The organism is Gordonia oleivorans, assembly GCF_040044975.1.
Taxonomy (GTDB): domain Bacteria; phylum Actinomycetota; class Actinomycetes; order Mycobacteriales; family Mycobacteriaceae; genus Gordonia; species Gordonia oleivorans.
The window spans coordinates 170,648-227,437 of record NZ_JBDZDI010000007.1; the positions used below are offsets into that span (position 1 = coordinate 170,648).

Genomic DNA, 56,790 nt, shown 5'->3' on the forward strand with positions numbered 1-56,790 from the left:
TCTCCGCACCCAACCGCGGCTACGCCGACGCACCGTGGGCCGGTCCGCGGACGCCACCGCCACCCGGCGAAGGTGACAACGGTCCCCTGCATCCGGGTATCCGATACGTCAACATCGCCACCACTCACGACGAGGTGGTGTATCCGCTGGCCAACGCGTTGATGGACCCGGCGCCGAATGTCACCAACGTCGTCGTGCAGTCGGTGTGTCCGGACTCCCGCGTCGGCCACCTCGGGATGATCTACTCGCCGACCGTCGGGGCGCTGATCCGCACCGCCCTCGACCCCTCACGTTCCGTCCCGGTGCTGTGCGGCGCCGACTTCCCCGGGTGAGCCGTAACCCGTTTTTGTTCGGCCCGCCCGACTCGCTACACTCGTGGGCGCTGCCTCGCGCAGCACGCCGCCCTAGCTCAGTCGGTAGAGCAATTCACTCGTAATGAATAGGTCAGGGGTTCGATTCCCCTGGGCGGCTCCACGAGAACATGCGTTGACAGCAGTCTTCGAGCGTGACCGCATCGCTGGTTCCGGCACGCAGATTCCCCAGCACGTACGCGACACCGTACTCGACGCCTTCCTGCGACCTAGAGTCATGGCATGCCACAGTCGCGTTCACCGGCCCATGAACGCTGGTGCTCCGAACGCTGCGCCGCACTCGACAGTTTGGAGCATGTACACGGGACAATGACGGGCAAGCGACGGGGACGACAATACGCCACGGACCAACTGAACCTGGCGTTGTTCGTCAGCCTCGCTGCGCAGTTCCAAGGCTATTGTCGAGACCTCCACGACGATGCTGCTGTGCAAATCGCCCTGAGTCTGATGCCGGGGAGCGAACGACAGATGCCCGTCGTTCTGAACGCACTTGTGCGGAGCCGAAAGCTCGACGTCGGGAACGCCTCTACCGGCGGAATCGGCAACGACTTCGCCATTCTCGGGATGACATTCTGGCCGGACGTAAAGGCTTCCTATCCCTCGAAGGGGCCCAAGTGGAACGCGACGCTGGAAAGCCTCAATACGGTGCGCAACGCGATCGCCCACGGCCGGGCCGACAAACTTGCAGAAGTCCGACGGGAACAACCAATGAACCTCGCGACATTCAATAAGTGGAGACGTTCACTCAACGGCGCTGCATCTGGCTTCGATAGGGTGGTGGGTGAATACTTGCAGAACCTCACGGGCACTGGTTGGGACTAGCAGGAGGTTGCAGACATGAGCAGGAGTCGCAAGAGCCCTGCGATCAAGCCGGGCGATCACATCCGAGTGGACTTCGGTGGACGGCTCGTTTACGGCGTAGTCACCAGTGTCCGCGGCGACCGGGTTCACGTCCAACTGGACATCGAGGGCACCGACGAGCCTGTGGCCGGACTGTACGAAGAGAAGCAACTTGTCCACATGTGACCCGACGACCGCAGCCCACCACCCGAACCCGCGATAGTCTCTCGGCGTGGAGGAATCTTCCGTCGGGGCCACGCCATCGTCTCCCGCTCAGCCCGTGCGCGTGCCATGGCCGAGACCGGCACGTCGAGTCATGCTCTGGTTCTGGGGTGTCTGGACGATCGCGTTCGTGATCACGTTGATCGTCATCACGCTGGTCGCCACCGAACTGTTCCTGCTCATCTTCGTGCCGTTCCCGGCGTTCCTGATCGCCGGCATCATCGTCCCGTGGCTCACCCCGTGGTCACTGCCGCACATCGCCTGGGCGATCATGGCGGGCACCGCGTTCGCGGTTTTCGTGACCGGTCTGATCTTCTACGGCATGGGGCTCTACGTCGGACCCATTCTGTTCCTCTATGCGGCGCTGATTCGAGGTCTCCTCGCGCTGGTCTTCGATACGCGTGCACGGCGATTACGGACGGCCCAATACGCTTGAGCAGGAGCAGAATTCAGACCACCAGTGCAGCGCACTGCTGCCCTTTGATTCTGTGTACTTCTCGGTTGCCGAGAACTCACCTGCCCGCATCGGAGGTTGCCCGCGGGCCTCGCCGCCGGTCGTCCGTGCCGTTCAAGTTCCGGCGCGCCACCGAGGCCGCGTACGCCGCGATGACGACCACCATGCCGATCACCCCGGCAACCACCACCACAGTCGACGATCCGATGGCGGTGACGACGATGGCCACGAAAGCCCACAGCAGGGTCAGCGGATACGCCGGCAATGCCGACCCGACCACGTAGGTGATGACCGCACCCACGAGCACCGCTGCGATCAGCAGGACCAACTGCCACCCGACCGACGTCGCGTCGGCGCCGGCGCGGGCGATGTCGGAGGCCCAGTTGACGAAGGTCGCGGCGGTCGCCCATGCCGCGTAGATGCCGATAGTGATGCGCACCAGCGTCGTCGTCGCGGACGTCTCACCGGAGTCCACGGGTCGACCGGCGATCAGCGCGGCGTCCACCAGGACCACCGCCAGGACGGTGAGGAGGATCGACGGGAGCCAGTTCAGCGACGCCGCCGAGACGACGAGCCACGTCGCGGCGGCGGCACACGCCACCGCGAGGTCGACGGCCAGGCGTTGCGGCGACGCGGTCCCCGACGTCCGGGTGCGGACGAAGACGATGCCGACCGCGATCGACAAGAGGTAGATGATCCCCCAGATCGCGAATGCGTAGCCCGCCGGACTGATGAACAGATCGACGCCGTCGTCGTTGGGTTCCCCACCGAAGACGAGCAGCGGCAGGAAGACGGCGACTGCCTGAGCAACCGCGAAGACCAGCACCGACCAGGCCGCGACCGGAGATATTCGTGAGGTAGCCATGACTCGACCATACGGACGTAGCGGACATGTGAACGGCCGCCCCGGGTAACCTCTAGCGATGTCGATGACCGCCGAACGACCCGACATTGTGGAGTATACGTGATCCTGCCGATGATCCTGGCACTGGTTGCCGCCATGCTCTTCGCGCTGGCCTCGGTACTCCAGGCGAAGGGCACCCAGGGATTGCCGGACGAGGGCGCGACCGGCGCAGGATTCCTGGTGACTCTCGCCCGCCGCAAGACCTGGCTGCTCGGGATCAGTGCCGACATCCTCGGATTCGTGGTGCAGGCGTGGGCGTTGGCGGTCGGCAGTCTCATGCTGGTTCAGCCATTGTTGGTGAGCACCTTGCTGTTTGCGCTGCCGCTGGCCGCGATCACCGCGCACCGCAGACTGCTCGCCCGCGAATGGTTCTGGGCGGCAATACTCTTCGCCTCACTGGTGGTGTTCATGGTGCTGGGGCAACCGATGCACGGCATCGAGGATCCCGCGTTCAGTGCGTGGATCATTCCGATCGTCATCATCGTCCCACTGGTCGCGGTGTGTGTCGGAGTCGGATCGCGACTGCCGCACGGCACCTGGCGGTCGTTGACGCTGGCGATCGCAGCCGGTGTGCTGCTGGGGGTTTCGGCGCCGCTGACCAAGACCACGATCGCCGAGTTCGGCCATGGCCTCCTGACCGGATTGGCGAGTTGGGAGTTCTGGGCGATGGCGGTGACGGCCACCCTCGGAACCCTGTGGCAGCAGTCGAGTTACCAGGCCGGCGACGTCCAGACGAGTCTGCCCGCGGTGACCGTGCTCAAACCCGTTGCCGCAATGGCGTTGGGCCTGACCATCTACCAGGAAAGCCTGCGGGTCGGGCACGCCGGAGACATCGTCGTGATCGTCGCGCTCGCCCTCATGTTGGCATCGACGATCATGCTGGGCCGACTGTCGGCACCCGACAACGCCTCTGCCGCAACCGATTCCGGAACCGTGACGTCGAACGGCACACTGGGCGCACCCCAGACCGACTGATCCGGGATGCGCCGAGGAAGTTTGGACAAGACCGGGGGATTTCTGTAATCCACCCCGGCCTCTGGTTCAACAAGCGAGTTACAGCATCGCGTGAACGTGGTGACGAGAGTATCAGGTCGCCGAGCGTGAACGCCAATCGGTTTCCCGGACCCGGCGGAACCGGGTTCCCGACAGTCGCCGATCAGCCGGTTGACACGCGCCGGAAAACGCTGTTACACAGCAGCTTTGACCGGTCAGGCTATACGTTGCCGCCGCGGAGATGTCACTCCCCGTTCCATCCGCGTCGGAACTCGCGCACCAGGATGTCCCACACGGTGTAGACCACGAAGGCGATCGCCGCGAAGACCAGCCCACTCACCACCGCATCCCAGAAACTCTGGTTGCCCCACGTCGCCGCCAGGATCGTCGTGATGACGAACAGGATCAGTGCGGCTTCGATGTTCTTGCGGATTCCCCCGAGCGTGCTCATTCGATGAGAGTAAGGCATGGACGGCGCTGTCGGCGGAATGTCCGCCAGGTGTACGACGCGACGATGCCCGGGGACAGCGACGGTCCCCGGGCATCGGCGCATGCTTTCGGTCTGCGACGACCTCAGGCTGCCGGCGTGACCGCGGGACTCGACGCCGGGTCGGCGGCCGTCTCGTCTGCCGGAGGCTCGTCGTCGGTCGCATCGTCGGAGCCGTCGTCAACGGTGACCGGTTCCTCGGATAGTGCATCTTCGGTTTCCGACTGCGGGGCCGGATTCGGCGGGTCGATCGCGTCATCGTCGTTGGCATCGTTCACGACGACCGGCGCAGGCGTGTCGACCTCGTCCGGGGCCTGATCCACGTCGGCCTCACCACCGATCCCGGTACCTGTCTCCACCCCGCCGGCCGCACCGCCGCCGGTGGAGCCGCCGTCGCCCGCACCACCGGCACCGGAATCATCGGCACTCGCATCAGGATCGATCGACGGATCGTCCTCCGCGGACACAGTCATCAAGGTCGGCTGGGCCTCGCGCAGCGACAACGTCGAGACTGTGGCGCTCGCCGGCGACGAGGAGCCGAGGCCCGACAGCCAGTTGCCGGTGTTGAAGGCGGGGATGGTGAAGAGGTCCAGCACGTTGAAGGATGAGACATCGAAGGTAGGTATCAGCTGGAGCGCCGAGGACGGTGTGCCGAAGGAGAAGGTGGGGAGGCTGAGGTAGTTGACGAAGTCCTCACCCAGCCCCAGCGGGTTGCCGTGTGCCTTGAACGTTCCGGGGAAAAGCACAAGCTGCGACCCCAGCCACCCGATTGTCACCGGACCCGTGTAGCCGTAGCTGCTTGTCAGTGCAATGCCTGAGCCCTCGCCATTCAAGGTCAGACGCGCGAAGTCCTGGGTGAGGTAGATCGGCTCACCGGTCAGTGCAGCGAGCAGGATCAGGCCGAGCTGTTCGGTGTCGGTGAGGACGCTGAGCGCCGACAACGGGTTCGTCAACGCGAGTTCCACGCGGCCATCCGGCTTGTCGTAGCGAAGATCAACCGTCGCAGCGATATTGGCGCATGATCCGGCGGTGGAGGAGTTCGCCACCGCGAGACCGCCGAAGCAGAAGATGACGTCTTCGGGGAGGAGGGATTCGATTCCCGTGATGATCGGGGGCCCTAGAACCGGCACACCGTTAATCGCATCGATCACGTCTTGAGGAAGGTAGTTTTCGAGGTCGTTGACGCCTGCGGTGGCGGCGGCCAGACCGAGAATTGCTAATGCGAACGTGGTGTTATCACCACCGAGCGCCGCACCAGCCGCCAAGCCCGGAAGCAACGCTATTGTCGTCGAGTTGCCAAGTCGCGAATCGTAGTACTCCAAAATGTCGTCGACTCCCACGCCTAGCGCTGTCAGCACAGCTTGAACCGACGATGGCAGACTATCGAACCCATCTTCGATGAAATCCCTAACCTCCCCAGCCGGATCCAACGACACGCCACCCAGCGCGCTCGTCGACTCGATCCCCAACTGCGCGATGATCTGGTTCAACAAGGCCGTCGTCTGGTCGTGAATGCTGGCCAACCCGCTCGTGACCTGAGGGTTCGCCGCCTGCGCCTGCCCATCGCCGAACGCCAGTCCGGCGGTCAGGGCAGCTGAGGCGGTCAGGGCGGCGGCGCCGACGGCAGCGCGGCGAGTGAAGGGTTTGCGAACGAGACTGTGTCGTCCCATGGGTGAGGCTCCTTGTGTCGTGTCCGGTGGAGAAGGAGCCCCCCGCTTCCCCGCAGTGCACCACGGAGATTAATCCAGACAAACGACGCAGATCTGTCTAATCGCGGATTTTCTCTCAGGTTCGTATGAGTGGACGATAGCGATCAAAGAGGTTGCGCACGTGCAGTGATGGGTTTGATCATCCATCTCGGTGACCGCTGGGTATTCAGGATTATCTCAGCAGATTCTCAGCGGCGTGTCGGCGGTCCAGGGGCGGTCAGGACGGCCGTTTCATGGTTCCAGCATCTCGTCACCGGGTCTCGGCCGACGGACGGGATCGCCGACCGGAGGCTCGGCGGGTGGCCGACGCTTCGGTGGGTGGGGCAGCGTTCAGTCCGGTAGGCCACCCCGTTGACGTCTGCGTCGGCGAAGATGCCCTGCCCGGCCAGGATGGCGCGATCTGTCCAACCATCGTCTCGACCAGGATGACGAAGTTGGCTGGAAGCTCGGTCAGCGAACCCGCAGAGTATTGGACACCGCCGCAGTGATCGCGCCCAGACACCGTAGGGACTGAGCACAAGTGTCGGTGCGAGACCGAAGGACAAGATGAGCCGAATCAACGCCTCAAGATTGGCCGCGACTCGGGAGGCGAGCTCCACGAGATGGCACCCACCGCGGTGAGCGCCTGCCCCCAACGGGTCCACTCCGCCGAGCGCCGACGTGGGAGCGAGCACCGCGTCGACGGCGAGTTGACCGACGAGCCGGGCACACTCCGCCTGCACTGCGACGACGGCAGGTGATAACGGTATCGTCTTGTCCTCCTGCACATTTCCGCACGTACTTTATACCGGCTCCGACTCAGGCCGCCGGCTTGACTGCGGGACTCGACGCCGGATCGACGTTTGGTTCGTCTTCCTGCGTTTCGTCGTCAGTCGGGTCGTTGATCTCGACGTCACCGCTCGCCGCTTCCTCGGATGGTGCACGCTCCGGCTCTGGTTCTGGCTGCGGGTCGGGATTCGCCTGGTCGGAATCGTCATCGTCCACAACGACTTGCGCAGGCACGTCGTCCTCAACCGGGTCTAGGAGCGGGGCCGGGTTCACGTTGCCCTCACCACCGGTCTCGGCCCCCGTCTCCAAATCACCGCCCGTACCGCCACCGGTGGAGCCGCCGTCGTCCGCCCCGCCGTCGCCCGAATCATCAGCATTCGCAACAAGATCGATCGACTGGTCGTCCTCGGCGGAGACACTCATCAGGCTCGGCTGGGCCTTACGCAGCGACAGTGCAGACACCGTGGCGCTCGCCGACGACGAGGAGCCCAGACCTGGCAGCCATTCACCGGTGTTGAAGCCGGGGATCGTGAAGAGGTCCAGCACATTGAAGTCCGCGACGTCGAAGGTGGGGATCAGCTGGAGCGCCGACGACGGTGTGTTGAAGGAGAACGTCGGGAGGCTGAGGTAGTTGACGAAGTCCGGTCCGTTGACCCCGTGTGTCGTGGCCGTCCCCGGAGAGAGGACCAGGTTCGAACCCAGCCATGAGATCCTCAGAGGACCGACGTAACCGTAGTTGCTTGTGAGAGCGAGATTCTCGGGACCGTTGAGACTGAGTCGCAGGAAGTCTCGGGTGATATGGATCGGGTCACCACTGACGGCCTGATCCACTATCTCGCTCAGTTGGTCGGGGTCGGTGACAAGGCGGATCAGCGACAGCGGATTGGTCAGTGCGAGTTGCACTTCGCCGGATTGTGCGCCGTCGGAGATCTTGAGGTAGCGCGCGTCGACGGTAAGCAGGATGTTGACGCACGATCCGGCCGTCTTCGAGTTGGCGGCCGCAAAGACACCGAGGCAGACGACGGTGTCATCAGGGAGATTGCTGCGTTTGATGCCGGCACGTTGGGCAAGATCCCCGACGGTCGTGCCGGGACGGCCCAGTATTCCCGGGATGATCACCACATCCCAGATGTCGTTGATGGTATCGGTCAGCCCATCCGTGGCAACTGCGGCACCAAGAATGGCCAGCGCGGCCGCACTACTACCTTCACCCGACGGAATTGCCGCAGCAACTCCCGGCAGAATTGCTATCGCCGTTCCGTTGCCGAATTGCACGCCCGCCACGCGAAGAATGCCGAGGACTCGCTCAATGGTCGCTGAATCGATATTCAGCAACTCAGACAGCGCACTTGCCAAATTTTCCGGCGACACCGCGGTTCCACCCGCAATCCCCCGACTCTCGATCCCGAGCGCCGCGATCAGCTGATCGAACGTGGCCGTCGACCAGTTGTGAACGCTGGCCAGCCCGCTGGTCACTTGGGGTATGGCCGCCTGCGCCTGCCCGTCCCCAAACGCCAGTCCGGCCGTCAGGGCAGCTGAGGCGGTCAGTGCGGCGGCACCGACAACGGCGCGGCGGGTGAAGGGTTCGCGAACGAGACCGTGTCGTCCCATGGGTGCGGGCTCCTCGTGTCGTTTCCGGTGGAGAAGGAGCCCCCGCTTCCCCGCAGTTGCACAAGGGAGATTAATCCAGACAAACGACGCAGATCTGTCTAATCGCGGTGTTTCTCTCAGGTTCGTATGAGTGGAGGATAGGGATCAAAGGGACTGCGTAAGTGAGGTGATGGGTTTGATCGTCCATCTCGGGGACGGTTGGGTAATCAGGATTCTCTCAGCCGATTCTCAGAGACGGGTCGGCGGTGAAGGGGCGACCGTTTCGTAGGTCCCAGCGTCTCGTCACCGGGTCTCGACTCGGGCTCCGCTGGCGCTCCGCCCGGCTCGACCGACGGAAGGGGGTGAGCTTGTGAGCGGGTTCCAGCCGCTTCTCACCAGGTCTCGACCGACGGGTGGAGGCGGCCGATCAGTAGGCAGGGCAGGATCCGCCCGGCTCGACCGACGAGTGAAGCCGGCCGACCAGCAGGCTGGGCGAGCAGCAGCGGCCTACGAGGGCGGGACGAGCCGAGGCGGCCGACCGACGGACCGGAGGCCACGGTGGTTCAGTGGAATGGGGAGGCGTTCAGCCGGGTAGGCCGACGCCGTTGACGTCTGCGCTGGCGAGGACGCCTTTCCCGGTCAGGATGGCGACGATCTGACCGATCATCGTCTCGACCAGGATGACGAAGTTGGCCGGAAGCTCGGTCGGCGAACCCTGCAAGATGTTGGACACCGCGGCAATGATCGCGCCCAGCCCACCGTAGGGACTGAGAACGGGTGTCGGAGTGAGACCGAACGACAGGATGAGCCGAGTCAATGCTTCGAGATTCGCGGCGAACTCGGTGGGCGAACTGCGCAGGACGACACCCACCGCGGTCAGCAACTGCCCCAACGGATCCACTCCGCCGAGCGCCGGCGTGGGATCGAGGCCCGCGTCGACGGCGAGTTGACCGACGAGCTCGGCGACCTCCGCCCGCACCTCCACGACGGCGGGTGACGACGGTATCGTCGTGTCCGCCTGCACATTTCCGGACGTAAGACCGACGCACATCACCGCCGACGCGACGAGAGATGTCGCGGCGACGGTGATGCGACGGCGGCGGGTTTCATTGATCACGGTGTGCTGCCCATGGCGCCTGCTCCTTCGACGGTCGAATGTGGAGAAGGAGCCCCCCGCTTCCCAGTGAGGCACAAGGTTAGCCGACGCCGCGTTGCCCGATCGGGTCAATTCGGAAAATTCACCCGACACTTCACTTAGCCTGATTAATAAGCACGCCTTTGCTTTTCACGCGGCGAACGCCGACAGCCTGCGCGCGTCCTCCACCCCCGAGTAGTGCGATGCGTCGCCCAGCAGGACCTGGCTGGACTGCCCGTGGACGTCGACGGGCACATCACCGGCCAGCGTGATCCGGTGCAGTTGCCGCTGCTGATTGCCGAAGTCGGCGATGCCGTAGTGCTGAGTGGCTCGGTTGTCCCAGATCACCAGATCCCCATAACTCCAGTTCCACCGGAAGGTGTTCTCCAGCTTGGTGATCCGTGCCTGCAGGAGCGCATACAGACTCGCGAACTCCGACGCCTTGAGACCGCGGAACTCCTTGGCGAAATGTCCGAGCAGCAGGCTCCGCTCCCCCGTCTCCGGATGCACCCGCACCACCGGATGCAGGGTCTCGTATTCGGTCTTGGTGAACTCCGCGTAGTGCTCTTCCTTCTGCACCACGTCGATCCCGCCGGACGGCTCCTTCTGCCCGACATAGTCATACAGATTGGAGTGCGTCGCCCACAGGTCATCGACCAACGAACGCAGCGGCTTCGGCAACTGCTCGTACGCCGCGACCGTCGACGCCCAGGTGGTGGCGCCACCGTAGGAGGGCAACACGATCGGGCGCAGCAACGATGCCTTCGGAATGCGATCGACGAACGTCACATCCGAATGCCAACTGTTGGCCGCCCCCTCGATGGTGAGCAGCTGATCACCGCGCGAGGTGACGGTCGGGTGCGGCGCGGTCGGCTCACCGAGCCGCTGCGCGAATGCGTACTGACTCTCGTCGTCGAGGTGCTCCTGGCCGGAGAAGGCGATCACCTTGTTGACGGCCAGCGCGGTCCGGATCGCCTCGGCCTGTTCGTCGGTGACGTCGCCGCCGAGTCGCACGCCCTCCACGCGAGCACCGATGTGCTCACCCAGCTTGGTCATCGTGATACCGGCCGACCGGTAGAGGTCCTGCGCCGCCGCCTCGTGATCACCACGGGTCTCGATCTGTGCCAAAGTCATTGTCATATCCTTTCTTTCGCGATAGGTCCACTCTCGGTGCCGACGTCGACGAGCACAGCGTTCTGGCTCACCCTGATTGCAACGCTCAGTCCGCGTGATACTCCGCGCTCTCCTCGATCTCGCGGCGGACCACCGCGGGCACACGAACCTCGCCAGGTCGATAGGTCACGGCACGCAGAGCCGGACCGAAACGGAACACCCCACGCCGAGAACGCAACTCCGCGTCCACCGGCCCCCGCGCATCCAGCCCCACCGAGATCCCCGTCCAGGGCGCCATCCCGACCAGTTGGAATTGATTGTCCAACTTGGCGAGTACCTCGCTCTGGGCGCCGACGGTCGCCTCGACGGTGAAGTCCCAGCGCACCTGCGGACTGGCCACCGCACGCAGGGTCAGCCGCTGGGTCCCCGCGGGGATCTCGACCGACACCCGCGCGATGCGGCCGTAGGAGTTGAACACGAAGTGTGCCCAACCACCCTCGACGTAGAGCAGATAGCCACCCTGCTGATCGCCGTGGGACACCAGCACACCCTCATCCGCCACCGTCCAGCCGTCGAGTTCGACCTCGATGTCGAAGTCGCGGTACGCGATCAACGCACTGGATCGATAGCGCTCCAGGGTGGGGGTCCCGGCCAGAATCCGCACCGGATCACTCAGCCGCCCCTCCTCGGGGCGTCGTCGGATCTGGTCGGGCACGGTGTCGAAGAGCGGGAACACCGTGTTGTGCCACGCCGCCTCGTCCCAGGCCCGGGCCAGCTCGGCGACGAGCTCGGGCCGCTCGGCGGCCAGGCCGCGCGTTTCCGCGGGGTCGACGGTGACGTCGTACAGTTCCCAGATCGGCCTGTCGACGTCGGCGGGATCGCGATGCAGCGACACCAGTTTCCATCCGTCACGGTAGAAGCCGCGATGCCCGCCGAACTCGGCGTACTGCTCGGTGTGAGCACTCGCAGCGGCCGGATCGCGCAGGAATGGCGCCGCACTGACGCCGTCACGTTCCTGAGCCGGCCGACCGTTGCGTTCGGCCGGCGCCTCGAGTCCGGCCAGGTCCAGCAAGGTCGGCACGATGTCGGTCACGTAGGAGTACTGCCGCCGAACCCCTTTGTCCGACTCCCCCTTCCGAATCCCCTCGGGCCAGGAGATCACGAAGGGAACCCGGACCCCGCCGGCGAAGGTCTGTCCCTTGTAGAAGCGGAACGGCGTATTCGACGCCTGTCCCCATCCCCGCGGGTAGTGCACTCCGAGTGCCGCCGAGCCGATCAGCTCCTCGTCGTGGGGCACGTCGCGCTCCCAGTCCGGCGGCACCGGACCGTGCACGAATTGGCTGAAATACGAACGGGTTCCGTCCGGACCCCCCCTCGGCGGTGCCACCGTTGTCGGAGGTGAAGACGATGATCGTGTTGTCGAGTTCCCCGAGTTCGGTGAGCGTGTCCACGATACGGCCGACACTCTGATCGACCGAGTCGACCATCGCCGCATACACTTCCTGGTAGCGCTGGAACCGCTCCTGCTCGGCGGGATCGAGGTCCTCCCACAGCGGTGCGTCGTAGCCGGGTTCGGTGTTGCGCTCGGCGATCGGCGTCCCCTCGTCAAAGATCCCGGCGTGAACCTGGCGTTCGAAACGCCTGCGCCGGATGACATCCCAGCCCTCCGCGTAGCGGCCGCGGTACTTCTCCAGGTCGGACTGCTTGACCTGATGCGGTCCGTGCATCGCGATGTGTGCGAAGTACAGGAAGAACGGCTTGTCTGCGTCGTGGGCGCGGAGCGCCTTGATCTGCGCGATCGCCCGATCGGTCAGGTCATCGGTGACGTAGTAGCCGTCGGGGTACTCCTCGACGTCGACGACGGAGTTGTCGGCGAGAAGATGATTGGGATAGAAGAAGGAGTTGAGTCCCTCCAACGATCCGTAGTAGCTGTCGAATCCGCGCTGCACCGGCCAGGAATCCCGGCTTCGCCCGGGCCCCATGTTGGCATCCCGCACCAGATGCCACTTCCCCACCGCGTGGGTGGCATAGCCGTTGTGCCGCAGGATCTCCGGTAGCGACAACACATCGTCGGCCAACTCCAGCCGCAGACCGGGAAAGCCCGGGTCGGAGTTGGCCACACTGCCGTAGCCTGCGCGGTGCGGGTTGAGTCCGGTCAACAGCGCGGCACGAGCCGGCGAGCACACCGGTGTCGTGTGGTAGTTCGACAGGCTGAGTCCGCGCCGCGCCAGGGCCTCGATGTTCGGGGTGTCGATCTCCGCGCCGAACGGCGAGATGTCGGAGTAGCCCATGTCGTCGATGAGGATCACCACGATGTTCGGCGCACCGTCGGGCGCACTCGGCTGCGGCTTCCACCACGGCACCGACTGTGACGAGGTGCGGCCCACGACACCGCCGAAATCGTCGTAACCTCGTGCGTGGGGCGGTATCTCGGGTGACCCTTCGGGCATGGGAATCCTCCTGTCGCGCGTTCGACTCCGGGTTTCCGGTAGCGCGGGTCACACCATGGCGAACGACTCCGAGGGTGTCAACCCTTTCTCCGAGCCGACTGCGAAACGCGTCGCGAACTTGATGATCACGGCCGGTTGCCGGAAGTGTGAACGTCGTTGACGCCGATCGGCGCGTCGGCTCAGCCATCCGTGACGAAAGACCATGAACCACATGTCCACATCCCGATTACGTTCGGCCACCCTTGCCGCTCTCACCGTGATCATGGTGGCGGCTGTGGCCGGATGTAGTTCTGCCGTTGCACAGCAACAGAATTCGTCGGCCACGTCGCTGGCTCCCGGCCAACCCGTGCCCACCGGAGGCGATCTGCGCATCGGTGTGCTCGGCGACCTGTCGCCCAAGACCTTCCTGCAGATCGGGACCGGATCACTCAACGGCCAGGTGGTCGCGAACGTCTACGACACGTTGATCCGCTACTCCCGCGATGATCTGACGGTACGCCCCGCCCTCGCCACCGCCTGGCAACTCGCCCCGGACGGCCGGAGCCTGACCCTCGATCTACGCCGCGACGTCCGCTACCACGACGGTCGCCCATTCGTCTCCGGTGACGTCGAGGCCTCGATCAAGGCGTACCTGGCGGGTCCGTGGACACCGCAGTTCAAGAGGACCGCCGCCGCGATCACGTCATTCGACACCTCCGACCCACATCGGGTGGTGCTGGGATTCGAGCACCCGCTGAGCAACATCTTCGACCTGCTCGACTCCGCCCCGATCATCGACGGCAACACCCTGCCGCAGCTGAAGGCGGGCACCGAGTTCAACGGCACCGGCCCGTTCAGATTCTCCTCGTGGCAACCGAATTCGTCGGTTCGCCTGACCCGCAACAACGAATACTGGGGCGGGAAACCGAATCTCGACTCCATCACCTTCGCCATCATCCCGGACGCCCAGGCGCTCTACACCCGTCTGCGCACCGGGCAGATCGACGGCGCCCTCGGGCTGAACTATCACGATCAGCAATTGGCCACCACCCGTTACGGATTCCGGGAGGTGACGATGACGGGCGCGGAGTCACAGGAGTACGTCGGCATCAACGTGGCCAACCCGGTGCTCGCCGACGTCCGGTTACGAAAGGCGATCGCGTATGCGATCGACCGCCCGCGCATCATCAACGATGTGTTCCGCAGCAGCGGATATGTCGTCAACCTGCCCTGGCCGACGTGGTCGCCGGCCTACGACGAACAGGCCAACACCACCTACGCCCGCGACATCGAGAAGGCGAAAGCCCTCGTCGCCGAACACGGTCCGATCACCGAGCCCATCCCGCTGGACTACTCGACACTCGGCGTCGACGATGTGGTCGCGCAGATCGTGCAGTCCAATCTCAAGGACATCGGCATCCCGGTCACGCTCCGTCCCAACGATCAGACGCAGCAGTCGGCCAAACTGATCGGCGGCAAGTTCGACGGACTGTGGTTGCTGCAGCACGCTTTTGCCCAGTTCACCCCGTCGACGCTCGCGGTGTCGGCGTATCCGTTCAACGCGGCGAAGAACTCGTCGAACTATCTGAATCCCGCCTACGCGGCCGCCGCGAATGCGGCATGGACCGCGACGGACCCCGAATCGCCCGCGGCACTCGCGGCCTATCGCGCGCTCGACAAGGTCTGGCTCGACGACCTGTTCCTCGTCGAGATCGGCGTGGTGTTCACCAAGGTGACGGTGTCACCGGCGGTCGGCAACGTCGACTGGGACCGCCGCAACCAGCTGCACCTGTCCACCGCTTACCTTGCGACACAAGGACGGAACTCCTGATGACCGCGTACCTACTCCGGCGGGTGCCATCCGCTCTGCTCGTTCTCGTGGTGGCCTCCATCCTCATCTTCGCCATCTTGCGCCTGATCCCCGGCGGACCGGAGTCGGCACTCGCCGGCCCCGACGCCACCCCGGCGCAACTGGCCACGATCCGCCATGACCTCGGCCTGGACCGCAGCTTCGCCGCCCAGTACCTGACCTGGATCGGCTCGGTGGCCACGCTCGACTTCGGCCAGAGCTACCAGGTCGGCGGAGACATCGGCTCTCTCGTCGGGTTCGGGCTGGTGCACACCGTGGTTCTGACGGTGACGGCCCTGATCCTCGCGATCGCCCTCGCACTGGCGTTGAGCCTGGCGGCCACCATCTATGACAACCGGTACGTGTCCTGGCTGGTGACCGCCGTCAACGCGGTGGCCATCGCCGTACCCACCTTCGTCATCGGGTCGGCACTGATCCTCGGCTTCGGTGTCCGCTGGCAGATCCTGCCCGCAGGGGGCACACCACCGGACGGTCTGTGGGCCGATCCGTCTATCACCGCGCAGTACCTGCTGCTGCCCGCCCTCACCCTCGCGCTACCGGCGGGCGCGATGCTCGCCCGATTCCTCACCGAGGCGCTGCGCACCGAGCTTCGACGGCCCTACGTGACCACCGCCCGTGCACTGGGCGTCGGCCGCCGCCGCCTCGTACTCGACACCGCCCTTCGAAATGCGTTGCCCTCCAGCGTCACCGCACTCGGTCTGGTCACCGGTGGACTGCTGGGTGGCGCCATCCTCGTCGAGGCCATCTTCGGGTGGCCCGGCCTCGGACTGCTCACCGAGCAGGGCATCTTCGCCCGCGATTATCCCCTCGTGCAGGTCCTGGTGCTGCTGTCGGTCGCCGTCTTCGTGGTGATCCAGCTGTTCGCCGACGTCCTGCATGCCTGGCTCGATCCCCGAATCCGATTGGCAGGTCAGTGATGTCGACTCCCCGCGTATCGACCGGTACCGAAGCACCGAATGACACCGACAGCCCGGCGACCGGCGGCACCGTCGACGTCGGCCCCGGCCTCATCCCGGAAACCCCGACCGACCGCGATCGACGTGGCACCCGCGAACCACTGTGGCGGGCGTTCGTCAGCGGCCCGGGACTCGTGGGCACGATCCTGGTGGCGACGGTCATCCTGCTCGGTCTCACCGCGCCGCTCTGGACCGCCTACGGTGCCGATCAGCAGATCGACGGCGCCTACCTGCTGCCGCCCGGTGCGGATCACTGGCTGGGCACCGACGACCTCAATCGCGACGTCTTCACGCGCGTCCTCTACGGAATCCGCGTCGACCTGCTGATCATCTTCATCGCGGTCCCCATCGGAGCCGCCCTCGGGATCACGGTGGGCCTGCTGACGGTGTCACATCCCGTCACCGACGTTCTCGCACAACGCAGTTTCGACGTCATCCTCGCCTTCCCCGCACTCATCCTCGGTATCGCACTGACCGCGGTCCTCTCCCCCGGCGCCACCACCATCGGCATCGTCATCGTGGTCGCCGAGATCCCCATCTTCGGCCGGCTGACCCGCACCGCGGTTCTCGAGGTCCGCGAACTGCCCTACGTCGAGGCGGCCCGCGTCAGCGGCGCCAGCACACCGTACGTGCTGCGCCGGCACGTCCTGCCGAATTCGGTGGAGTCCCTCGGCGTGCAGTTCGCGCTGTCGCTGTCCCTGGCGGTGTTCGTCGAAGGCGCACTGAGCTTCCTGGGAATCGGGGTCACCCCGCCGACGCCATCGCTGGGTGCGATCCTCGCGGCCGGCAACGGCTACCTGGAGACCAATCCGTGGTTCTCGGCCGGCCCGCTGATCGTCATCTCGGCTCTGGTTCTCGGTTTCTACCTGATCTCCCAATCGATTTCGCGCAGCCGGAGGTACTGACATGACCACCACCAACGACAGTCGCACCACCGCCGCCCTCGAGGTGGATGCATTGCGCATCACCTTCGACTACCCCCGCCCGGCGGTCTCCGACATCAGTCTGCGCGTCGACCGTGGCGAGATCGTCGCCCTCGTCGGCGAATCGGGTTCCGGCAAGACGATGACGGCGCGGTCCGCCATCGGATTGCTGCCCGACACCGCACATGCCACCGGCTCGGTGAAGGTGGACGGCGTCGAGGTCCTCGGTCGGCCGCAGAAGGAACTCGCCGCCATCCGAGGTGCGCGCGTGGCGATGATCTTCCAGGAACCGCAGACCGCTCTGAACCCGGTGAAGACGATCGGTTGGCAACTGCAGCAAGCACTTCGGGCGCACACGTCGATCACCCGGCGAGCCGCCGCCCGACGAGCGGTCGAACTGTTGTCACTGGTCGAGATCCCCGATCCGCAGGCCCGGGTGGGCTACTACCCGCATCAGCTCTCCGGTGGGCAGAAACAGCGGGTGGTGATCGCGCTGGCGCTGGCCAACGATCCGGCACTGCTGCTCGCCGACGAACCGACCACCGCACTCGACGTCTCCGTGCAGCGCGAGATCCTGGATCTGCTGGTGCGCCTTCGTGATCGGATCGACGCCGGCATCCTGCTCATCACACACAATCTCGGTGTGGTCGCCGACATCGCCGATCGCGTCGTGGTGGTCCAGTTCGGCGAGGTCGTCGAACGCGGCGATGTCTACCAGATCTTCGCCGCCCCCACACAGACCTACACCCGACAACTCCTCGCCGCGGTGCCCCGACTTCCGGAGGGTGACGGCGACTACGGCACGCCGAGTGCACAATCCGAGGCGGCCGCCCCGGACGACACACCCATCGTCTCGGTGGAGGACCTCACCGTGGTGCATCGTGGACGACTCGGACAGGCCCCGCACACGGCGCTCGACGGCGTGTCGCTCACCGTCGGGATCGGCGAGGTGCTCGGCGTCGTCGGCGAATCCGGTTCCGGGAAAACGACGTTGGGCCGCGCGATCGGAGGTCTCGTCGCCCCGAGATCGGGTCGCATCATCGTCGACGGCCACGACATCGGTACCGTCGGAAAGTCTCGTCTGCAGCAACTGCGTCGCAGCATCGCCTTCGTGCCGCAGGATCCGACGGCCTCGCTGGACCCGAGATTCACGGTGGCCGAGTCGATCCGCGAACCCCTCGACATCCAGCGCGTGGGTACCCGCACCGAGCAACTGCACCGCGTCGACGAACTCCTCGACGCCGTACACCTGCCGCGCTCGTTCGCCGGTCGACTGCCACACGAGTTGTCCGGTGGTCAACGGCAGCGGGTGGCCCTGGCCCGGGCGTTGTCCCTGCGACCGCGGTTGCTGATCGCCGACGAACCGACCAGTGCGCTCGACGTGTCGGTGCAGGCGCGGGTCCTCGAACTCTTCGCCGAACTCCAGCACGATCTGGGCTTCGCCGCACTGTTCATCAGTCACGACCTCGCCGTCGTCGAGCAGGTGGCCGACAGGGTCGCCGTCCTCAAGGACGGCCGGCTGGTGGAGCAGGGCACCGCCCGCGCGGTGCTGACCCATCCCACGGCGACGTACACGAAGTCACTGATCGATGCGGTGCCGTACCCGGATCCGGTCCGTCAGCGGGCGCGGGCGCGCGTCTGACCCACGGCACGCTCCCCGACCTCGTCCGCTACCCGCGCGGCATCAACTCGACGATCGCGATCGGCCGGCTCGTCTTGGCCTGATACTGCGCGTACCGGCCACCGTTCACCTTGTCGGCGATCTCCCAGCGCAGGGCGTAGTCGGGGTCGTCGGGATAGGTGGCGCGGGCGGTCACCGGAATGTGCTTGCGACCCACCTGGATCTCCACCTCGGGGATGGCCTTGAGGTTGGCCAGCCACGCCGGCGGACGGGGTGATCCGCCGTTGGACGCGACGACGAGGTAGGCCTGCCCGTCCCGGGCGTAGGTGAGGGCGGTGGTGCGGGGTTGACCGGTCTTGCGGCCGGTCATGTGCAGGAGCAACGTCGGATTGCCGAACAACAGCCGATGCCCGATCAGGCCACCGGAGTGCTCGTAGATCCACTGGTGCGCCTGCAGGGCGCGCACGAAGAGGCTGGGCACGAGTGACGCCTATGCGGGCGAGCCGCCGCCCTCGGTGTCATCGGACGGCGTGTCAGAGGCCGCAGCGTCGGAGGCGGCAGCGTCGGTCGTCGCTTCGTCACCCTCGTCCGACGATTCGTCGGCGAGCGGGTCGTAACCGGGGACGCCCTCGAGCACGGTGAGTTCGTTGTCGATCGCCGCGCCGATCGCCTTGGCGTCCTCTTTGATCTTGTTGATGAAGTCCGACATGCTCACTCCTCGCCGACCGCGGCACCGGATTCTCCGGCCGATACTCGCCGTCCAGGGTACAAGAGCCGGCGGCCGCGGCCCCGGGAGATGCCCGTGGGCGCGGCCGCCGCCGGTCAGGCCCGCTTGAGGTCGGGGTTCTCCGCGTAGACCTCCTTGATCAGCGACATGTCGAAGATCTGCTCGGCGGTGAGGGTGTATCCCGCCTTGGCCAGCGCCTCGATGTTCTGGTCGATGAGCGCGTCGGTCATGGTCAGCAGGCCGTTGGCCTTGGTGTCGTCGGAGACGACGAGACCGTTCTGTGCGGTGGCCTCCTTGGTCTGCTCGGCCTCGTCGAGTCCGAGGTCCTTGCCGTACTTGGTGACGGCGAGTTTCGCCGATCCGGCCGGGTCGGCGACGGCGTCGTACCAGCCCTGAATATCGGCCTTGAGGAAGGCCTTCACCTTGTCGCGTTCGTTGTCGATGGTTTCCTGCCGCACCACCAGCGTCTCGGCCACCAGCGGCAGGTTGAAATCGGCGAACAGGAAGTTGGTATTGGCGAAACCGGACTCCGCCAACGTGATCGGCTCGTTGGTGACGTAGGCGACCCATCCGTCGACCTCACCCTTGGTCAGCGGTGTCGGGTCGTACTGGACGGTGATCTTCTGGACGTCGGCCTCGGTCATCCCGTTGGCGGTGAGCAGCGCCTTGAAGACGTTCTCGTTGGATGCCTGCACACCGATCTTCTTGCCGGCCATCTGCTGTGGCGTGGTGATCGGCGCGCCGGCCGAGGAGACGATGCAGAAGGGGTTCTTCTGGAAGGTCGCCGCGACGGTCTTGAGGGCGGCGCCCTGCAGGATGACCGGCGCGGTGAGCTGTGGGGCGGTCATCCCGATCCACACCTTGTTCGAGGTCAGGCCGGTCTCCACGCCGGTTCCGGCGCCGCCGCCGGTGAGCAGTTCGGGGGTGCCGAGTCCTGCCTGTTCGAAGTACCCCTTCTCCAAAGCCCAGTATTCACCGGCGAATTCGATGTTCTTCTGCCAGGAGAGTTGCACCTTGGGGTTGGTCGACGAGGCGCCCCCGGTGTCGGAACTGCCGCTGCTGCAGGCCGAGAGGGCCCCTGTGACACCCAGTGCCCCGGCCGCACCGCCCGCCATCAGGGAGTAGCGCAGGAACGATCGGCGATCGAAACCCCGGGCGGGCGTGTGGTGTCGTGTCATTGTTCCTTCTCCCCTCCCGGCGGACGTCGGTGATCCGCCGAGCATTCTCCGGTTGTCTGTTCTCCGGTGTCAGCGAGAGCGCCGTTGCCCTGCATGGTTTTTCGTATCGCCCACCGTCGTGGTCATCTCAGGCCGGCGTCATTCCCATCTGGCTCAGCACGACGGTCTCGATCACGCCGACGATGGCGTAGATGACGATCGACGACACCGTGATCACCAGCACCGAGGCCCACAGTTCGTCGTAGGCCGCGGCCGGAAGTGCTTGCTGCAGAGTTGCTCCCAACCCCTTATTGGTGGCCAGCCACTCGGCGACGGTGGCACCGATGATGGCACCGGGCACCGACACCTTGGCAGCGCTGAACAGCGACGGCACCGCCGACGGGATCGCCGAGACGCGCAACGCGGTCCAGCGACCTCCGCCGTAGACGGCCACCACGTCGTCGAGGTGTTTGGGAGCGGCGGCCAATCCGGTCATGATCATCACCAGGGCGGGGAAGAACACCACGATTCCGCCCATCACCGCCACCACCGCCACACCGCGTCCGACGATCATGGTGATCAGTGGGGTCATCGCGACGAGGGGCACCGACCGCAGCAGCATCGCGATCGGCATGAAGGTCTGCGCCGCGGGCCGCGACACCACGAACACCGCGGCCACCACCAGCGCCGCGATCATTCCGGTGACGAATCCGATTGCGGAGTCCTGCAACGTGATCCAGAGGTTATCGGTGATCTGTTGGCGGTTCTGCCCGGCGTCGGGATCAGTGAACAGGTAGGCGAGAACGTCACTCGGGGTGCGGCCGATGATCGGCCCGATGTCGGGGAAGGCGAGCAGGAACAGCCACCAGATCACCAGGATCAGCACGAACGACAGGACCAGCGATCCGAGGAACTTCGCGATCGTCCACAGACTCGATGCGCCGACACTCATCGCGTCACCGCCGTCCCGGTGGACCACCGGGTGACGAATCGCGCGATCACCGCGATGATCGCGTACCCGATGCCTGCGACCACGCCGCACAGCAGCGCGATCGCCCACACCTGTGGGATGTCACCGGCCTGCTGGGCGATGATCATCGCGGGCCCGGCACCCTGCTCGGGCATCGCGAGGAATTCGCCGAGGACCGCACCCAGCACCGCCGCGGGCGCGGAGATCTTGAGTGCGGCAAGAGTATTGGGAAGTGCGGCCACCGATCGGACGAACCACAGCTGGGCGAAGCGTCCGCCGCCGTACACCCGCACCAGGTCGAGGCTGCCCCGGTGCGGTGACCGCAGGCCGGACAGCGTGCCGATCATGGTGGTGAAGAACACCGAGATCGCGGCGAGGAACACGATCATCGTCTGCACCTCGGCGAAGGCCACCTGGATGATCGGCGCGACCGCGATGATCGGCGTGCAGTAGGAGATGATGGCCAGCTGTGTCGCGAGCCCCTCGACGGGCGGGATGATGATCACCAACAACGCCAACGCGATGGCCAGCCCGTTGCCCCACAGGAATCCGCGGAAGGCCAGCGAGATGGTGGCCGAGAAGTTGTCGACGTAGAACTGCAGTCCCCGATCCCCGATGGCGGCCAGGACCGCCCAGGGCGTCGGGATGGTGCCGTTGAACCATTCGAGGGCACCGGCGAGCCACCAGAGGCCGATGAGTCCGACGATCCCGATGGCACCGGCGGCCCACCGGTCGGGTGCCAGCCGACCCCAGCGGCCGGTCGCGGCCCGCTCGACGACCGCGCTACTCATGCGCGGCCCCGGCGGTTATGGCGGTCTCGCCGGCACCGGTGTCACCGCCGGCGGGCTTGGCCCCAAACAACAGACCGGACAAATGGTCGTGCAGCGCATGGAATTCGGGGGTGCGCATCATCTCGGGGGTGCGTGGGCGCGGCAGGTCGATCGGCACCATCTCGATCACCCGACCGGGCCGCGGACTCATCACCGCGACGACGTCGGACAGGAAGACCGCCTCGGCGATACCGTGGGTGACCATCAGCGTGGTGGCCGGCTTCTCCGTCCAGATCCGCAGCAGTTCGATGTTGAGACGCTGGCGGGTCATGTCGTCGAGCGCGCCGAACGGTTCGTCGAGCAGCAGCGCGGTCGGGCGCACCACCAGGGCGCGCGCGATGGACACGCGCTGACGCATCCCGCCCGAGAGCATCGCCGGTTTGGCCTTCTCGAATCCGGTGAGACCGACGAGTTCGATCAGGTCGGCCACCAGCGCGTCGTCCTTGGGCATCCGGCCCACCTGCAGCGGGAGTTTGATGTTGGATTCGACCGAGCGCCACGGCAGCAGGGCGGAGTCCTGGAAGGCGATCCCGAGCTGGTGGTTGCGTTGCAGCTCCGACGGCGACTGACCGTTCATCAGGACGGTGCCGGTGGTGGCGTCGTCGAGTCCGGCGAGGATGCGCAGCACCGTCGATTTGCCGCACCCCGACGGGCCGAGCAGCGAGAGGAACGCTCCCTCGGAGGTCTGCAGGGACATCTCCGACAATGCGGTGACCGAACTCGATCCGCGGATCGAGCGGGTGGCGAATGTCTTCGTCAGACCGGTGATGTCGAGACCGGTACCGAGTGGACGCGCCGGAACTGGGGCCATGCGAGGCCACGCTAGAAGGTCGGTATTGCCCGCTTATTACCGCTAAGTAACCCCTTGCGGGGTCCCACCGACGCCGCCCCACCCAGGCGCGTCGGACGGCCTACGTCGTACCCGGGTTGCGCATCGCGAGCCCGATCCGGGCGACCATGGCGTCCACCGCGAACTTCGGTTTGACGTTGACCTCCAACGCTTCCCGGCAGTCCAGCACTGCCTCCACACAGCGCAACAGCTGTTCTGGGCTGGCATAGGCGGCCATCGGCCGGGTGATGTCGTCGGTCTTGTCCGGGTGCATCGCGGTCACCGCGGCACCCATCGAGATCACCAGCGCGTCCCGGTAGAGCGCCGCGAGGTCGACCAGCGCACGGTCGAGGACGTCGCGCCCCACCCGGGTGGCCCGTGACTTCTGCCGCTTCTCCAGCTCCTTGAGCGCACCCGCGCTGCCGCGCGGGGCCCGGGCGGTCCCCTTGCCGGTGCCACCGGCACCCAATGCGGTCTTGAGTTCTTCGGTCTCGGCCTCGTCGAGTTCGGCGCTGATCGCCTTGGCCGCCGTCTCCGCCGACCGGACGAGGTCCTCGGCGGCCTTGTAGGCCGTCGCATCTCGCGTGGCCGCACGGGCGATCCCCAACGCCGATTCGCGTTGCGCACGCGCGTCGGCGTCGGTGGCGAGCCGCTTCGCGCGGCCGATGTGACCGCCGCACACCGCGGCCGCCCACGACGCGGCCGGCGGGTCGATGCCGTCACGGTCGATGAGGACCCGTTCGATGTCGGCGGTCGACGGCGTCGCAAGCGGCACGTGTCGGCAGCGCGAGCGCAGGGTCACCGAGATGTCCTCGGGATCGACCGACGGCGCACACAGCAGGAACACCGTCCGCGACGGCGGCTCCTCGACCACCTTCAGCAGGGCGTTGGCGGCCTGCTCGGTGAGCCGGTCGGCGTCCTCGACGATGACGATCTGCCAACGGCCGGTGCCCGGGCGCCGAGAGGCCACCTGAACGATCTCGCGCATCGAGTCCACCGACAGGCTCAATCCCTGCGGGACGATGTTGCGGACGTCGGCGTGGGTCTGGGCCATCACCGTCGTACACGCACGACATTCGCCGCAGCCGACGACGTCCGGGTCCTGGCATTGCAGGGCGGCCGCGAAACACGTCGCGGCCACCGACCGGCCGCTGCCGGGCGGCCCGGTGAACAACCAGGCATGGGTCATCGACGCACGCGCACCCGCATCCAGGGCGGCGTCGGCGCCCGCGTCCGCCTCGTCCGAGAACATCGACACCGACCCCATCGCCGCCTCGTCGAGGCGGTTCGCCAGCCCGCGGGCAGCGCGCGCTGCGTCGGTCAGGTCGGCGACCACGGCCGACTGTCCGATCATGCGGTCAAAGACATTTGTCACAGCAGCCAGCCTAAACCGCAGCTGGGACAGTACTGTCCCGGCCAATCGCGTTTAACAATTGCAAGCAGCCAGCTACCGTGGTTGACGTGGTGCAACGTCGGTCATGGCTGTCCAAGGCCATTCACACGGGGAAATGGCTGGTCCACACCCCGTGGCCGATCCTTGCCCTCGACATGCTGCGCGCCAACCTCGTCGGCGCCCTGTTCACCTTCGCATTCCTGCGGTTCGGCATGCCGGCCAGCGACTCGTTCCGGCTCGACGAGATCACCGCCGTCAACCAGGCGATCTTCGCGGTGTACCTGGTGGTGGCGATGATCGTCGGGGCCCTGCTGAGCATCCAGTTGTCGCTGCCGGTGCTCATCTGGCATCGGCGACGCACCCGATTGGACAACGAAGGGGCACGACGCCGCGCCCTCCAGCTGCCGATGCTGCTGTCGGCGGTGAACGTCGGCATGTGGTTGATCGGCGGCGTCCTGTTCACCGTGGTAAACCTCACCGTCTCGCGGCGCGATGCGTTCATCGTCGCGATGGCCAGTGTCATCGGCGCCCTGGTGACCTGCGTTCTGAGCTTCCTGCAGTTCGAGAAGGTGCTGCGCCCGATCACCGTCGCCGCGATGGCCAACAATCCCGACAACGCGATCGCCCCCGGCGTCACCACCCGCATCACCGTCTTCTGGGTGATCAGCGTCGTCGCCCCGATGGCCGTCATCGTCGGCCTGATCACGATGCAGCGACTGCACTTCATCGAGACCGATGCGACCGGGCTGCTCCGACCCATCCTGTGGATGGCGCTGGCCTCGCTGGCATTCAGTGTGCTTGCGATCTTCCGGGTGGTCGCGGCGATCAACGATCCGATCAAACAGTTGCGGCGCGCGCAGGCGAAGGTTTCCGCGGGCGACCTGAACGCCGCGGTGAAGATCTACGACGGCTCCGACCTCGGGCTGCTGCAGGCCGGGTTCAACGACATGGTCGCCGACCTGCGCGAACGGCAACAACTGCGCAACCTGTTCGGCCGATACGTCGGCGAGGACGTGGCCCGCCGCGCCATCGAGACCGGTACCGAACTCGGAGGCGAGGAACGCTACGTCGGCGTCCTGTTCGTCGACATCGTCGGTTCGACCCGGCTGGCCGTCAACCGGCCACCTCGCGAGGTGGTCGACCTGCTCAACGAGTTCTTCCGGGTGGTGGTGGCCGTCGTCGGCCGCCACGGCGGGTTCGTCAACAAGTTCCAGGGTGATGCGGCGCTGGCCATCTTCGGTGCCCCGCTCGACCTCGAAGACTTCGCCGGCCGAGCGTTGGCGTCGGCGCGGGAACTGCGCGCCGAACTCTACGAGACCCTCGGCGACACCGACATCGGCATCGGGGTGTCGGCGGGCAAGGCGATCGCCGGCCACATCGGGTCGGAGCAGCGACTGGAGTACACGGTGATCGGCGACCCCGTCAATGAGGCCGCCCGGCTCACCGAACTCGCCAAGGATGAACCGGCCCGCGTGCTCGGTTCGGCGCGTGCGGTGTTCCTCGCCTCCCAGGGCGAGGCCGAGCACTGGGAGATCGGCGAGGGCGTCGAACTGCGCGGACGCGGTATCGAGACGCTGCTGGCGCGACCGCTCGTGGAGACGCCGCAGCAGTAGCGGCACGTGCAGCGATAAGGCCGGTCTGTTCCGGGCAGCCGGCTCGGTCAGCCGTCGGCCGGGGGCGTCTTCTGGGCGGCCGTCTTCTTGGCCGTCGTCTTTTTCGCCGTCGTTTTCTTGGCCGCCGTCTTTTTCGCAGCGGTCTTCTTGGCGGCGGTCTTCTTGGCCGGGGCCTTCTTCGCGGCGGCCTTCTTGGTGGTGCGCTTCTTGGCCGGACCGCGGGCGCGACGATCGGCGAGCAGCTCCATGGCACGTTCGACGGTGATGGTGCCGACCTCGTCGCCCTTGCGCAGGCTCGCGTTGGTCTCGCCGTCGGTGACGTACGGGCCGAAGCGGCCGTCCTTGATCACCATCGGCTTGCCGGACACCTCGTCGTTGCGCTCCAGATCACGCAGCGGCGGCGCGGCGGCCTGCCGACCGCGACGCTTGGGCTCGGCGTAGATCTTGAGTGCGTCCTCGAGGGTGACGGTGAAGAGCTGATCCTCGCTGGTCAGTGACCGCGAGTCGGTGCCCTTCTTCAGGTACGGCCCGTACCGGCCGTTCTGCGCGGTGATCTCGTCACCGGATTCCGGGTCGGTTCCGACCACCCGCGGCAGCGACAGCAGCTTCAGTGCATCCTCGAGCGTGACGGTGGCGACGTCCATCGTCTTGAACAGCGAGCCGGTCCGCGGCTTGGGGCCGGCGGCCTTCTTCGCGGTCTTGCGAGCCGTCTTCTTGGCGGCGGTCTTGGTGGCCGTGGTGGTCGAGGCGCCACCCCCGGTCGGGGTCTCGTCGAGCGGGACCACGTCGCCGTCGGCGGCACCACCGTCGCGGGGGGTCGGGCCGGCCGGGATGGTGGCCGGCGCGCCCGACGATCCCCCGTCACCGTCGTCCCCGTCGTCGTCGCTGGGCAGGATCTCGGTGACGTACGGGCCGAAACGTCCTTCCTTGACCACGATTTCGTGGCCGGAGGCCGGATCGACGCCGAGCACGCGACCCTCCTGCGGGGTCGAGAAGAGCTTCTCGGCCACCGCGAGGGTCAGTTCGTCGGGGGTCATGTCGGCGGGCAGATTGGCGCGCTGCAGATCCGGTTCGGCGTCGGGGCTTGCGGCGACATTGCGCTCGAGGTACGGCCCGAAGCGGCCCACCCGGACGTACACCGGACGTCCCTGCTCGTCGTCGAACAGCCGGATCGAGTTGACCTCGCGGGCGTCGATCTCCTCGAGGTTGACCCCGACGAGCTTCTTCAGCCCACCGTGCTTGGCGATCTCGGAGTTCGCGATTTCTGAATCATGTTGTCCCCCAGCCGCATCGTCACCGAAGTAGAACTCGGTGAGCCAGCGGGTGCGGTTCTCCTGACCGCTGGCGATCTGGTCCAGATCGTCCTCGAGGGAGGCGGTGAAGTCGTAGTCGACGAGACTCTCGAAGTAGGCCTCGAGCAGTCCGACCACCGCGAACGCGACCCAGGACGGAACCAGCGCGTTGCCCTTCTTGAGGACGTAACCGCGGTCCTGGATGGTGCCGATGATCGACGCGTACGTCGACGGCCGGCCGATGCCGAGTTCCTCGAGCACCTTGACCAGCGAGGCCTCGGTGTAGCGGGCCGGCGGGTTGGTGGTGTGCCCGTCGGCGGAGGGCTCGGTTGCGGTGAGCGCCTGACCTTCTCGCAGTTGCGGCAGCCGGTTCTCGGCGTCGTCGGCCTGGCCGCCGGCCTGATCGTCGACGGTTTCGACGTAAGCAGACAGGAAGCCCGGGAAGGTGATGGTACGGCCCGACGCCGCGAAGGTGGCGACCTCACCGCTGGTCGCGGTGCCGCTGATGCGCAGGCTCAGGGTGGTGCCCTTGGCGTCGGCCATCTGGCTGGCCACGGTGCGCTGCCAGATCAGTTCGTACAGACGGAATTCGTCGGTCTCGAGCTGCCCGGCGACCTGTCCGGGGGTCCGGAAACTCTCACCGGCCGGCCGGATCGCCTCGTGGGCTTCCTGGGCGTTCTTGACCTTTCGCGTGTACTGACGCGGAGTCGGATGAACGAAGTTGTCGCCGTACAGATCTCGTGCCTGTGCGCGGGCCGCGTTGATCGCCGACTCGCTGAGCGTGGTCGAGTCGGTACGCATGTAGGTGATGAAGCCGTTCTCGTACAACCGCTGCGCGATACGCATCGTGCGGTCGGAGGAGAAGCGCAGCTTGCGGCCGGCCTCCTGCTGCAGCGTCGAGGTCATGAACGGCGCATACGGACGACGCGTGTAGGGCTTTTCCTCGACGGAGGTGACCTGCATCGCCGCGTTGTCGAGGGCTGCGGCCAATGCGGTCGCACGCTGCTGGTCGAGGACAACCACACCGTCGGTCTTCTTCAGCACGCCCTTGGGGGTGAAGTCACGACCGGTGGCCACGCGGGCGTCGTCGACGGAGACCAGGCGCGCGGTGAAGGTGCGCGGGGTCGAGTCGGAGTCGGCACCGGTGTCCATGGTGGCGTCGATGTCCCAGTACTCCGCCGACACGAACGCCATCCGCTCACGTTCACGTTCGACGATGATGCGGGTGGCCACCGACTGCACGCGGCCCGCCGACAGCCTCGGCATGACCTTCTTCCACAGCACCGGGGACACCTCGTAGCCGTACAGGCGGTCGAGGATGCGGCGGGTCTCCTGCGCGTCGACGAGATCGATGTCGAGGTCGCGCGGGCTCTCGGCGGCGGCGCGGATCGCCGGTTCGGTGATCTCGTGGAAGACCATCCGCTTGACCGGGATCTTCGGCTTGAGCGTCTCGAGGAGATGCCAGGCGATCGCCTCCCCCTCGCGGTCACCGTCGGTGGCGAGGTAGAGCTCGTCGACGTCCTTCATCAGGGACTTGAGTTCGGTGACGGTCGATTTCTTGTCCGGCGAGACGACGTAGAGCGGCTCGAAGTTGTCGTCGACGTTGACGCCCAGGCGCGCCCACGGCTGACCCTTGTACTTCGCGGGCACGTCGGCCGCGCCGCGGGGCAGGTCGCGGATGTGACCGCGGGAGGACTCGACCACGTAGTTCGACCCGAGGTACCCGGCGATCTTGCGCGCCTTGGTGGGCGACTCGACGATCACGAGTCGTCGGATCGCCTTCCCACTCGTGGGGGTCGTGGTGCTGGTCTCGGCCAACGCGGGTCCTTCGCTTTCGAACTGTTCGCTTCGGTGGGTGTCGCCGGCGGGTGTTGCCCTGCGCGGTCACCTGCACTGTAGAAGAGAACCGTTCTGGTATCCGTCAGTGGGGTTTGTACCTTATTAATAGCGTCAATTGCACATCCGAATTCCCGCAGGGGCACGCCGGACATTCCGAATGGACGGTCTTGGGGCCGATAATCCGCTGGTCAGACTACATCGGGCGGTTCGGTCACACCGACGACGACCGCCCGGGCCACACCGCGTTCCGTCACCGATCCGTGACCTGACCGGGCGGTCAGGACAGGTCGCCGGGCCAGTCGCCGGCCGATGCGCCCGCGGGGCCGCGGCCGACGTATTCGGCCAGCCGGGTGAGCCGACGCGGCCCTGACACCCGCAACTCCGGGGTGTTGATGCGGGTCCCGACCAGCGTCGGCGCGATGCCGACCCGCATGAGCGCGGTGGCCAGCACCGCGTGCGACTCCGGGCAGTGCGGGTCCAGTCCGAGCAGATACTGACCGTGATCACCGTGTCCGGTGGCCAGTGCCCAGAACCGCAGCGCCCGGGGTGAGGGAACCCAGCCGGTCGGCATCGTCTTGACCGCGCCGGTCGACCACGCGCGGTGCAGCACGTCGAGGTCGTGACAGATCGAGGTGCGCGCGATCGGCGAGCCCTCGTCCGAGGTGATCGATTCGGCGTCGAGTCCCGTGCTGCGCATCTCGTCGACGATCGCGTCGGCACGCCAGCGTGCGCCGACGACCACCGACACCCGGGTTCCCGACCGCGTCGACGACGTCTGGCCCCAACCGGCGAGCAGACCCGCGAGATCGGCCACCACCGGCTCATCGGTCTCGGCTGAGAAGAACGCCAACTGGCCCACGCCACCGACATTACTGCCCGGACACGAAAAACCGCTCCCGGCCTGATATCAGGACGGGAGCGGTTTCTTTGAGAAGCCTGTTCGCGTTTCCGCGAGATCGGCTCAGACGGCGCGGACGCCCGTCGCCTGCGGGCCCTTGGTGCCCTGTCCGACCTCGAACTCAACGCGCTGGTTCTCTTCGAGGGTGCGGAAACCGGATCCCTGGATCTCGGAGTAGTGGACGAACACGTCGTCGGACCCCTCGTCAGGAGCGATGAAGCCGAAGCCCTTCTCCGCGTTGAACCACTTCACAGTTCCCTGTGCCATTACTGCATTCCTTTACATCATGCCAACTGTCAAGTACGGGGTGGCCCCGTACCGTGGCCGGTCTGACCGCCATACCTCGAAGAAGCCCCGCCGGATGGGTGGACACCACCCACGTAGGAGTAAAACTCAGTACCACGGCTGCAACCCGATTCCCCCGAACACCGCAGTGACGATGTACCGAGAGAAGCTGCGGCCGCACATAGTCAATCATGTTCGGGGCGCCAGCGATAGTCACAGCAACCACGACGAATGAAAATGTGGACGATTTCAAGCAGATGGAATCTGTCGGTAACATCTGAGCAGACCCCGCGCCAGTGAGGAACATATCGATCCGGTCTCGAATCCCCGTCCGACAGCGAAACTCTGCGACGTCGGCGAGGCGCGGACACGACCCGATGCACGCTCTATGACTTTGCACACCTACGGAACCGAGCTCCTGCGCCGCTGCCTCGCCGGTACCGAAACGGACTCTGGTCCCCTCACTCACCTGTCCGTCATCCCCTCGCGCACAGCGACTTTCGCCGACTGGCCGGAATGGGTGCCCGACGAGGTCCGATCGGCGTTCGCCGACAACGGCATCGAGCGGCCGTGGGCACACCAGGTGCGGGCCGCCGAGCACGCCCGCGCCGGACGTCACGTGGCCATCTCCACCGGCACCGCATCGGGAAAATCCTTGGCGTATCAACTGCCGATCCTGACCGCCATGCTCAACGAACCGCACCCCACCGCCCTCTACCTCGCTCCCACAAAGGCATTGGGCGCCGACCAGATCCGGGCGGTCTCCGCGGTCACCGCCGGGCGGGCCGCCTTCTCCCATCTCGCGCCGTGCGCCTACGACGGCGACACCGACACCGAGATCCGGCACTGGGCCCGAACCCATTCCCGGTGGATCTTCACCAACCCCGACATGTTGCATCTGGGTATCCTCACCGGCGTGCTGGCCCGCGGCACACCGACGGCGGCCGGGCCGGTGCACGGCCAGTGGCGCCAGTTCTTCCGTCATCTGCGCTACATCGTGATCGACGAATGTCACCACTACCGAGGCGTGTTCGGGTCGCACACCGCCCTGGTGCTGCGGCGCCTGCTGCGTCTGGCACGGGCGTGCGGGTCTGATCCGACGGTGATCGCGGCCAGCGCGACGGTCGCCGATCCGGGCGCCGCCCTGTCGCGGCTCATCGGCGAACCGGCCGTCGGCGTGACGCAGGACTGTTCGCCGCGTGGAGAGCGCACCGTCGCACTGTGGGAGCCGGACTTCCTGCCCGGCATCTCCGGCGAGAACGGCGCACCGGTACGACGCTCCGCGGGAGCCGAATCCTCGCGACTGCTCGCCGATTTCGTGATCGACGGGGCGCGGACACTGTCCTTTCACCGCAGCCGCCGGGGCGTGGAGATCGCCGCCCTCGGTGCACGAAAGTTGTTGTCGCACAGCGCTCCTGAACTGGTGGACAAGATCGCCGCCTACCGGGCGGGTTACCTCGCCGACGATCGGCGCCGCCTCGAGGCGGCGATCTCGGAGGGTGACCTCGTCGGCGTGGCCACCACCAACGCCCTTGAACTCGGCGTGGACATCAGCGGCCTGGACGCGGTCATCATCGCCGGATATCCGGGCACCGTCGCATCGTTCTGGCAGCAGGCCGGCCGGGCCGGGCGTCAACGCACCTCCGGTGACGCCCTGGTGGTGCTGATCGCCCGCGACGATCCCCTCGACACCTACCTCGTCCACCACCCGCAGGCGCTGCTCGGCACCCCGGTGGAGGCACCGGTCATCGATCCGGCCAATCCCTTCATCCTCGGACCGCACCTGCTGTGCGCCGCCACCGAATACCCGTTGCAGGACACCGAGATCGAACGCTGGGGTGCGCGTGACGCGGTCGCCGAGCTCGCCGCGCAGGGATTGCTGCGCCGCCGCGCGGCCGGCTGGTATCCGGCGCCCGGGGTGGACCCACACGGCGACATCGACATCCGCGGCGGGATCGGCGGACAGATCCTCATCGTCGACGCGACGACGTCGGAACTGCTCGGCACCGTCGACGCCGGACGGGCACCGGCGACCGTGCATCCCGGCGCGGTCCACATCCATCAGGGACGCACCTTCGTCGTCGACGAACTCGCCCTCGACGACGGCCTCGCACTCGCCCACCCGGAGGAACCCGACTGGACGACGTCGGCGCGCGAGACCAACGCGATCACCATCACCGACACGCTGTCGCAGGAGTCATTCGGACCACTGCGGACCGCGCTCGTCGACGTCGACGTCACCCACCAGGTGGTCGGCTACCTGCGGACGCTGCTGTCCGGGGAGGTCCTCGACGCGGTGGAACTGGACATGCCGCCCCAGACTCTGCACACCCGCGCGGTGATGTACACCCTCGACCCCGAGGCCCTGGAGGACATCGGCGTCGACGCCACCCGCCTGCCGGGCTCGCTGCACGCCGCCGAACACGCGGCCATCGGGCTGCTGCCACTGGTCGCCACGTGCGACCGCTGGGACATCGGCGGACTGTCGACCAACCTTCATCCCGACACCGGACTACCGACCGTCTTCGTCTACGACGGGTACCTGGGTGGGGCGGGATTCGCCGAACGCGGTTTCGGTGCGTTCGCCACCTGGATCGCCGCGACCCGCGACGCCGTCGCCGGGTGCGGATGCGAGTCGGGATGCCCCTCCTGCGTGCAGTCCCCCAAGTGCGGCAACGGCAACGACCCCCTGGACAAGGCCGGAGCCGTCGCCACCCTGACCTTGATCGGCCGGCTGCTGCAATCGCCGGACTGAGCCGACCATCGACGCCGAAACGCGCTGTTCAGCGGATGTTTCGGGACACCGGCCGCACCGATTGACGATCCCTTGTGGGTGCCCGCACGATCGCGAATTCCGGTGTGTGACGGGACTACCCGCGAGTTCTCGGTGATACTGGTCGAATGCACGACAGGGATTCCCGGCGGAGCACACCGTCGCGGACCATCCTGCGGGCGCGCCCGGTGTACTACCTCCTGGCCCGTCCGACGCAGGAGCCGGATCGTCTGCCGCCGACGATCGGCGAGAGCGACGTGTTCTTCTCCGAGGACGAGGCCCTCGACGCGCTCGACATCCACTACGCCTGGACCGCCGTTCGCCACGACGACAGTGAGTTCGTCGACTCCGCGCACTGGTATCTGCAGAGCGCGATGGTCGGCCCCCGCATCAGCCCGTCGCTGGGCGAGGTGTACCTGGCTACCGTCGACGAGCAGAGCGGTGAGACGTGGGCGGCGGCCGGCGGATTCCTCACCGAGGGCGAGGTGGTGCACTGGGCGCCGTTCGTCGCGGCGGTCCGCCCCCGCATCCGGACCGCCGTCGGCGACACCCCGCTCGAGCTGGCCTACCGCGGCGACGCATCGGTCTACTTCGGGCAGGTCTGGTTCGCGCCCATGCATTCGGTACGGGTGTACCCGAAACGCATCGTGGTGGGCGACGAGGCGCACGGGTGAGGGGCGCGCGGGTGAGGAGCTTCTGGTTTCAGGCGCCGCACTCGAGTGATCGGCCATAGCGCTCGCTACACCAGGCGACCGTGTTCGTCGCATCCCCGAAGCCGGTCATGGCCAGGTAGCGCACGCCGTCGCCGTCCGTCTGCAGGGTTGCGCTGTACGTCGCGCCCGCGTACATGGATCCGCCGCTGCCGGACCCGACCGATGACTGTTGACTCACCAAGGTGATCGCGATGCCCGATCCCGAGCCACGCCAGGTGACCGTCCAGGTCTCGCCGTTGGACGCACCACTGAACACCTCCATGGTGCCGTTGCCGTCGGGATTGAGCGTCATCTGCCGGGTGTGGCCGATCCAGTCACCGGCGTAGGCGGCGGTGTCGACGGCGGGGGTGGTCGCGGTCTGCGTGGCATTGCCACCCCCGCCGGTCGGGGTCTGGGCGGCCGGTGTCGGGGTGATCGTCGTCGGGGGGCCGCCGCCGGGTGGAACGATGACGGTGGCGGTTTCGGTGACCACGACGACCGGCGACGCCGACCCCGCCGATGCCGAATCGGTGCCGGAGTGGCAGGCGGTCAGCGCCACGATCAGCGCCGGGACCATCCCGATGGTGACGACGACGGGGCGTCGCGTGGGACGTCGTGGGAGCGCGGAGAACATGCGGCCCAGTGTCGCAGTGCCGGGAGCGACGGTGCACGCGAAGTGCCGCGGATTCCTTCCACCGGACGAATCGTCGTGGCGGCGGGAGGGGCGCCGCGGGTCGGGGCATCGTCGCATGGCCGAATGACCGCGTTCTCGGGCACAATGACCGCTCATGAACGTCGGTGAGGGTGCCCCGCCGAGCGCGGGTTGGAGAACGCTCGCACGGCCCGCCTGGGTGGACCGATCACCCCGGTCGTACTGGTACACCGTCGCCGGTATCAGCTTCGGCGCGTTGATGGTTCAGCTCGATTCGAGCATCGTCACACTCGCCTTGCCGACCCTGCAGCGCTCGTTCGACGCCTCCCTCGCCTCTGTGCAGTGGGTGTCGGTGGGCTACGTGCTGACGGTGGTCGCGCTGGTCGCGCCGTGCGCCCGGCTCGGCGACGGCCTGGGCCGCAAGACGCTCTACCTCTACGGGTATGCGGTGTTCACGGTGAGTTCACTGCTCTGCAGTGTGGCCCCGGATCTGTTGTCCCTCATCGCCTTTCGTGTCCTGCAAGGTACCGGCGGAGCGGCGATCGCCGGCAATGCGATCGCCATGGTCACCGAGAACATGCCCAAGGACAAGCTCCGCGACGGGCTCGCCGTCCAGGCGGCCATGCAGTCGGCGGGCCTGGCGCTGGGACCGATGTGCGGCGGATTCCTGGTCGACGCCTTCGGCTGGCGGTCGATCTTCTGGGTCAACGTGCCGATCGGGCTTCTCGCGCTGGGGTCGGCCTTCATCCTCCTCCCGCCGGGACCGGCCCGTCGCCGCATGCCTCGATTCGACTGGCCTGGAACGCTTCTGCTCGCCCTGGTCGCCGTCGGCCTGCTGATCGGATTGTCCGGACTCTCCGGCCTTCCCCTGGGCCTGGCCGCCTCCCTCGCGTTGCTGGCGAGTCCCCTGCTCACCGTGCCGGCGTTCTGGCATCGGGAGAAGAATGCCGCCGCCCCACTGATCGATCCGCCGACGATGCGCACCCCGCAGATCGCGATCGGCGCGTTCGGCGCCCTGGTGAGCTACCTCCTGCTGATCGCTCCCACCGTGCTCGTACCGCAGATCCTGGTCCCCCTCGGCAGATCGGTGAGCGAGACCGGCGTGATCCTGTTCGCGATGCCCGCGGGATTCCTGGTGGCCACCGTCGCGTCGACCGTGTGGTTGCACGCATGGGCCGGTAACACGACGCGCACCGCGGTGGCGTGTGTGGTGATGCTCGGGTCGCTGGTCGCGTTGGCGACCCATCCGATCGAGCTCGGCTGGATCGTCCCGGCACTGGTCGCGCTCGGCGTGGGACTCGGCGTGTTCGTGCCCGCCAACAACGCCGCCGTCATGTCGGCGGCCACCGCACGCGGCACCGGGACCGCCGGCTCACTGATCTCGATGTTCCGCAACGTCGGCGTCGCGATCGGTGTGGCCGTCGTGACCCTCACCCTGCACATCGCCGGCCACGACAGCCGCGCCGACGCCACCGATCCGACCGGCCCGGCGCACGCCGACCTGCTCGACGGCGCCCGGGCGGCCTGGCTGGTGCTGCTCGCGTTCGGGCTGGTGGCGGCACTGATCACCGCGGCGTCGGCCGTCGCCGCCAGACGTGCGGCGTCAGCGGCCACCCGGTGACGCCGACGCGTGCCCGCCCTCAACTCACCGGACCGGCACGTGCCGCCGCACCGGCCTCCCGGGACCCGAACACGCCCAACTCGATCGGGACCACGACCTCCACCACCACATCACCTCCCCGGAGCCCGCACGTCCTCAGTTGCGCACCGCTTCGCTGATCGGCGATCACCTCACGTGCCGACGCACACGGATCGGCGGCGGCGCCCACCTGATCGACGGCGGCGGCCAGTGCCGCGAGGTCGGCGGCGGATTGGGCGCGGTGCCGAGCGACCACCGACGCCCCGACGTAGACCACCATCAGCAGCACCGTCAGCACGGCGAGGATCACCCCGGCCGCCACCACCGTCGCATAGCCGTCCTCGTCGGCGACGACACCGGCGCCGAGCCCACCACGCCGCGATGCCGCCGTCACGGTGCAACCCCGGTCACGGAGCAACCCCGGGTGCGAACTCCACCTGATCGGAGCCGTCGGGCTCCGGCACGGCCACCGCGCGGGCGGTCATCGACACGCCCGGCAGCATCGGCACGCCGTCGGTGACCTCGACGACGATCCGGACATCGGTCGTGGTCACCGAGATCCGCGCATCGCCACCGACCAGATCCGTTGCCGCCGAACGTGCCTGCGCATCTCCGGAGGCGGTGAGTCGTGCCACCTCGCGAGCGGCGTCGGTGCACCGGATCTCGGTGACGACCGCACCGATGACCCCGAGGCCCAGGATCAGTATCGCGATGATCGCCGAGATCCCGTACGCCGCTTCGACCGTCACCATCCCGGACTCCCCGGTGATCAGCCGCCGCGGCCACCGGCGTCGAATTCTGCTTTCCTGCAGAGACATTCAGTTCACCGACGTGGACAACGCCTTGTTGATGATGCCGGTCAACGCCGAGACGATGTCACCTCCGGTGACGACGGTGTACAGGATCGCACCGAAGGCCGCCGCAGCCACGGTGCCGATGGCGTATTCGGCGGTGCTCATCGCGTCGTCCTCGCTGATCAGGCGCAGCGTCCGAACGGTGATCCAGTCGCGGGTCTGACGGTATCTGCGGTGAGGTGACATGGGGTGGTCCCTTCGATCGTCGGGTTGATTCACGGGATTGGACGCACCGCAGGGCGCCGCGGTTCCACGAATCCCCGAGAAATTTCGGAGCACACCGAGTAATTCTCTACCGCACCGTCATTCGGGGCCGGCGGTGATCGTCAGCCAGATGATCCGGGCCTGCGCCGCGGCCACCGCCGCGTCCCCCGAGGTGTCGTCCCCGACCATCATGATGTGCTGGGTCGCGGCGCGCTCCACCATCCAGGTGATGGCGGCGACCGCTTCCCGGGTGACCACCGGATCGACCCGGCCGTCGGCCTGCCAGCGGGCGACATTCCCGTATGCGTAGTCGACGAACATCCCGATCCGGCCGTGGTAGAACTCCGCCACCTCGGGGTCGTACGCGGCGACCTCGGCGACCGCACGCATCAGCGGCCAGTGTCCTCGGGTCTCGGCGATCATCGCGGCGACCGCCGACTCCACGCCCGCGACGCGGCATCGAGTGATGCGTCGTCGGCGAACCACGATGCCGGGGCGGCGAACAGTTTCGCCGACGCCACCTCGGCCACCTGGATCAGCAGGTGACTCTTGTTGGGAAAGTACTGATAGAAGTTGGTGCGCGACATGCCCGAGTGCTCCGCGATCCGTTGCACCGGGAGTTCGGTGAATCGTTCGCCGGAGCTCAACAGCTCTTCCACGGCGTCGAGGACGCGGCGGGTGATCTCGGCCCGGCGGCGGGGTCCGTGCCCGCTGTGTGTTCTCGTCACCGAGCCCATGCCGAGATCCTACCGCCCGCCTTGACACATGCGATACGCAGGGATAACGTCGCCTGACTCTGTGTCGGACTGCATGTCGGGGGTCGACGGAGAGGAACATCGATGGACTCTGCCGTCGAGCAGTTCGACGCAGTTGTCGTCGGCGCGCGGATCGCCGGATCGGCCACCGCCACCGCCCGCGCCGAGCGCGGACTTCGGGTGCTGGCCATCGACTCCGCCCGGTTCCCGTCCGACACCCTGTCCACCCATCTGCTGTGGCCGACGACGATGGCCGAGATCGCCGCACTCGGCGCGTTACCTGCTGTCACCGCGATCGGCGCCCCGCGGATGCCGCTGGCGCAGGCCTCGCTCGGCGACCTCGGTTGGCAGACGCCCTATTCACCGGTGTCCGGTATCGACTATGCGATGTGTGTGCGCCGCACCCACCTCGACCGTGCCCTCGTCGACACCGCACGCGCGGCCGGCGCGGAGATCCGGGAACGTTGCAGCGCAACCGATCTCGTGTGGGACGGCGGTCGGGTGGCCGGGCTCGTCTACACCGACGACGACGGCGCGGTGCACGAGGTGCGTGCCCCCGTCGTCATCGGCGCGGACGGACGCAAGAGTCTCGTCGCCACCCTCGTCGGTGCAGCGAGGCCCACCCTCGTCGCACCCAGCGGACGGGCGTGCTACTACGCCTACTGGTCCGACGATCGAGATGACTTGCGGCACATAGCCTCGCAGTGGCGCGTCGACCGCCTGCTGGGCACCGCCTTTCCGTGTGACGGCGGGGATCTGCTGTGCCTGCTGCAGCCTCCGATCGACCTGATCCCCGAGTTCCGCGGACGCCGGGCCCACGACGCCTATCTGCGTGGCATCGAGGCGCTGCCCGGGTTGGCACGTCGACTGCAGGGCTGCGAACTGCGCTCGAGTGTGCGCTCGTGTGTGGGCATCGAATCCTACTTCCGCCGATCGAGCGGACCGGGCTGGGCGCTGCCCGGCGACGCCGGACACTTCAAGGATCCGGTGACCGCCCAGGGCATTCGCGACGGCCTGCACTACGGTCGGCTGCTCGGCGAGTACCTCGCACCGGTGCTGGCCGGGCGTGACGGCGTCGATCCGGCGGCCCTCGACCGGGCGACCCGGATGTGGTCACGACGACGCGAACGGGAATGCATCGATGTCTATCAGTGGACCAACTTCCTGGCCTCCGGCCTGCCACCGTCCCCACTCGAATACGAGTTGTATCGCCAGGCCGGCGCCGACATCGGCTACGCGTCGATCCTCGCCGACATCTACAACCGGGTCCGCCGACCGGCGGAGATGATGCCCGTCACGGCCCTGGCCGGGTCGGTCGCACGTGCGTTACGACGCCCCGACGTGACCCCCGGTGAGGTCGGGACCGATCTGCGCTTCCAGCAGCGGCGCATGCTCGGCGATTGGCGGGAGAAACGTCGATTCCTTTCTCGAGGCTAGGGTCAGATCCCGCCGAGGGTCTGCGCGGCGAGACCCACGACGACCGGCACGATGCCCAGGCACACGAAGGCCGGCAGGAAGCACAGGCCCAACGGTCCGCTGATCATGACGCCGGCGCGTTCGGCGCGCGCCAGGGCATCGTCGTTCGCCCGACGCCGGACGGTTCCGGCGAGGTCGGTGACACCCTGCGAGAGCGCCGACCCGGCCCGCGCCGATCGCCGAGCCAGGGTGGCGAGTTCGTCGAAACATGCTGCGGCGGAATCATTGCGACGACGCCGCCACCATCGGCGATCAGGGCGGGAGGTGGATGCGGGTGCCCACGCCTGCTGCGGATCGGCTCCGAGGGAGAGCAGTTCGGCCGCTGCGGCCAGGGGGCGCGCCACACCCGTCGGGGCACTTTGTGCGGCAACCCGGACCGACACCGCCACAGGCAATCCGGCACGCAGGCAGACCGCGAGCAGATCCAGCGTTGCCGCGACGGCGAAGGGATCGTCGGGGCGCGTGGCGGCGCCGAGCCACCGGGGCTCACGGTTGCGCACCGGCATGTCGACGACCCGGTAGAGGACCCATCGACGCTCCGGCCAGCACCAGCACGCACCGGCGAGACACAGCATCACCATCGTGGTCATCGGGTGATCACCTTGTCGGAAATCCGTTCCGACCACACCAGCCCGGCGGCCACCAACGACGCACCGACCACCAGCAACACCCCGCCGAGCCCACCGCCGGTCAGGATCTGCACCGGACGCGCACCCGTGGCCTGCCCCAACGCGATACCCAGCAGCGGCAGCACCGCGAGAACCGATGCCGTCGCCCGGGGACCGGCCAGTCCGGCCCTGGTGCGATCGTCAAACCCGCGGCGCTCCACCAAATCTGCGCGGACCGAGTCCAGCAGTTCGGCCAGGGGTAGTCCGTATCGGTCCGCGGTCTGCCAGGCGATCGCGATCCGGTTCCACGACTCGTCATCGGTACCCGCATCGGCGTCGACGACGATGGTGCCGCCCAGTTCGGCCCGTCCGGCGAGCACCGACAACGCCGCCGCGACGGTGCTCCTACCGTCGGTTCCCGTCGACATCTCCTGTGCGGCAACCGAACATGCTCGTGCCGGTGGTGCGCCGACCGACAGCTCGGCGATCATCAACGTCAGCGCGGTGAGAAGTTCATCGCGGTGGTGCGCACGCTCGGCGATCCGGCGCCGATGCCGCGACAGCCACCACGCCACCCCGGCCACGATGCCCGCCGCGATCACCGGCGCGACACCGCCGATCACCGCCACGGCACCCAGACCGAGCACCACGATCGGCCACCGCACGAGCGCGGGCACCGACGACCGCGACGCGAGTCGGATGCGTTGCAGTCGGTGTGCGGCACGAGGGCGACCCGACCACAGCACCGCGCACGCGAGCGCGAGAAGAACCGGCGTCATCGGCGTGCCATCAGATCGCGGAGCCGTGGGTGATAGTCGGTGATCCCGCTGCCGGACAACCAGACCGGGACGATCGTGACGAGTCCGTCGGGCTCCCGATGCAGCATCCCGATCTCCGCGATACCCCGGGTGCCGTCCGCTCGTCGGGAGACGCCGATCACCACATCGACCGCGGCACCGAGCTGACTGTGCAGTGCCGCGCGCCCCATTCCGCCCAGTGCCGCAAGCGCTTCCATCCGTGCGGGCACCTCGGCGGTCGAATTGGCGTGCAACGTACCGCCACTGCCGTCGTGCCCGGTGTTGAGCGCGGTGAGCAGGTCGATCACCTCCGCACCGCGCACCTCACCGACGATGATGCGATCGGGCCGCATCCGTAACGCCTGCCGCACCAGCACCCGCACCGGGACCTCGCCGGCACCTTCGACATTCGCGGTTCGTGCGACCAGCCGGACCACATGCGGATGCGTCGGCGTCAACTCCAGGGCGTCCTCGACGCAGACGATGCGCTCGGTGTCGGCCATCTGCTCGATGAGCGCGCCGAGCAGGGTCGTCTTACCCGAGCCGGTGCCGCCGACGATGAGGAAGGACAACCGCGCATCGAGGATGCCGCGGAGGAGATCGGCGGCGTCGGCCGGAATGGCGTCCGCGTCGACGAGTGCATCGAATCCCATACTGGCGGTGCGTAACACGCGCAGCGACAGGCAGGTTCCGTCGGCCGAGAGCGGTGGGATCATCGCGTGCAGCCGCACCGTGTAGCCACGACGTCCCAGGCTCGACAGTTGCCCGTCGACCCACGGTTGGGCGTCGTCGAGGCGTCGGCCGGCGCTCAGTGCGAGACGCCCGGCGAGGCGACGCACCGCGGCGTCGTCGTCGAATCGGATACCGGTGAGCGCCAGTCCCGTTCCACGGTCGACCCACACCCGGTCGGGCCCGACGACGAGGATGTCGGTGATGTCGGGTTCGGCGAGGAGTTCCTCGAGACGACCGGCGCCGGTCAGTTCGGTCTGCAGGTAACGCAGCACCGCGAGCAGGTCGGTGTCACCGAGCACCCCGCCGGATTCGGCCCGGATCGCGTCGGCGATGACCGCCGCGGTCACCTCGGTCTTCTCGGCGGCGAGCCGGGTACGTACCCGATCGAGAAGCGCCTCGTCGGCGTGTGCCGCCCTCATGCGACCGACCGATCACCGGCCGCGGGTGGCGGGGCGAACCGACCGGCAACGGCGGTTCGGACGCCGGGACCCGACGCCGGCCCGTGGTCGGCAACAGTGACGGCGCGATACACCGCCGTCGCCGCCCGCCCCAACGGGCTACGCGAACCCGGTTGCAGCCGTCCGCCTTCCACGCGACCGGGCAGTCTCGGATCCGGACGGAAGGCCGCCAGCAGCGGCAGACCGACGGCATCGGCGATCTGGGCGGGCCGCAGACCGCCCGGCGACGGCCCGCGGATCACCAGCCCCACGTCGGCGGCATCGCCGAGAAGTCTGTCGGCCACCCGGCGGGCCGCGGCGCACCCGGACACCGTCGGAGTGGCGACGAGGACCACCAGATCCACCGATTCGATGACGCCGCGCACGATGTCGGTGTCGGTGCGTGGCAGGTCGACGACCACCAGGTCGCCGTGGGCGCGGCCGGCATCGACGGTGGCGAGCACCGCGTCGGCGGTCAGTGGCGCGCCGTCGTCGCGGCGACCGGTGAGCACCGACAGGCGGTCGTTGGCCTTCGGCAACGCATGACGCAGCGCCTGCCCGTTGACCGCGCCGGCATCGATCGCGAGGTCCTGCCAGCGCAGACCCGGCCGGTCTTCGATGCCGAGCAGCAAATCGATACCGCCGCCGAACTCGTCGACGTCGAGAAGCAGCACCTCCTCGCCTGCGTCGCCGGCGGCGAGGGCGACCGCGGCGGCCAGCACCGAGGCCCCGGCACCGCCGTGTGCCGCCATCAGCGCGGTGGCCCCGGCGGTTGCCTGACGCGGGGCCCGCAGTTCGGTCAGCCGTCGGACCAGGTGGGACTCGTCGGCGGGCAGGAGTGCGGCATCACCGGCGCCGAGATCCATGGCCAGTCGCCACGTGGTCGCTGCCGGAGGCGCGTCGGCGACGAGCAGCACACCCTGCCGTCGGGGGACGGCGGTGTTGCCGAGCACGGCCACCGCCGACGGATCGACGACGACCGCGCGGGCCCGCAGCCACTCGGCGCGGCACAGGTGCGGGTCGGCCACGACGAGGCGGTAACCGGCGGCGGCGGCGCATCGGGCGACGTCGTCGCACAGGGCGGGGTCGACGAGGGCCAGCAATGAGTCGGACATGCCGTCATGGTGACCGAATCCCGGGCAGACGCCGAGGACCCAGACGGATTGACGCACTGATCTGTGGAAACCACGCTGACTGTGCACAGTCGCTCGGTGTTACTCGGGGAAACGTGCCCCAGATAGAGGACGACCCCGGCCAGGGGGGGAGGAGGCCGGGGTCATCGCGTTTCAGCCCCGGGGGGTCGGGCTGAAAGGCACCGGTCCGAAGACCGGGTACTTCCGACTATACACCCTCGATCGCTGTCCGCAAGCGTGATCGACATCCGACACAACGTCGCGCTTTCGTCTCACTGCCTGCGGGTTTACCGACTGGAACGGGGCACTGCGCCGACCGCAACGCGCGAGATGACCGAAGTCGACTTATAGCGTAGTCGGGAGTCGTATCATCCGACGATGAGCGATGGCCGCCCACTCACGCCCGGGCCGGACGTCGCAGCCTTCTTCGATCTGGACAAAACGGTCATCGCCAAATCGTCCATCCTCGCCTTCAGCCGCGAGTTCTTCCACGGGGGACTCCTCGATACCCGAACTCTGATGAAGTCGGCCTACAACCAGCTCACTTTCGCCCTCTCCCCGGCCGACGCCGACCACGTCGAACGCCTGCGGCGCCACGTGACCACCATGTGCCGCGGATGGGATGCGACCCAGGTGCAGCGAATCGTGGCCGAATCGCTCGACGAGGTCGTCACACCGCTGATCTACGCCGGCGCCGCCGAACTCATCGCGTTGCACCACGACCAGGGTCACGACGTCGTCCTGGTGTCCGCATCCGGCCGCGACATCGTCGAACCCATCGGCGCCCTGCTCGGTGTCGACCACGTCCGGGCCAGTGAGATGCGAGTCGACGACGACGGTCACTACACGGGTGAACTGACCTACTACTGCTACGGCGAGGAGAAGCGCGCGGCGATCGAGAGCGTGGCCGCCGAGTACGGCTACGACCTCGACAAGAGCTACGCCTTCACCGACTCCATCACCGACGTCCCGATGCTCGAATCCGTCGGCCATCCGCGTGTGGTCAACCCAGATCGCGCGCTACGTCGGCACGCCGAAAGCCACGGCTGGCCGATCTACGATTTCGCACTGGAGACCGAGCCGTCGGCCGCCTCCGCCGCGGCGCCGGTCCTCGCGGCGGCACTCGTCGTCGGCGTCGGAGCGGCCGTCGGCTACGGGGTGGGAGTACGCCGCGCCTCCCCCCGGTGACCATCTGAATACCGGAAGTTGTTGCCTACCAGCACGAACCGCAGGTTACGAGAACTCCACCGAACGTTGACACGCTTGAGCCTTGCTGTGATCGGCGTCACGGTGTACAAAGGTCTTACGGAACCTCGGAAGGCAACGCTCGACTCGGAAGAGAAGGATCGAGCCCCCATCCCGAGCCTTCCCAGCACGGGCGGCAAGTACCCACGCGGAGCAAGCCGCATACGGCACAAGTGTTGTGCGCCTGCGACATTGAGGCCATGTGACGAAGATGGAATGGCAGCGCCCCGACCCTCGGACAGCGCCGACGGAATCCACGGATGACGTCGTGATGGGACGAGATTGGCAGCGCCGGAACAGAATTCGCTTGCATAGCCGAGGTCAATCGCCGAGGCGGTAAACACAACCCACCAAGCACGCTTGGTAGCTTGAGTCCGTGCTTTGCGGGCGGCACCTTCGTCGAAGACGAGGGCGCCGCCCGCAGTGTCGTGTGGGGAGAAAGTGTTGTGTGGGGAGAACAAGCGCTGTCAGTGAAGAAGCGAGCGCCGTCAACGAGATTCCGAGCGCCGTCAGCGAAGAAGCGAGCGCTGTCAACGAGATTCAGACCGCTGTCAACGACAATCGGGAGCCTTCACTCAACCGGCACGCGCGGCGTCGGCGATCGACCTCGCCTCGGCCGCACCGGCGCTCAATGCCTCGCAACAGAAGATGATCCACTCCCCCAGCGCCTCCGGGCGGCCGGTGCCGAATGCCTTCGAGAGAACCCGGTAGTCGGCGACCCGCCGCAGCCACGTCACCTCCGGCACGCCCAGATTGTGCGGATCGAGGCCCGTCGACATACAGACCAACCGTGACGCGGCGCGCGCCACCACCCCGTTGGCGGTCGGAAACGCCCCCAGACTCAGCAACTCACCGTGCACCACCGCGGCCAGGATCGGAGCCGCCACCCGCGTCGAGCCCGTGATCAGCTGGGCCAGCAGGTCCAGCCGGTCGGCGACCTCGGCACCGGCGCGGGGCCGGCCGAGGTCGTCGGGATCGTCGACCAGATCGGCCGCGGCCAGCATGTGCAGCCGGGCGAAGGCCTGCGCCGGGGCGCGGCGGAAGATCGCGGTCAACGAGTCGGCGGCGTCGCCGTCGAGGGCCTGGGCCACCCGCATCGCGCCCGCCAGGATCGGATCGTCGAAGTCGCCGTCACGGCGCAACTCGACGCTGCCGCCGTCGATCGCGGCCGAGGACCGCCCGGCACGCCACGATGCCTCCGTAGCGGTCTTGTCCCAGCCCCGCAGATTGGCGGGATGACGATGCACGGCCGCGAGCGCGTCCCGCGCGGCGTCGGCGGCGGCGCTCACCCCGGGCAGGTCGGCCAGCGGGGCGAGCGGATCGGCGGTCACGTGCTCGAACCCTACCCGTGGCGCCCACCCGACGGTGACCGGGCGCCGCTCACCGAACGCCACCCACCATTCGTCGCGCGCAGTGGTCGGGGGTGTCTGCAACGGCCATCCAACGTGACTACCCTCACAATAGGTTCCCCACGGTCGCCTCGTCACGCGCGGCGGCCATCCGCGATCCGTTGCCGACCAGCGAAAGGCCATGCAATCCGATGACCACATCCGCATCCGAAACCGTTCCCGGTTACCCGCCGTCGGAGGAGTTCGCCGCCCAGGCCAACGGCACCGCCGAACTCTACGACCGCGCCGAGTCCGACCGCCTGGGCTTCTGGGCCGAGCAGGCCCGGCGCCTGGACTGGGACACCGACTTCTCCCAGGTCCTCGACTGGTCGGACGCCCCGTTCGCGAAGTGGTTCGTCGGCGGCAAGCTGAATGTGTCGGTCAACTGCGTCGACCGCCACGTCGCCGCGGGCAAGGGTGATCGCGTCGCCATCCACTGGGTGGGTGAGCCCGGCGATTCCCGCGACATCACCTACGCCCAGCTCAAGGACGAGGTGTGCCGCGCCGCGAACTACTTCACCGCGATCGGCCTGACCGCCGGTGACCGGGTGGCCATCTACATGCCGATGATCCCCGAGGCGCTGATCTCGATGCTGGCCTGCGCCCGCCTCGGTCTGACCCATTCGGTGGTCTTCGCCGGATTCTCCTCCGGCGCCCTGCGTTCCCGGGTCGACGATGCGTCGGCCAAGCTCGTCATCACCACCGACGGCCAGTACCGCCGCGGCAAGCCCGCCCCGCTGAAGGCCGCCGTCGACGAGGCCCTCGGCACCGGCGACGACGCCGCGGAGTCGGTCGAGAAGGTCATCGTGGTGCGCCGCACCAACCACGATCCGGATCTGCCGTGGGTCCAGGGTCGCGACGTGTGGTGGGAGGACACCGTCGCCGAACAATCCCCCGAACACGAGCCGGAGGCCTTCGACTCCGAGCACCCGCTGTTCCTGCTGTACACCTCCGGCACCACCGGCAAGCCCAAGGGCATCGTGCACACCTCCGGTGGCTACCTCACCCAGGCGTCCTACACCTTCCACTACGTCTTCGACCACAAGGAAGGCCGCGACGTCTTCTGGTGCGGCGCCGACATCGGCTGGGTCACCGGGCACAGCTATCTCGTCTACGGTCCGCTGTCCAACGGCGCCACCGAGGTCGTCTACGAGGGAACCCCCAACTCCCCCAACGAACATCGCCACTTCGAGATCATCGAGCGCTACGGCGTCACCATCTACTACATCGCCCCGACGCTGATCCGCACCTTCATGAAGTGGGGCCGGGAGATCCCCGACGCCCACGACCTGTCCTCGGTGCGTCTGCTCGGTTCGGTCGGCGAGCCGATCAACCCCGAGGCGTGGAAGTGGTACCGCGACGTGATCGGCGGCAACAAGGCCCCGATCGTGGACACCTGGTGGCAGACCGAGACCGGCGCCATCATGATCTCCCCGCTGCCCGGCGTCACCTCCACCAAGCCGGGATCGGCGATGGGCCCGCTGCCCGGTATCAGCGCCACCATCGTCGACGACAACGCCAACCCGGTCGGCGCCGGCGAGCAGGGCTACCTCGTCCTGGACAAGCCGTGGCCGTCGATGCTGCGCGGAATCTGGGGCGACGACGAACGCTACCGCGACACCTACTGGTCTCGCTTCGCCGAGCAGGGCTGGTACTTCGCCGGTGACGGCGCCCGCTACGACGACGATCACGCCCTGTGGGTTCTCGGACGCGTCGACGACGTCATGAACATCTCCGGGCACCGCATCTCCACCGCCGAGGTCGAATCCGCGCTCGTCGGGCACTCCGGGGTCGCCGAGGCCGCCGTGATCGGCGCCGCCGACGAGACCACCGGCCAGGGCATCGTCGCCTTCGTCATCCTGCGCGAGGGGGTCGAGAACACCGGCGAGGTCCTCATCGCCGAACTGCGCCAGCAGGTCTCGATCGAGATCTCACCCATCGCCAAACCCCGTGAGATCAACGTGGTGCCCGAACTGCCCAAGACCCGCTCGGGCAAGATCATGCGACGGCTGCTCAAGGACGTCGCCGAGGGCCGCGAACTCGGCGACACCTCCACCCTCGTGGACCCGTCGGTCTTCGAGGCCATCCGCGCCAAGAAGGCCTGAACAACAGCGCACCACGTGGTCGCACCCGCAGCGAGCGGCGCTCCCCGCCCGGGGCGCCGCTCGCTCGCGTTCGGGTCCGAGCGCGACACTCCATCGACCCCGACGCGGGGCAGCATGGCAACATAACCCACACACCCCAGAGACGGAGGATGCTGTGAGCCGAAACGACAACGGCCAGTCTGCACCGAGCAGCCGGCCGGTCCCCGCGATCCCGCTGTCGGACGCGGATCTCGGCCCCAAGGGCGAGCCGACCATCGGCAACCTGGTCAAGGACGCGACCGCGAGCATGTCGACGCTGGTCCGTTCCGAGGTCGCACTGGCCAAGGCGGAACTCGTCGACGAGGCCAAGAAGGCCGGTGCCGGTACCGGCGCACTGATCGTCGCCGGCGTGACCGCCCTCTACGCCAGCCTGTTCTTCTTCATCTTCCTCGCCGAGCTGATCGCGGTGTGGTTGCCGCGCTGGGCGGCCTACCTGATCGTGCTGGGACTGCTGATTCTCATCACCATCGTCGTGGCGATCGCGGGATACCTGTTCTTCCGCAAGGTCCGCGGGCCCAAGAAGACGATCGCCTCCGTCAAGGAGATCCAGACCGTCCTGCCGTCGTCGTCGGTGCATACCGACCGATCCAAGGCGGCCGTCGCCACGGACCATCCGGACATCCCGCCCGCCCGCGAAGGCTGACACCGTGGTCGCGCCCGACCCGTCGAGCGTGCGGCTGCCCGGCGTCTGGCGTCACCTCGACGTCCGGGCCAACGGTCTCCGGTTCCATGCCGTCGAGGTCGACGAACCGATCGCCGACCGCCCGCTGGTGCTGTTGCTACACGGGTTCGGCGAGTTCTGGTGGAGCTGGCGGCACCAGTTGGGTGCGCTCTCGCAGGCCGGTTTCCGGGCCGTCGCGGTGGACCTGCGCGGCTACGGCGACAGCGACAAACCGCCACGCGGTTACGACGGCTGGACGCTCGCCGGCGACACGAACGGGCTGATCCGCGCGCTCGGCCACACCAGCGCCACCCTCGTCGGGCACGCCGACGGCGGCCTCGTGTGCTGGGCGACGGCCACCCTGCATCCCCGCGTGGTCTCGGCCATCGCGGTGATCGCCTCACCGCATCCCCGATCGCTGCGGCACGACGTACTCCTGCGCACCGATCTGCGATCGTCGTTCCTGCCCGGCTTCCTGGTCAATCAGCTTCCCCGCTACGCCGAGTCACGGCTGACCCGACGCGACGGCGCCTTCGTCGGCCGCTACTTCGGGCGGCGCGCCGGGGCGGCCTGGAAACGCACCGACGACTACGCCGAGGCGATCACCCGCAACCGTTCGGCGATCCAGATCCCCTATGTCGCGCACTCCGGCCTGGAGTATCAGCGATGGGCATTCCGCTCCCAGTTCCGGCCCGAGGGCATCAGGTTCATGCGCCTGATGCACCGGCGACTGCACATCCCGACGCTGTCGCTGCGCGGCGCCGACGACCCGTTCATCACCGAACACGTGATGGCCGAAAGCCACACGTGGGCCGAGGAATTCACCCACCACGAGATCCCCGGCAGCGGACACTTCGCCCATCAGGAACAGCCCGGGGCACTCAACGCCCATCTGATCGAGTTGCTGCGGACGACGCGGACATAGCGGCATCGGTGCGGGTCCGGCCGGGTGCATCGCGGACGGCCCGTCACTCGCGCAGGCACACCCCGGTCCGCACCTGCGCATAGCGTCCTTGCGCCCGTTCCAGATCACTGCGGACGACGTTGGCGGTCAGCGCATATCCGGTCTCGTCGGCCGGGTTCTCCGCGGTTGCGAAGACGACGCCGAGAACCTCACCGTTTGCATTGATCATCGGCCCACCGGAATTGCCCTGCCGGATGACGCCCCGCACCGTGTACACCTCGCGCACCACCTGCCGGTTGCGGTAGATGTTGGCGGTCGGCAGTTCGCCCACACCACGTATCCGGACCGCCGTCGAACGGAACGGCCCGGCCTCCGGGAACCCCAGGACGATCGCGTCGTCGCCGGTCGCCGCCTCGCGCGCGGCGAACTCCAGGGGCTCGGCGCCGAGGTCGCTGACCCGTAGCACCGCGACGTCATTGCCGGCGTCGAAGAGCACCACGTCGGCGTCGTAGGCGGCGCCGCCGTCCGGGGTCACCGTCAGGGTGGTGGTACCGGCCACCACGTGCGCGTTGGTCATCACCAGATCGGGACCGACGACGAAACCGCTGCCCTCGAGCGCCTGACCGCATCCCGGTGCCTCACCCTCGATCTTCACCACGCTCGCGCGGACCTGCCGGACCACGCGCGAATTCGCGAGAGCGGCATCGGGCGGATCGACCTGACTGGCCGTGGTGGTGGGGCGCAGCACCCCGTCGAACACCTCGCCCTGGAACAGTTCGTCGAAGCGGTCGGCGGCACGCGCCTCCAGGCCCGCCGGTGCGGCCTGCCCGACCGCACCGAGCACCGCCGAGTTGTCGATGGCCTGCTTGAGCGGGGACCCTTCGTGCGACAGCGGGATCGACAGCAACCACATCGCCAACACGGCCGCGACGGCCTGCAGTACCAGGCCGACGCCGCTGTCGACGGCACGCAGTTCCGGTGACCGGATACCGCTGCGCAGGGCGCTGCCCAGGATCATCCCGGCGAGCTCACCGATGACCACCAGCCCGACGAGGACGACGACGGTGATCACCAGCTTCATGTTCGGGTCGTCGGTGATCGAATAGACATGCGGCACAAGCAGAATGCCGGCGACTGCGCCGAGCAGGACCCCGAGCACGGCCAGCGCCGAGGCCACCGCACCGTGCCGGTAGCCGCTGATCGCCGCGATCAGCGCCACCGCGATCACCACGATGTCCACCCACGTCGAGGACGTCACGTCGCCGTCCCGTCGTGCTGGTCGCGCAGATGCGCGGGCAGCACCGCGGCCGCACCGGTCTGCTGCGGGCTGCCGGCCAGCTCGATCATCTCGTCGAGGGGTCGGACGTCATCGGCGTTCCACGGCACCGTCCATCCCGAGGCGTCACTGATCGCGGCCAGCAGGCCACCGGTGAAACCCCAGACGAGCAGACCGTCGACGAAGAACGCGGGCCCCTTGTAGACCTGGCCACCGAGCACCGACCGACGAACCTGGAAACGATTCTGCGGCGCGAGCAATTCACGCAGCGACACCCGGGCCACCCGGGCGGTCTCCCCCGGGTCGACGGCCCACACCGGTCCCGGCGTACTCCAGTGCGCGAGCACCGGCACCACGTCGAACCCGGAGACCGGCACCGGGAAGCTGGGCAGCGTGGCCAGGACGTCGACGCCGTGGGCCGACAGTCCCGTCTCCTCGTCGGCTTCACGCAGGGCGGTGCCGACCGGGAAGTCGTCGCCCGGATCGACGCCGCCACCGGGGAAGGCAACCTGCCCGCTGTGCTGACGCAGCGTCGGCGCCCGCTCGGTCAGCAGCACCTCCGCGTCGGCGGGCAGGCCGCCCGGATGCAGCGGATCGGCATCCCACGAGCCGGAGATCAGGATGAGCACCGACGCCGACCGGCGGTTGCGGCCCAGCATCGCGGCCCAACGCGTCCGATCACCACCGCGGGAAAGGACCCGCTCGCGCACCGCGGTGACGTCGTCGGTCAGCGTGCGCATCCACGGTGGGATCTGCTCCCGCGGAACGAGTGGACCGACCGTCTCGGGAACCTCACCCGATTCCGGCGCACCACCATCGGCCCGACTACCGCTGCCGGAATCCGCGCCGCCGGAATCCGCGCTGCCGGAATCCGCGCTGCCCGAATGGCCGGAGCGGTGAAAGATACTCACGTAGTGACCCCCGTCGCCGACCGCACCTCGTCGGCGATCTGTTGGGGATCGTCGAACACCGTGGGCGCGATCCTGGCCACACTACCGTCCGCGCGCAGAATGATCGTCGACGGAAACACCCGTGGCGCCCGCAACGCCGCGGCCACCGCACCGTCGGTGTCGAGGACGACCGGCAGATGCACGCCGACCTCGGTCAGAAATCGCAGCACCAGATACGGGTTGCCCGCCCCCTCCTTGGCATGCACGGTGAGCACGGTCACCTGGTCTCCCGCGCGCTGTGCGTAGTCGGCAAGCACCGGCAGTTCGCGGCGGCACGGCTCGCACCAGACCGCCCACATGTTGATGATCAGCGGCTTGCCGAGGGTCCCCGCCCCGACGTCGTAGGGCGCGCCGGTGGCCAGACACGGCACGCTCACCCCGGCCAGCACCGCCGAGGCACCCGGCCGCGGACCGCCGACCTGCGGACACGGTGCGATCGCCGCGTCGGTGCGTGCCTGCGCCAATTGCGCGTCGTCGACCTGCAGATCGGTCGCCGACAACGCCCCGGACGGGCGGACCTGCTCCGACGACGAGGACGACGATCCGTCCTCACGCGGCCAGATCGCCACCACCAGCGCGATGACGACGATGAAGAACACCACCGTCCAGCGCGCGGCGGGCGGGAACCGTGACCCACGCGGTCGGGACTCCGGCGGCGCGGGCGGGGAGATCGGCGTCTGTCCGGACGTGCTCTCCGGCGCGTCGGGCGAACCCTGTGCGTCGCTGTGGTCGGTCGTCATCAGGGCCGGATCCCCGCCAGTTCCAGCAGATGATCGGTCTCCGGTCCCTTCACCAGTGCCGCCGCCTGTTCCTTGTCCATCGGTCCCGTGCCGACCGACGGACAGTCCTTGGCCAGGATGCACACCCCACACGCCGGCTTCCGGGCGTGACAGACCCGACGGCCGTGGAAGATCACCCGATGCGACAGATCGGTCCAGTCCTTGCGTTCGATCAGCTCGCCGACCGCGTGCTCGACCTTCACCGGGTCGGTCTCCTCGGTCCACTGCCACCGGCGCACCAACCGGCCGAAATGGGTGTCGACGGTGATGCCGGGCACCCCGAAAGCGTTCCCCAGCACCACATTGGCGGTCTTGCGGCCGAAACCGGGCAGTGATACCAGTTCGGAAAGCGTGTGCGGTACCTCGCCGTCGAAGCGTTCGACCAGCGCCTGCCCCAGGCCGATGATGGAGTTGGCCTTGTTGCGGTAGAACCCCGTCGACCGGATCATCTCCTCGAGTTCGATCCGATCGGCCTGCGCGTAATCCCAGGCGGTCCGGTACTTCGCGAACAGCGCCGGCGTCACCTGATTGACCCGCACGTCGGTGCACTGGGCCGACAGGATCGTCGCCACCGACAACTCCAGCGGCGTGGCGAAGTCGAGTTCGCAGTACACATGAGGAAACGCGACCATCAGCGCGCGATTCATCCGACGTGCACGACGCACCAGACCCAGGTGGGTCTCGTTTTTCACCGACCTCGTCGACGGCACCGCTGCGGCGGTCGGCACCTTCGCCATCCGTGCCGGCGATCCCGGGGCCTTGCGTGCACTCACCTGTCCAGATTAGCGATCGCGCTCGGAGTGATCGGCGCGCGCGTCGCCGCACCCGCCGCCAACGCTTTGGTCACAAAGCGATCACCGCGGCCATTCTGGTTGGGAGTCGGCAACCCCTCCGGTGTTTACTGGGGCCATGCAAGGACTCGCCGTGCTGCTGTTCCCGGCTGTACTGATGCTCTTCGCGCTCGGCATGGAGAAGGTTCAGGCGTGGACCGACAAGGTCACGGTCAACCGTGACAACGTCGAGGAATTCCTGGAGGGCGCGGAGCCGGAGCACGTGGACACCCTCGCCCGCGAGGGGATGCCGGCCGCGCTGGACGAACTCCGCAACCGTCGCGCAGGCTGAGTCGTCGCATATTTCCCGTTTCGGGACACGCTCGCCATTGCGACGCCGGTGACCCATTCAACACTTATGCTGATGGCGAGAGTAGCGTTGCACAGGGTGCGATGATCCGGTCGCACCCGGTGTTGTCACAGTGAGAAGGGACTCCTTGGTGGAGGAAGTACTGGCGCGGGCGGGCATATTCCAGGGTGTTGAGCCCTCTGCCGTTGCGGCGTTGACCAAGCAGCTGCAGCCCGCCGATTTTCCGCGTGGGCATGTCATCTTCCACGAGGGCGAACCCGGCGACCGGCTCTACATCATCCTGTCCGGCAAGGTGAAGGTCGGCCGTCGCTCGCCGGACGGACGCGAGAACCTGCTGACGATCATGGGGCCGTCGGACATGTTCGGTGAGCTGTCCATCTTCGACCCCGGCCCGCGGACGAGCTCGGCCACCACAGTGACCGAGGTGCGCGCGGTGTCGATGGACCGCGACGCGCTGCGCGCCTGGATCAAGGACCGCCCGGAGATCGCCGAGCAGTTGCTGCGGGTCCTCGCCCGCCGCCTGCGTCGCACCAACAACAACCTCGCGGACCTGATCTTCACCGACGTCCCCGGCCGCGTCGCCAAGCAGCTCCTGCAGCTCGCGCAACGTTTCGGTACCCAGGAGGGCGGCTCACTGCGCGTCACCCACGACCTCACCCAGGAAGAGATCGCCCAGCTCGTCGGCGCCTCCCGCGAGACCGTGAACAAGGCGCTCGCCGATTTCGCCCAGCGCGGCTGGCTGCGTCTTGAGGGCAAGAGCGTGCTGATCGCCGACTCGGAGCGCCTGGCCAGACGCGCTCGGTAGTTTGGCGCCGCCTCCGGCGACGCGTGTGTGCGCGCCTCAGGCACCGCTCTTCGTCGTCAGCGACGCCACTCGCTTCGCTCGCTGGTCGCTTCCTCCTGCATCGCGGTGCGGCGCGCACCCGTTCTTGGGCACAGCGCGCACACGTTCTTCGGCACAGGTGGGAGTGATCACTGCCCCCGCAGGTACTCCAACTGCGCCTTCACCGACATCCGGGCCGCCGGCCAGAGCTTCTTGTCGACGTCGGCGTAGACCTTCTTGACCACCTTCATCGGCTTGGCCTGGTGCGCGGTGACGCCCATCTCGTCGAGCGCGGCCTGGATCTGATCGATGCGCTCCTCGCGGTGCGCCTTGTAGAAGCGGGCCACCGGCTCGAGGGCCGGATGGTCGGGTCCGTGCGCGGGTAGCAGCGCCGCGTCGGCACCGTCGACGATGAGCCGGTTCAGTGACGCCATGTAGTCGCGCAGGCTGCCGTCGGCGGGGTCGATGACGGTGGTGCCGCTGCCGAGGATGGTGTCGCCGGTGAGGACGGCGCGTGAATCCTCGTGCTCGACCAGGAAACTCACCGAGTCACCGGAATGGCCGGGGGTGAACAGGACGGTGATGCGGAGTCCGGCGATCTCGATGATCTCCCGGTCGCGCAGCGGCGGCGCGTTGCGACTGTGTTCGGCCAGCCGGGCGCGGGTGGGTGCACCGGTGTGTTTGGTCAGCCGATCGATGGCGCCGGTGTGGTCGAAATGCCGGTGGGTGATCAGCGTCAACGCGATACCCGGTTGGGCCGCAACGTTTTTCACATGCTTCTTGTGACGTGGCGGGCCCGGGTCGACGACCACACATTCGGCGTGGCCGGGTGCCCGCAGGATGTAGGTGTTGGTCCCGTCGAGTTCCATCACGCCCGGGTTCTCACAGAGCAGCACCGACGCGAACGGGGTGACCTCGCGCAGCACGCCGTAGGCGGGATGGGAGACCGGCTCGTTCGCCGGGGTGTGTTCGTCGGGGGCTCCGACACCGGAATCCGTCATGCGCCCAGGGTAATCGCGCTCACACCGGCCGCCGGTTCGGGTAGCCCGTGGCGCCCGCCGCTCACCCGGTGATCAGGTCGTAGGACAGCTTCGCCACCATCACCACGACGACGGCCAGCAGCACCCAGCGTACGAAAGCACTGCCGCGCCCCAGCGCCATCCGTGCCCCGATCTGCGCGCCGATCACGTTGCCGACCGCCAACGCCGCCCCGAGCAGCCACATCACGTGGCCCTGCGTGGCGAACACCGCCAGCGCCCCGAGATTGGTGCCGGTGTTGATCACCTTGGCCGTCGCCGAACTCTCCAGGAAGTTCGTCCCGACCAGCGCGGTCAGGGTGATGATGAGGAAGGTTCCGGTGCCCGGACCCATCACACCGTCGTAGAAGGCGATGACAACGCCCGCGATCACCAGTCCGGCGATCATCGACGCCCGCGAACGTGGTGTGGCCGAACCGGATCCGAAGCCGGGGTTCAGGGCGACGAAGAGTCCGACGGCCACCAGCATCACCAGCACGATGGGCGTGAACACGTCGGTGGGCAGGCGGCTCGCGACGAAGGCGCCGGCACCCGAGCACAGCACGGCGCAGGCGAACACCGGCGCCAGGCGTCGCCAGTGCAGCGGCACCGCACGGGAGTATTGCCACGCCGCCGACGCGGTACCCACGACCGCGGCGAGTTTGTTGGTGGCCAGCGCCGACGCCGGAGCGACGCCGGGCTGACCGATCAACAGCGCCGGGATGAGGATGAGCCCCCCGCCGCCGACGACGGCGTCGACCCATCCGGCGGCCGCCGCGGCGAGGATCAACGCCGCGACGACCTCAACGCTCACTGATCGGCGACCTCGACGATGAGTTCGACCTCGACCGGCGAGCCGAGCGGGAGTTCGGTCACGCCGACCGCCGATCGGGCGTGGACGCCGGCGTCGCCGAAGATCTCACCGAGCAGGTCCGACGCGCCGTTGAGCACTCCGGGCTGACCGGTGAAGCCGGGGGCCGACGCGACGAAACCGGTCACCTTGACCACACGCACGACCGCGTCGATCCCGACCAGACCGTCGACGGCGGCCAAGGCATTGATGGTGCACTGCCGGGCGGCGGCGGTGGCCTGATCCGGTTTGACGATGCCCTCGGCACCGACGCACACCTTGCCGCGCGCACTCAGCTCGCCGTCGACAAAGGGCAGCTGACCGGAGGTGTACACGAGGTTTCCCGACCGCACCGCCGGCACGTAGTTGGCCACCGGCTTCGGTGCGGTGGGCAGGGCGATTCCCAGTTCGTCGAGACGTCGAGTCCAGGTACCCACTGCGATCAGCCCTTCGGTCGCTTCAGGTAGGCGACGTGCTGCTCACCGGTCGGTCCGGGCAGCACGCTGACCAGCTCCCAGCCGTCGGCGCCCCACTGATCGAGAATCTGTTTGGTGGCATGGGTCAGCAGCGGAACCGTCACGTACTCCCATGTGGTGACTTCACTCATGGGGGCCAGCCTAACCGCTTTGTTCCCGAGGACTTCC

55 protein-coding genes, 1 tRNA gene and 1 pseudogene (1 of these 57 running past the window's edge) are annotated in these 56,790 nt (G+C 67.5%); 21 read left to right on the plus strand and 36 right to left on the minus strand.

All coding sequences use genetic code 11. The annotated features are described in order from the left end of the window. The 5 genes from ABLE92_RS13445 to ABLE92_RS13465 form a co-directional block, all read left to right on the plus strand. A protein-coding gene (locus ABLE92_RS13445; protein WP_348805283.1) for an esterase/lipase family protein crosses the window boundary here: on the plus strand, window positions 1–332 show its end. 508 nt of this gene lie to the left of the window's left edge; the window shows 332 of its 840 coding nt (coding positions 509–840); its start codon lies off the left edge, out of view; it ends in the stop codon at window positions 330–332. 66 nt (window positions 333–398) lie between these two features. Continuing rightward, a tRNA-Thr gene (locus ABLE92_RS13450) sits at window positions 399–474 on the plus strand. A 119-nt stretch (window positions 475–593) separates the two neighbouring features. Further along, window positions 594–1,193, plus strand: a complete 600-nt coding sequence (locus ABLE92_RS13455; protein WP_348805284.1) for a hypothetical protein — start codon at window positions 594–596, stop codon at window positions 1,191–1,193. Between the two features lie 15 nt (window positions 1,194–1,208). Beyond that, complete coding sequence (locus ABLE92_RS13460) at window positions 1,209–1,397, plus strand: hypothetical protein (RefSeq protein ID WP_348805285.1); 189 nt, start codon at window positions 1,209–1,211, stop codon at window positions 1,395–1,397. A gap of 130 nt (window positions 1,398–1,527) precedes the next feature. Further along, the gene (locus ABLE92_RS13465) at window positions 1,528–1,869 is read left to right on the plus strand and encodes a hypothetical protein (RefSeq protein WP_348805286.1); all 342 of its coding nucleotides are present in this window, start codon (window positions 1,528–1,530) and stop codon (window positions 1,867–1,869) included. Window positions 1,870–1,945: 76 nt separating this feature from the next. Here the strand turns inward: ABLE92_RS13465 and ABLE92_RS13470 are convergent, their stop codons facing one another. Further along, window positions 1,946–2,752: a TspO-related membrane protein gene (locus tag ABLE92_RS13470; RefSeq protein ID WP_348805287.1), complete on the minus strand. Its 807-nt coding sequence runs from the start codon at window positions 2,750–2,752 to the stop codon at window positions 1,946–1,948. A gap of 99 nt (window positions 2,753–2,851) precedes the next feature. Here ABLE92_RS13470 and ABLE92_RS13475 point away from each other — a divergent pair, with 99 nt between their 5' ends. Then, entirely contained in the window at window positions 2,852–3,766 is a 915-nt protein-coding gene (locus ABLE92_RS13475) for a DMT family transporter (RefSeq protein WP_348805288.1), read from the plus strand. A gap of 262 nt (window positions 3,767–4,028) precedes the next feature. Here the strand turns inward: ABLE92_RS13475 and ABLE92_RS13480 are convergent, their stop codons facing one another. The 6 genes and pseudogenes from ABLE92_RS13480 to ABLE92_RS13505 form a co-directional block, all read right to left on the minus strand. Beyond that, entirely contained in the window at window positions 4,029–4,235 is a 207-nt protein-coding gene (locus ABLE92_RS13480; RefSeq protein ID WP_348805289.1) for a hypothetical protein, read from the minus strand. 122 nt (window positions 4,236–4,357) lie between these two features. Beyond that, the gene (locus ABLE92_RS13485; RefSeq protein WP_348805290.1) at window positions 4,358–5,941 is read right to left on the minus strand and encodes a hypothetical protein; all 1,584 of its coding nucleotides are present in this window, start codon (window positions 5,939–5,941) and stop codon (window positions 4,358–4,360) included. 837 nt (window positions 5,942–6,778) lie between these two features. After that, window positions 6,779–8,359 (minus strand): hypothetical protein, encoded by a 1,581-nt coding sequence (locus tag ABLE92_RS13490; RefSeq protein WP_348805291.1) that lies wholly within the window; start codon window positions 8,357–8,359, stop codon window positions 6,779–6,781. A gap of 562 nt (window positions 8,360–8,921) precedes the next feature. Then, window positions 8,922–9,455 (minus strand): hypothetical protein, encoded by a 534-nt coding sequence (locus ABLE92_RS13495; RefSeq protein WP_348805292.1) that lies wholly within the window; start codon window positions 9,453–9,455, stop codon window positions 8,922–8,924. Between the two features lie 168 nt (window positions 9,456–9,623). Then, window positions 9,624–10,607 (minus strand): TauD/TfdA dioxygenase family protein, encoded by a 984-nt coding sequence (locus ABLE92_RS13500; protein ID WP_348805293.1) that lies wholly within the window; start codon window positions 10,605–10,607, stop codon window positions 9,624–9,626. 85 nt (window positions 10,608–10,692) lie between these two features. Beyond that, a pseudogene (locus ABLE92_RS13505) lies at window positions 10,693–13,036 on the minus strand (sulfatase-like hydrolase/transferase). Window positions 13,037–13,247: 211 nt separating this feature from the next. Between ABLE92_RS13505 and ABLE92_RS13510 the strand changes: the two are divergent. From ABLE92_RS13510 to ABLE92_RS13525, 4 genes are read left to right on the plus strand one after another with little or no spacing between them, the layout of a single operon-like run. After that, complete coding sequence (locus ABLE92_RS13510; protein ID WP_348805294.1) at window positions 13,248–14,846, plus strand: ABC transporter substrate-binding protein; 1,599 nt, start codon at window positions 13,248–13,250, stop codon at window positions 14,844–14,846. Then, complete coding sequence (locus ABLE92_RS13515) at window positions 14,846–15,802, plus strand: ABC transporter permease (RefSeq protein WP_348805295.1); 957 nt, start codon at window positions 14,846–14,848, stop codon at window positions 15,800–15,802. Before ABLE92_RS13510 ends, ABLE92_RS13515 begins: the two co-directional genes overlap by 1 nt. Then, a complete protein-coding gene (locus ABLE92_RS13520) occupies window positions 15,802–16,746 on the plus strand; it encodes an ABC transporter permease (RefSeq protein ID WP_348805297.1) in 945 nt (314 codons plus the stop codon). Before ABLE92_RS13515 ends, ABLE92_RS13520 begins: the two co-directional genes overlap by 1 nt. Window position 16,747: 1 nt before the next feature. After that, window positions 16,748–18,406, plus strand: coding sequence for a dipeptide ABC transporter ATP-binding protein (locus ABLE92_RS13525; protein WP_348805298.1), 1,659 nt, complete (start codon window positions 16,748–16,750; stop codon window positions 18,404–18,406). A 28-nt stretch (window positions 18,407–18,434) separates the two neighbouring features. Here the strand turns inward: ABLE92_RS13525 and ABLE92_RS13530 are convergent, their stop codons facing one another. The 7 genes from ABLE92_RS13530 to ABLE92_RS13560 all read right to left on the minus strand — a co-directional run bounded on the left by ABLE92_RS13530 (window position 18,435) and on the right by ABLE92_RS13560 (window position 24,273). Continuing rightward, complete coding sequence (locus ABLE92_RS13530; RefSeq protein ID WP_348805299.1) at window positions 18,435–18,866, minus strand: nitroreductase family deazaflavin-dependent oxidoreductase; 432 nt, start codon at window positions 18,864–18,866, stop codon at window positions 18,435–18,437. A gap of 9 nt (window positions 18,867–18,875) precedes the next feature. Next, window positions 18,876–19,094 (minus strand): hypothetical protein, encoded by a 219-nt coding sequence (locus ABLE92_RS13535; protein WP_348805300.1) that lies wholly within the window; start codon window positions 19,092–19,094, stop codon window positions 18,876–18,878. A 113-nt stretch (window positions 19,095–19,207) separates the two neighbouring features. Further along, a complete protein-coding gene (locus ABLE92_RS13540) occupies window positions 19,208–20,290 on the minus strand; it encodes an ABC transporter substrate-binding protein (protein WP_348805301.1) in 1,083 nt (360 codons plus the stop codon). A 127-nt stretch (window positions 20,291–20,417) separates the two neighbouring features. Beyond that, window positions 20,418–21,221, minus strand: coding sequence for an ABC transporter permease (locus ABLE92_RS13545; protein ID WP_348805302.1), 804 nt, complete (start codon window positions 21,219–21,221; stop codon window positions 20,418–20,420). After that, complete coding sequence (locus tag ABLE92_RS13550) at window positions 21,218–22,030, minus strand: ABC transporter permease (protein ID WP_348805303.1); 813 nt, start codon at window positions 22,028–22,030, stop codon at window positions 21,218–21,220. The genes ABLE92_RS13545 and ABLE92_RS13550 overlap by 4 nt, the downstream gene beginning before the upstream one ends. After that, window positions 22,023–22,880, minus strand: coding sequence for an ABC transporter ATP-binding protein (locus ABLE92_RS13555; RefSeq protein WP_348805304.1), 858 nt, complete (start codon window positions 22,878–22,880; stop codon window positions 22,023–22,025). The genes ABLE92_RS13550 and ABLE92_RS13555 overlap by 8 nt, the downstream gene beginning before the upstream one ends. 100 nt (window positions 22,881–22,980) lie before the next feature. Continuing rightward, window positions 22,981–24,273, minus strand: coding sequence for a DNA polymerase III subunit delta' (locus ABLE92_RS13560; protein ID WP_348805305.1), 1,293 nt, complete (start codon window positions 24,271–24,273; stop codon window positions 22,981–22,983). Window positions 24,274–24,446: 173 nt separating this feature from the next. On the opposite strand from ABLE92_RS13560, the gene ABLE92_RS13565 reads away from it, so the two are divergent. Further along, the gene (locus ABLE92_RS13565) at window positions 24,447–25,904 is read left to right on the plus strand and encodes an adenylate/guanylate cyclase domain-containing protein (protein ID WP_348805349.1); all 1,458 of its coding nucleotides are present in this window, start codon (window positions 24,447–24,449) and stop codon (window positions 25,902–25,904) included. 47 nt (window positions 25,905–25,951) lie between these two features. Here ABLE92_RS13565 and topA read toward each other — a convergent pair whose 3' ends face one another. The 3 genes from topA to ABLE92_RS13580 all read right to left on the minus strand — a co-directional run bounded on the left by topA (window position 25,952) and on the right by ABLE92_RS13580 (window position 30,200). Continuing rightward, window positions 25,952–29,014, minus strand: a complete 3,063-nt coding sequence (gene topA / locus ABLE92_RS13570) for a type I DNA topoisomerase (protein ID WP_348805306.1) — start codon at window positions 29,012–29,014, stop codon at window positions 25,952–25,954. Window positions 29,015–29,312: 298 nt separating this feature from the next. Continuing rightward, complete coding sequence (locus tag ABLE92_RS13575; protein ID WP_348805307.1) at window positions 29,313–29,894, minus strand: hypothetical protein; 582 nt, start codon at window positions 29,892–29,894, stop codon at window positions 29,313–29,315. A 102-nt stretch (window positions 29,895–29,996) separates the two neighbouring features. Continuing rightward, window positions 29,997–30,200, minus strand: a complete 204-nt coding sequence (locus tag ABLE92_RS13580) for a cold-shock protein (RefSeq protein WP_004022110.1) — start codon at window positions 30,198–30,200, stop codon at window positions 29,997–29,999. 406 nt (window positions 30,201–30,606) lie between these two features. On the opposite strand from ABLE92_RS13580, the gene ABLE92_RS13585 reads away from it, so the two are divergent. Both ABLE92_RS13585 and ABLE92_RS13590 read left to right on the plus strand, forming a co-directional pair. Next, on the plus strand, window positions 30,607–32,973 hold the full coding sequence (locus ABLE92_RS13585) for a DEAD/DEAH box helicase (protein WP_348805308.1): 2,367 nt from the start codon (window positions 30,607–30,609) through the stop codon (window positions 32,971–32,973). Between the two features lie 146 nt (window positions 32,974–33,119). Continuing rightward, the gene (locus ABLE92_RS13590) at window positions 33,120–33,665 is read left to right on the plus strand and encodes a hypothetical protein (protein WP_348805309.1); all 546 of its coding nucleotides are present in this window, start codon (window positions 33,120–33,122) and stop codon (window positions 33,663–33,665) included. Window positions 33,666–33,693: 28 nt separating this feature from the next. Here the strand turns inward: ABLE92_RS13590 and ABLE92_RS13595 are convergent, their stop codons facing one another. Beyond that, complete coding sequence (locus tag ABLE92_RS13595; protein ID WP_348805310.1) at window positions 33,694–34,317, minus strand: hypothetical protein; 624 nt, start codon at window positions 34,315–34,317, stop codon at window positions 33,694–33,696. 217 nt (window positions 34,318–34,534) lie between these two features. Between ABLE92_RS13595 and ABLE92_RS13600 the strand changes: the two genes are divergently transcribed. Further along, entirely contained in the window at window positions 34,535–35,956 is a 1,422-nt protein-coding gene (locus ABLE92_RS13600) for an MFS transporter (protein ID WP_348805311.1), read from the plus strand. Between the two features lie 19 nt (window positions 35,957–35,975). On the opposite strand, the gene ABLE92_RS13605 is transcribed toward ABLE92_RS13600, so the two are convergent. From ABLE92_RS13605 to ABLE92_RS13625, 5 genes are all read right to left on the minus strand, one after another. Further along, a complete protein-coding gene (locus ABLE92_RS13605; protein ID WP_348805312.1) occupies window positions 35,976–36,368 on the minus strand; it encodes an Rv3654c family TadE-like protein in 393 nt (130 codons plus the stop codon). Window positions 36,369–36,381: 13 nt separating this feature from the next. Continuing rightward, window positions 36,382–36,726 carry a TadE family type IV pilus minor pilin gene (locus ABLE92_RS13610; RefSeq protein WP_348805313.1) on the minus strand — a complete coding sequence of 115 codons (345 nt, stop codon included), beginning with the start codon at window positions 36,724–36,726 and terminating at the stop codon, window positions 36,382–36,384. Window positions 36,727–36,792: 66 nt separating this feature from the next. Next, window positions 36,793–37,014, minus strand: coding sequence for a DUF4244 domain-containing protein (locus ABLE92_RS13615; protein WP_348805314.1), 222 nt, complete (start codon window positions 37,012–37,014; stop codon window positions 36,793–36,795). Between the two features lie 117 nt (window positions 37,015–37,131). Next, the gene (locus tag ABLE92_RS13620; protein WP_348805315.1) at window positions 37,132–37,455 is read right to left on the minus strand and encodes a hypothetical protein; all 324 of its coding nucleotides are present in this window, start codon (window positions 37,453–37,455) and stop codon (window positions 37,132–37,134) included. Next, window positions 37,452–37,769 carry a TetR/AcrR family transcriptional regulator gene (locus ABLE92_RS13625; protein ID WP_348805316.1) on the minus strand — a complete coding sequence of 106 codons (318 nt, stop codon included), beginning with the start codon at window positions 37,767–37,769 and terminating at the stop codon, window positions 37,452–37,454. The genes ABLE92_RS13620 and ABLE92_RS13625 overlap by 4 nt, the downstream gene beginning before the upstream one ends. 102 nt (window positions 37,770–37,871) lie before the next feature. On the opposite strand from ABLE92_RS13625, the gene ABLE92_RS13630 reads away from it, so the two are divergent. Continuing rightward, complete coding sequence (locus ABLE92_RS13630; protein WP_348805317.1) at window positions 37,872–39,224, plus strand: NAD(P)/FAD-dependent oxidoreductase; 1,353 nt, start codon at window positions 37,872–37,874, stop codon at window positions 39,222–39,224. Window positions 39,225–39,226: 2 nt separating this feature from the next. Here ABLE92_RS13630 and ABLE92_RS13635 read toward each other — a convergent pair whose 3' ends face one another. The 4 genes from ABLE92_RS13635 to ssd are packed head-to-tail and all read right to left on the minus strand — an operon-like array spanning window position 39,227 to window position 42,952. Beyond that, window positions 39,227–39,853, minus strand: coding sequence for a type II secretion system F family protein (locus tag ABLE92_RS13635; protein WP_348805318.1), 627 nt, complete (start codon window positions 39,851–39,853; stop codon window positions 39,227–39,229). Then, complete coding sequence (locus ABLE92_RS13640) at window positions 39,850–40,650, minus strand: type II secretion system F family protein (RefSeq protein WP_348805319.1); 801 nt, start codon at window positions 40,648–40,650, stop codon at window positions 39,850–39,852. The genes ABLE92_RS13635 and ABLE92_RS13640 overlap by 4 nt, the downstream gene beginning before the upstream one ends. Then, complete coding sequence (locus ABLE92_RS13645; protein ID WP_348805320.1) at window positions 40,647–41,819, minus strand: TadA family conjugal transfer-associated ATPase; 1,173 nt, start codon at window positions 41,817–41,819, stop codon at window positions 40,647–40,649. The genes ABLE92_RS13640 and ABLE92_RS13645 overlap by 4 nt, the downstream gene beginning before the upstream one ends. Further along, window positions 41,816–42,952 carry a septum site-determining protein Ssd gene (gene ssd / locus ABLE92_RS13650; RefSeq protein WP_348805321.1) on the minus strand — a complete coding sequence of 379 codons (1,137 nt, stop codon included), beginning with the start codon at window positions 42,950–42,952 and terminating at the stop codon, window positions 41,816–41,818. The genes ABLE92_RS13645 and ssd overlap by 4 nt, the downstream gene beginning before the upstream one ends. A gap of 396 nt (window positions 42,953–43,348) precedes the next feature. On the opposite strand from ssd, the gene ABLE92_RS13655 reads away from it, so the two are divergent. Next, window positions 43,349–44,158 (plus strand): HAD family hydrolase, encoded by an 810-nt coding sequence (locus ABLE92_RS13655; RefSeq protein ID WP_348805322.1) that lies wholly within the window; start codon window positions 43,349–43,351, stop codon window positions 44,156–44,158. Between the two features lie 632 nt (window positions 44,159–44,790). Here ABLE92_RS13655 and ABLE92_RS13660 read toward each other — a convergent pair. Next, window positions 44,791–45,546, minus strand: coding sequence for a Fic family protein (locus tag ABLE92_RS13660; RefSeq protein WP_348805350.1), 756 nt, complete (start codon window positions 45,544–45,546; stop codon window positions 44,791–44,793). 209 nt (window positions 45,547–45,755) lie between these two features. Between ABLE92_RS13660 and acs the strand changes: the two genes are divergently transcribed. From acs to ABLE92_RS13675, 3 genes are all read left to right on the plus strand, one after another. Continuing rightward, window positions 45,756–47,708, plus strand: a complete 1,953-nt coding sequence (gene acs, locus ABLE92_RS13665) for an acetate--CoA ligase (RefSeq protein ID WP_348805323.1) — start codon at window positions 45,756–45,758, stop codon at window positions 47,706–47,708. Window positions 47,709–47,862: 154 nt separating this feature from the next. Continuing rightward, the gene (locus ABLE92_RS13670; protein WP_348805324.1) at window positions 47,863–48,390 is read left to right on the plus strand and encodes a phage holin family protein; all 528 of its coding nucleotides are present in this window, start codon (window positions 47,863–47,865) and stop codon (window positions 48,388–48,390) included. A 4-nt stretch (window positions 48,391–48,394) separates the two neighbouring features. Next, window positions 48,395–49,333, plus strand: a complete 939-nt coding sequence (locus ABLE92_RS13675) for an alpha/beta fold hydrolase (protein ID WP_348805325.1) — start codon at window positions 48,395–48,397, stop codon at window positions 49,331–49,333. 43 nt (window positions 49,334–49,376) lie between these two features. Here the strand turns inward: ABLE92_RS13675 and ABLE92_RS13680 are convergent, their stop codons facing one another. The 4 genes from ABLE92_RS13680 to nth form a co-directional block, all read right to left on the minus strand. After that, a complete protein-coding gene (locus tag ABLE92_RS13680) occupies window positions 49,377–50,570 on the minus strand; it encodes a MarP family serine protease (RefSeq protein WP_348805326.1) in 1,194 nt (397 codons plus the stop codon). Continuing rightward, a complete protein-coding gene (locus tag ABLE92_RS13685) occupies window positions 50,567–51,328 on the minus strand; it encodes an NUDIX hydrolase (RefSeq protein ID WP_348805351.1) in 762 nt (253 codons plus the stop codon). Before ABLE92_RS13685 ends, ABLE92_RS13680 begins: the two co-directional genes overlap by 4 nt. A gap of 167 nt (window positions 51,329–51,495) precedes the next feature. Beyond that, window positions 51,496–52,278 (minus strand): TlpA disulfide reductase family protein, encoded by a 783-nt coding sequence (locus ABLE92_RS13690; RefSeq protein WP_348805327.1) that lies wholly within the window; start codon window positions 52,276–52,278, stop codon window positions 51,496–51,498. Then, window positions 52,278–53,054 carry an endonuclease III gene (gene nth, locus ABLE92_RS13695; RefSeq protein WP_348805352.1) on the minus strand — a complete coding sequence of 259 codons (777 nt, stop codon included), beginning with the start codon at window positions 53,052–53,054 and terminating at the stop codon, window positions 52,278–52,280. Before nth ends, ABLE92_RS13690 begins: the two co-directional genes overlap by 1 nt. Window positions 53,055–53,226: 172 nt before the next feature. Here nth and ABLE92_RS13700 point away from each other — a divergent pair, with 172 nt between their 5' ends. Continuing rightward, window positions 53,227–53,439 (plus strand): hypothetical protein, encoded by a 213-nt coding sequence (locus ABLE92_RS13700; RefSeq protein WP_348805328.1) that lies wholly within the window; start codon window positions 53,227–53,229, stop codon window positions 53,437–53,439. Between the two features lie 148 nt (window positions 53,440–53,587). Next, window positions 53,588–54,262 (plus strand): Crp/Fnr family transcriptional regulator, encoded by a 675-nt coding sequence (locus ABLE92_RS13705; protein WP_348805329.1) that lies wholly within the window; start codon window positions 53,588–53,590, stop codon window positions 54,260–54,262. 167 nt (window positions 54,263–54,429) lie between these two features. Here the strand turns inward: ABLE92_RS13705 and ABLE92_RS13710 are convergent, their stop codons facing one another. The 4 genes from ABLE92_RS13710 to sp36 all read right to left on the minus strand — a co-directional run bounded on the left by ABLE92_RS13710 (window position 54,430) and on the right by sp36 (window position 56,753). After that, the gene (locus ABLE92_RS13710) at window positions 54,430–55,281 is read right to left on the minus strand and encodes an MBL fold metallo-hydrolase (RefSeq protein ID WP_348805330.1); all 852 of its coding nucleotides are present in this window, start codon (window positions 55,279–55,281) and stop codon (window positions 54,430–54,432) included. 61 nt (window positions 55,282–55,342) lie between these two features. Next, window positions 55,343–56,110 (minus strand): TSUP family transporter, encoded by a 768-nt coding sequence (locus ABLE92_RS13715; RefSeq protein WP_348805331.1) that lies wholly within the window; start codon window positions 56,108–56,110, stop codon window positions 55,343–55,345. Continuing rightward, the gene (locus tag ABLE92_RS13720) at window positions 56,107–56,583 is read right to left on the minus strand and encodes a RidA family protein (RefSeq protein WP_348805332.1); all 477 of its coding nucleotides are present in this window, start codon (window positions 56,581–56,583) and stop codon (window positions 56,107–56,109) included. The genes ABLE92_RS13715 and ABLE92_RS13720 overlap by 4 nt, the downstream gene beginning before the upstream one ends. A gap of 5 nt (window positions 56,584–56,588) precedes the next feature. Next, the gene (gene sp36 / locus ABLE92_RS13725; protein ID WP_348805333.1) at window positions 56,589–56,753 is read right to left on the minus strand and encodes a Sp36 family protein; all 165 of its coding nucleotides are present in this window, start codon (window positions 56,751–56,753) and stop codon (window positions 56,589–56,591) included. Window positions 56,754–56,790 lie beyond the last annotated feature (37 nt).

Coding starts and splice junctions, on each gene's coding strand:
- ABLE92_RS13525 (WP_348805298.1), top strand. CDS start 16,748: ATGACCACCACCAACGACAGTCGCACCACCGCCGCCCTCGAGGTGGAT.
- ABLE92_RS13460 (WP_348805285.1), top strand. CDS start 1,209: ATGAGCAGGAGTCGCAAGAGCCCTGCGATCAAGCCGGGCGATCACATC.
- ABLE92_RS13625 (WP_348805316.1), bottom strand. CDS start 37,769: ATGGGCTCGGTGACGAGAACACACAGCGGGCACGGACCCCGCCGCCGG.
- ABLE92_RS13470 (WP_348805287.1), bottom strand. CDS start 2,752: ATGGCTACCTCACGAATATCTCCGGTCGCGGCCTGGTCGGTGCTGGTC.
- ABLE92_RS13640 (WP_348805319.1), bottom strand. CDS start 40,650: ATGACGCCGGTTCTTCTCGCGCTCGCGTGCGCGGTGCTGTGGTCGGGT.
- ABLE92_RS13485 (WP_348805290.1), bottom strand. CDS start 5,941: ATGGGACGACACAGTCTCGTTCGCAAACCCTTCACTCGCCGCGCTGCC.
- ABLE92_RS13565 (WP_348805349.1), top strand. CDS start 24,447: ATGCTGCGCGCCAACCTCGTCGGCGCCCTGTTCACCTTCGCATTCCTG.
- ABLE92_RS13700 (WP_348805328.1), top strand. CDS start 53,227: ATGCAAGGACTCGCCGTGCTGCTGTTCCCGGCTGTACTGATGCTCTTC.
- ABLE92_RS13655 (WP_348805322.1), top strand. CDS start 43,349: ATGAGCGATGGCCGCCCACTCACGCCCGGGCCGGACGTCGCAGCCTTC.
- ABLE92_RS13500 (WP_348805293.1), bottom strand. CDS start 10,607: ATGACTTTGGCACAGATCGAGACCCGTGGTGATCACGAGGCGGCGGCG.
- ABLE92_RS13645 (WP_348805320.1), bottom strand. CDS start 41,819: ATGAGGGCGGCACACGCCGACGAGGCGCTTCTCGATCGGGTACGTACC.
- ABLE92_RS13465 (WP_348805286.1), top strand. CDS start 1,528: ATGCTCTGGTTCTGGGGTGTCTGGACGATCGCGTTCGTGATCACGTTG.
- ABLE92_RS13550 (WP_348805303.1), bottom strand. CDS start 22,030: ATGAGTAGCGCGGTCGTCGAGCGGGCCGCGACCGGCCGCTGGGGTCGG.
- ABLE92_RS13610 (WP_348805313.1), bottom strand. CDS start 36,726: ATGGTGACGGTCGAAGCGGCGTACGGGATCTCGGCGATCATCGCGATA.
- ABLE92_RS13580 (WP_004022110.1), bottom strand. CDS start 30,200: ATGGCACAGGGAACTGTGAAGTGGTTCAACGCGGAGAAGGGCTTCGGC.
- ABLE92_RS13515 (WP_348805295.1), top strand. CDS start 14,846: ATGACCGCGTACCTACTCCGGCGGGTGCCATCCGCTCTGCTCGTTCTC.
- ABLE92_RS13590 (WP_348805309.1), top strand. CDS start 33,120: ATGCACGACAGGGATTCCCGGCGGAGCACACCGTCGCGGACCATCCTG.
- ABLE92_RS13710 (WP_348805330.1), bottom strand. CDS start 55,281: ATGACGGATTCCGGTGTCGGAGCCCCCGACGAACACACCCCGGCGAAC.
- ssd (WP_348805321.1), bottom strand. CDS start 42,952: ATGTCCGACTCATTGCTGGCCCTCGTCGACCCCGCCCTGTGCGACGAC.
- sp36 (WP_348805333.1), bottom strand. CDS start 56,753: ATGAGTGAAGTCACCACATGGGAGTACGTGACGGTTCCGCTGCTGACC.
- ABLE92_RS13555 (WP_348805304.1), bottom strand. CDS start 22,880: ATGGCCCCAGTTCCGGCGCGTCCACTCGGTACCGGTCTCGACATCACC.
- ABLE92_RS13540 (WP_348805301.1), bottom strand. CDS start 20,290: ATGACACGACACCACACGCCCGCCCGGGGTTTCGATCGCCGATCGTTC.
- ABLE92_RS13510 (WP_348805294.1), top strand. CDS start 13,248: ATGTCCACATCCCGATTACGTTCGGCCACCCTTGCCGCTCTCACCGTG.
- ABLE92_RS13620 (WP_348805315.1), bottom strand. CDS start 37,455: ATGATCGCCGAGACCCGAGGACACTGGCCGCTGATGCGTGCGGTCGCC.
- ABLE92_RS13635 (WP_348805318.1), bottom strand. CDS start 39,853: ATGACCACGATGGTGATGCTGTGTCTCGCCGGTGCGTGCTGGTGCTGG.
- ABLE92_RS13690 (WP_348805327.1), bottom strand. CDS start 52,278: ATGACGACCGACCACAGCGACGCACAGGGTTCGCCCGACGCGCCGGAG.
- ABLE92_RS13585 (WP_348805308.1), top strand. CDS start 30,607: ATGACTTTGCACACCTACGGAACCGAGCTCCTGCGCCGCTGCCTCGCC.
- ABLE92_RS13615 (WP_348805314.1), bottom strand. CDS start 37,014: ATGTCACCTCACCGCAGATACCGTCAGACCCGCGACTGGATCACCGTT.
- ABLE92_RS13545 (WP_348805302.1), bottom strand. CDS start 21,221: ATGAGTGTCGGCGCATCGAGTCTGTGGACGATCGCGAAGTTCCTCGGA.
- ABLE92_RS13490 (WP_348805291.1), bottom strand. CDS start 8,359: ATGGGACGACACGGTCTCGTTCGCGAACCCTTCACCCGCCGCGCCGTT.
- ABLE92_RS13630 (WP_348805317.1), top strand. CDS start 37,872: ATGGACTCTGCCGTCGAGCAGTTCGACGCAGTTGTCGTCGGCGCGCGG.
- ABLE92_RS13480 (WP_348805289.1), bottom strand. CDS start 4,235: ATGAGCACGCTCGGGGGAATCCGCAAGAACATCGAAGCCGCACTGATC.
- nth (WP_348805352.1), bottom strand. CDS start 53,054: ATGGCGAAGGTGCCGACCGCCGCAGCGGTGCCGTCGACGAGGTCGGTG.
- ABLE92_RS13520 (WP_348805297.1), top strand. CDS start 15,802: ATGTCGACTCCCCGCGTATCGACCGGTACCGAAGCACCGAATGACACC.
- acs (WP_348805323.1), top strand. CDS start 45,756: ATGACCACATCCGCATCCGAAACCGTTCCCGGTTACCCGCCGTCGGAG.
- ABLE92_RS13595 (WP_348805310.1), bottom strand. CDS start 34,317: ATGTTCTCCGCGCTCCCACGACGTCCCACGCGACGCCCCGTCGTCGTC.
- ABLE92_RS13685 (WP_348805351.1), bottom strand. CDS start 51,328: ATGCGCACGCTGACCGACGACGTCACCGCGGTGCGCGAGCGGGTCCTT.
- ABLE92_RS13535 (WP_348805300.1), bottom strand. CDS start 19,094: ATGTCGGACTTCATCAACAAGATCAAAGAGGACGCCAAGGCGATCGGC.
- ABLE92_RS13455 (WP_348805284.1), top strand. CDS start 594: ATGCCACAGTCGCGTTCACCGGCCCATGAACGCTGGTGCTCCGAACGC.